Raw genomic sequence first — 57,671 nt, 5'->3', positions numbered from 1 at the left:
ACGGGCTCGCCGGTGTTCTTGTCCCACACGACGGTGGTTTCACGCTGGTTGGTGATACCGACTGCAGCGATTTCGTGGTGGTTGACTTCGCCGTTTGCCATTGCGGTTGCTACGACCTTGCGGACGTTCTGCCAAATCTCGGTTGCGTTGTGCTCAACCCAGCCTGCCTTGGGGAAGATCTGCTCGTGCTCGAGCTGACCGTACGCTACGTTCTCGCCCGCCTTGTTGAACAGGATCGCGCGGGAGCTGGTGGTGCCCTGGTCGATGGAGAGGATGTACTTGCGCTCGGTGTCGAGGGTTGCGGAGTGCAGAGAAGTCGTCATTGATTTTTCCTTAGAACTAAAAAGACGGGGTTTTGGAGAGATTTAGAGGGGCAGGACTGCCGGAACGATCAGGCCAGCAAGGACTGCGCCGATAATCGGGCCAACAACCGGAACCCATGCGTAAGACCAGTTGGAGCCGGTCTTACCGGGGATGGGCAGGAAGGTGTAGGCGATACGGGGGCCGAGGTCACGGGCGGGGTTGATAGCGTAACCGGTTGCGCCACCGAGGCTCATACCGATAGAAACAACGACCAGGGCAACAGCCAGGGGGCCAATCTGGGCGGGGGTCTTACCGGATGCGATAATCCAGCCAATCAGGACGAAGGTGCCGATAATCTCGGTGAGCACGTTCCAGCCGTAGGACTTGATAGCGGGGCCGGTTGCGAAGATGCCGAGGCGGTCGCCCGGGTCCTCATCGAAGTGCTTCTTGTAAGTCAGGTAGGCTGCGGTTGCACCAGCCATTGCGCCGAGCATCTGAGCGACGATGTACAGGGTGATGTTCAGCGGGGTTGCGGGAACGCCAGTTGCCAGGTCGCGGCCTGCAGTTGCCAGGCCAACGGTCACAGCGGGGCTCAGATGTGCACCGGAGTGGAAGGAGAGGTATACGGCGGTGAACACTGCCAGACCCCAACCGAAGGTGATAACAACCCAGCCTGCGTCCTTAGCGTAGGACTTCTTGAGGGTCACTGCGGCGCATACGCCGGCACCAAGCAGAATCAGGATGAAGGTACCGAAGAACTCGGAAAGTACAAAACCAAGAGTGGTGGGGGCACCGGATGCATCCACGAGAGCGGATGAGCCGGCTGCAAGTACAGTTCCTGCGGAAGCAAGAAGAGACATTGATGCTCCTTGAAGACGAAGCGTCTGGAAGGCAAGCGAACTGATGCTTGTTTGTTCCTGTGCCGTCCTCCCCGCAATGCGGTTTTGGGGCACAACGCTGTGCTGAAATGTGTAGCGGTTGCTACGAAAATATTGGTTGAATGTCTGAATGGGAAGCAGATTGCACTGTGGGTTAGCCCCGTATTTAGCGCTCTGCTTCTTGTGCAGGGGGTTTATTGTAAACGGTTATTTAACCGTCCGTCCACCCCTCACCGGAATGTATGAGATAGCCCATGTTCGGTGAGGGGCGAACGGCCGGTTCGTACCAAGTAATCGGTTACGAAAGGTATGCGGAATCTCTAAGGATTAGAGCTTCACGCGGGGTGCCACGGGGGTGACAGCCTCAATCTTTGCCGATGCCTCAGCATCGGTGGAGGTGGACTCTGCCTCGCGCATTGCTGCAACGCGTGCTGCGTAGAGGTCAAGTTCCTCCTTGACCTTCTTGTCGTCCCAGCCGAGCTCGGCACGCAGGATGTCGAGGATCTCGTCTGCTGCTGCCAGGCCGCGGTCGCGCTGCTCAAGGTCGAGGCGTACGCGGCGGACCAGAACGTCCTCCAGGTGCAGTGCACCTTCGTAGCGGACAGCGAAGACGACGTCTGCACGCAGGAACTGGGGTGCCTTAGCCAGGGGAGCACCGAGGGACGGGTCAGCGTCGATGAGAGCGCCGAGGTCCTCAATCTGCGCGCCGTAACGCTCGAGCAGGTGGGTGATACGGTCCTCATCCCAGCCGTAACGCTCTGCGTAGCGTGCACGGTTAGCAGCGATTGCGTGGTAGCCGTCTGCACCGACCAGGCCGATGGTTGCGGTCACGGAGGGGTTCTGCTTAGCCTGCTCGCCCAGTGCGAAGTCGACAGCGTCGGCAGCCATGACACGGTAGGTGGTGAGCTTGCCGCCTGCAATTGCGCTCATGCCGGGTGCAACCTCGGTCACGGTGTGCTCGCGGGAAACCTTGGTGGATGCTGCGCCGTCCTTTACCTTGGGCTGCAGCAGCGGGCGCAGACCGGTGTAGGTGCCGATGATGTCCTCGCGGGTCAGCGGGTTAGCGATCAGCTTGTTAGCCTGCATCAGGACGTAGTCGATGTCCTTGCTGGTTGCGACGGGGCGCTCGCGGTCCTCGGTGTAGGGGGTGTCAGTGGTGCCGATGATCCAGTAACGCTGCCAGGGAATGATGAAGAGAACGGACTTCTCGGTCTTGGTGAAGATACCGCTGGTTGCGTTGATGCGGTCGCGGGGAACCACGATGTGGATACCCTTGGATGCGAGAACCTCCAGGCCTGCATCGGGGTTAGCCAGGGACTCGGACTCTTCGGTCCACACGCCGGTTGCGTTGATGACGTGCTTTGCGCGTACGTTCAGGCGCTCGCCGGTTTCCAGGTCTGCCAGCTCTGCGCCGATGACGCGGCCGGATGCATCCTTGGTGAAGCCGACAACCTGGGTGCGGGATGCAGCCAGTGCGCCGTAGCCTGCAGCGGTGCGGACCACGTCGATGACGAGGCGTGCGTCGTCAACGCGTGCATCGTAGAACTGGATTGCGCCGCTGAATGCGGAATCCTTGATGTCGGGGAAGACGGTCTTGGTGCCTGCCTTGGTGAAGTGGCGCTGGGAGGGAACACCCTTGTGGCCGCGGGAACCGAGGAATGCCAGGGTGTCGTACATGCCGATGCCGATTGCGGAGTATGCACGCTCGATGACGGGCATCTTCAGGGGCCACAGGAAGGGCTGTGCGTGCACGAGGTGGGGAGCAATCTTGTTCAGCAGCAGGCCGCGCTCGGTCAGTGCTTCGGTCACGAGCTTGAAGTCGAGGTTGTAGAGGTAGCGCAGGCCGCCGTGGACGAGCTTGGAGGACCATGCACTGGTGCCTGCAGCCCAGTCGCCTGCTTCGACGATGCCGGTGCGCAGACCGCGGGTTGCTGCATCGAGGGCAATACCTGCACCGGTAATGCCGCCGCCGACGACCAGGACGTCGAGTTCTTCATTGACCATGCTCTTGAGTGCCTGGGCGCGGGACTCAGCAGTCAGCTGAGACTGCTGTGCAAAGTGCTGGGAGCTCATGTAGTGCTCTTTCTTGTCGTGCCGCGTGAGCGGCGGGGGGTTTCATCTTGCAAATAGTAAAACCCAATGGTGAAATAATAACCAAACCACATGAACGGATTTTCACTGGGGGTCTGCGAGCAATGAACGAACGCGCTAACCATACCTACGAGGCGGCGCAGCTGTACTACATCCACAACATGACGATGGACGCTATCGCGGCTCGTCTGGGGGTCTCTCGCGCCACCGTGTCACGCCTGCTTAAAAGTGCTCGTGAGAGCGGCATGGTGCAGATCCGTCTGGATGAGTCCTTCCGTACCCGTAGCGAGCTGGAGCGCCGCATTGGTGAGCGCTATAAGGTGCGTGTCACCCTCGTGAATGTGCGTCCGGATGCTACTCCCATCGCCCGCATGGGTCAGGTTTCTCGTACCGCGGCGGTACTGCTTGATTCCCTGGTTGATAACGGCACGAGCCTGGGTGTGGCGTGGGGTTCGACCATGACTGAGATTTCTCGTCACCTGCCGCGTCGCCCTCTAAAGGGCGTGACTGTCGTGCAGATGAATGGTGCCGGTAATGCGCACCATTCGGGTATTCCGTACCTGGGCTCTCTGCTGGGGCAGCTGGTGAATGCCTATGACGCGCAGGCGATTCACTTCCCGGTTCCCGCGTTCTTTGACTACGCGGACACGAAGACCGCCATGTGGCGTGAGCGTAGCGTTAAGAAGAACCTGCATGCCCAGCACAATGTTGACCTCGCTATTTTTGGCGTGGGTGCTTTTGGTGGCCCTATTCCTTCTCACGTGTATTCGGGTGGCTATTTTGAAGCGCAGGAGCAGCGTCAGTTGCGTGAGCTGGGTGTTGTGGGGGATATGTGTACGATTCTTCTGCGTGAGGATGGTTCCTGGGCTGATCTTGAGTTGAATAAGCGTGCGTCGGGTCCTACTCCTAAGGAGCTGGCTCGGATTCCGCGCCGTATTTGTGTTGCCTCCGGTACTCACCGTGTGCGTGCTTTGCGTGGCGCATTGCGTACGGGTGCGATTACCGATTTGGTGCTTGACGATGCGCTGGCGAAGGCGCTGATGGAGAAGTAGCTAAAACTAATTCCCACGGGTATGGAGGTCCGTGGTTAGTGGGTTGAAGGGCACCTTGACTCTCGGGCGAGAAAGCTTTGAAAGGAAGCTTTCAAGCACCGCCTGAACAATGTTTCAAGGTGTCCTTTAGTGTCGTCAAAAATAGCTTTCTGACCCTACAATGTGAAACGTTTGCGCATGTGAAAGCGCATATTAGTGCACTCCGTTGAAGGTGTGCGCCACTCACCGTTAGAAAGAACCAACCAATGACCCCCACCTATAACGCCCAGGTGAATCCGCATCTGGGTGCTCCCGGCATTACCACGATGCACGGTGATGCTCAGTCCTCTGACGCTACTCCTCTTGCCGGCCCCGGTGCCGGTAACTGGAAGATTACCGGCACGAAGCTCGGCGGTGCCTGCCCGACGATTCTCGCCGGACGCGACGGCTTCATTCAGGTGCTCTGCACCCAGGTCTTCGCCCACGGCGAGTTCATTACCCCGAAGCTCTCCATTCTTGACCCGCACACCGGCCGCGAGCTCTCGCACTTGGATATTCCGAAGGGTGCACTGCTGGGCGGTGTGTACGCCTACCTTGACGCGCAGGACCGCATGGTTCTGGTGGATGGCTCTCAGTGTCTGCTGCGCCTCTCCCACTCTGCTGACGGACGCAGCATCCGGGTTGATGAGCGTATTGACCTGAGCCGCATGCTCGCCCAGAGTGCCAACGACGCTGTGGTTGGTCTGGTGCCCGACTGGTCCGGTCGCATTTGGGTTGCCACGAAAAATAGCTACATTGCGGTGATTGATTCTGCCCGCGGCACGATTCGTTCTATGCGTCTGAATAAGGCGTCGATTGCTGGTGAGCGTATCGATAACTCGATTTCGGCGTGCCCGCAGGGTGTGAGCGTGGTTACCTCCCACGCGATTTATATGCTGCACGCTACCGCAACCGGTGCCCCCGTCCTCAAGTGGTGGCATGCCTATGACCGCGGTAGCGCCCGCAAGCCGGGTAAGCTCGCGTGGGGCTCGGGTGCGTCTCCGACGTTCTTTGGCCCGAACGGCTCCGATTACGTGATGCTGACCGATAACTCTGATATCCAGGAGTCGGTCATTGTGTATCGCACCGATAATGGTGCGAAGGTCGGTAGTGCTGGCCTCTTTACTGCCGGTACTTCTGGTACTGAGAATTCCATGATTGGTGTGGGTAACACGATGGTGGGTGCGAGCACCTACGGCTACCCGTACCCGAAGTACCCGGAGGGCGCCGGTCCGTCGGTTCCTGCGAACGCGCTTTTTGCTCCCGGTATGGAGCGTTGGGATATTACCGGTCGCGGTCTGCGTAAGATTTGGGACCGTAGGGATGTGCACTCTTCGGCTGTTCCTCGTTATTCCACCGCTGACGGGCTGATTTACACGTGCGAGCGTCGCCGCGGCCCGGCTGGTTTGGCGAATGGTGCCTACGCGTGGGCTGTCGCGATTGATATGGAAACCGGTAAGACTGTGCACGAGCAACGCCTGCCTCAGCATGTGAGTCTGCTGCTTGGCGGCGGTGACACCCTGCAGATGGTGGGCACGATTGACCGTTACGGCACCTGGTGGCAGGGCACGATTAGCGGCGTGTACCGTATCGCGAAGGCTTAGGGGAGTAGAAAATGACTAAGAATAATCTGATGAATGCTTCTCGCCGTACCGCGTTGAAGGTTGCGGGTGCTTCGGCTGCTCTGGTGGCTGGCGGCGTGAGCGCTGCGGAGGCGGCGACTCGTTCGGGCGGCAGGCGCGGTGCGCACGGTACCCCAGTGACTCAGCGTCCTGGCGGACATCGTGGTGGCCAGCGTGGTCAGCATGGCGGCGCGGCGAGCTCTGCGCTGGTGCAGGTACCGATGCGTTATAACGAGTCGTGCATCCGCCTGGAGTTGAAGGCGGCTACCGGCGTGCAGGCTGTGTCTATGCAGAACCAGCCGGCGCGTACTGTTGCTTTCAAGAATCTGCCGACTCGCCTGAGCATTATTAATGAGGGTAATTCGACTCTGCCGGTGGGTACGCGCCTGATGGTGCGTGCTCGCGCGCAGGATCCGAAGACCGGTTTGTTGCTGAACCCCGCGGTGACTCTTCGCGTGACCTCTGGTCAGGCGGTGTTGCCTTCGGGTGGTATGGGTGCTTCGGCTCTGGTGGCTCCGGTGGATGCTCTGAATCTTGATGCGGTGCGCCGTAGCGAGCAGACCGGTCAGGCTGGCGCCGGTAGTGAGAATGTTCTGGAGTTGCGTACTGCTATTCCTCGCGGTCATCGTCTGGATGTTCAGCTGAATTATCAGGTGGCTTCGGGTGTTGCGGGTTCTGCGTTGAAGAATGTGCACGTGAGCGCCGTGTTGGATATGGCGGCGGCAGGTCTGTCTTCGTCCTTCTATGAGGTGCAGAGCCCGGCTGTGGTTGCTTCGCTGAACTAGCAGTTGCGCTGGCCCCTGTGAAAGGTAATCACAGCAGGGGAGTAGCTCCACTGTTGTGTGCTTTTTATACCTCTATATATAGGCGCCTGTTCAAAAAGGCATAGTGAAAGGTCGGGGTCGTTCGTGGGAACGGCCCCGACCTTTGCGTTGTCTAGTGTGCCGGCATGGGTGATGGCTGATTTTTCCTATACGGTTTCGGTCTTTTCGTGTTCACCGAATGCCACCTTGACCGCGTGGTGTAGGGCTTCGCGCACCATGGCGATGGCGGGGTTGGCGGCGGACTCTCGGCGTACGGCGGTAAAGATTTTGCGGGAGGGCTTGCCGGGTAGCTCCACGATGCGTAGCCCCTCGGTGGTGGAGAGGGAAGAGAGGATGAAGCCGGGCACGATGGTGACCGCGAATCCTGCTTTGACGAGGTTGGAGTTCGTAATCATGTCATTGGCGCTGTAGCGGATGACCGGCTCGAATCCTGCGGTGCGGCACTGGTTGAGCGCCCAGCTGCGGGAGGTGTTCTGTTCCATTTCGAGGACCCAGGGCAGTGCGTGCGCCTCTTCAATGGAGGTGATGGTGGAGGTGCTGGGCACGATGAGGCTGAGCGGGTCTTCGGTGAGTAGCTCGGAGTGTAGTTCGGGGTATTCGGGGATGTGGTGGTGCGGGTAGGCTTCGGAGAGCACCATGTCGTATTCGCGGCTTCGGGTCAGGGAGGTTCCGGTTTCGGGGTCGATTTGCAGTACTTGCAGGGTGAGTGAGGGTGCGTGCTCGGCAAGGTAGCTGAGGGTTTCCGGTAGCAGCGCGAAGGCCGCGGACTGGAAGATGGCGAGGCGGACCATGCCTGCGGGTTCGCCGGTGAGGTTGGCGACGGAGGTTTGCATGCGGTCGAGTTCGCGCAGGATGCTGCGGGCGCTGTCGACAATGATGAGTCCGGCGCTGGTGAGCTGTACGCGCCTGCCGATGCGCTGCAGTAGCGGGGTGCCGGTTTCTTTTTCGAGGGTGGCAATCTGCTGGGAGACGGCGGAGGGGGTGAGGCTGAGCGCTTCTGCGGCGGCGATGATGGTGCCGCGTTCTTGGATTTCGAGGAGCATTTGCATGCGTCGGATGTCGTAGATTGACACGTTTTTCCTCCCTGGTGCGCCCGGTTGTTCGGGTGGGTTGCACTCCCGAACTCTTCCGTGGTGCGTCTCTCATTGTGGACTCTTGTCTATGGTACCGCGTGGGCTTTTGTGTGGCTCTTTTTGAGACGGGGAGACCTTCGGAGACGCGTGTTGGCTTGTACGGCGGGTATTCCGGGAGAGTGTGGTGAACCTTAGTTCTATAGATGCTTTTGGGAATGGTTTTGAAGTGTTCGAATGTTACGGAATGGGTTCGGTATTTGCGTTCTGAAAGTGCTAGCCTGAGAGGGATGGATAGCGATGTTGCTATGGTCTTCGTTTCTTCTCTTTGGGCTCGGTGTTCGGAGGGTTGCCGGGCGGGAACCACGCTACACAATCATTTAGAAAAACTAAATGGATTTTGGAAAAAACATTCAGTTTTTCTAATGAGGTATTTATTACCCTTTTGTGGTGAAATAGAGACATCGCCAAACGTGGTGTGCACCGCACACAGTAAGATAGTTAGGAGTCAAGGATGACCCATCCTTTCGCATCTGAGCACTACCAGAAGATGGCTCTGGAAGCTCGTCAGCTTGTTCGTCAGTGGGTAAACGAGTCCCAGTCGATCAAGCCCACCTTCGCGGCTGAGCAGCTCGCCGGTGTTCTGAAGGACCCCAATGGTCTTCCCTTCACCGTCGGCTTTGTTGATGGCGTTATTCGCCCCGAGGATGACAACGTCTCCGGTCGCAACCTCTCCCGCATTTCCGGTCTGGCACCTTCCTTCCTGCCCTGGTACATGAAGTCCGCTGTTGGCTTCGGTGGCAAGCTGGCTGGTAAGGTCGCATGGCCCACCGTTCCTGTTGCACGCCGCGTGCTGCGCGAGATGGTCGGTCACCTGATCGTTGACGCTTCCGAGGAGAAGCTGGGCGACGCTATCGCAGAGCTGACCAAGACCGGTAACCGCCTGAACGTTAACCTGCTCGGTGAGGCAGTTCTGGGTGACAAGGAAGCAGAGCACCGCCTGGCTGAGACCAAGCGCCTGCTGGCACGCGACGACGTTGACTACGTCTCCATTAAGGTGTCCGCTGTTTCTGGCCCCCACCAGCACTGGGCATTCGACGAGGTTGTCGAGACCGCTGTTCGCCGCCTGACCCCGCTGTACGAGCTGGCTGCTTCTTCCTCCCCCAAGAAGTTCATCAACCTGGACATGGAGGAGTACAAGGACCTCGACCTGACCATTGAGGTGTTCACCAAGATTCTGGACCAGCCTCACCTGAAGGACCTGGAAGCCGGTATCGTGCTCCAGGCATACCTGCCCGACACCCTGGCTGCAATGCAGCACCTGCAGGAGTGGGCTGCTAAGCGCGTTGCTGCTGGCGGCGCAGGCATCAAGGTCCGCCTGGTTAAGGGTGCAAACCTCTCCATGGAGATCGTGGAAGCTGTTATGCACGGCTGGCCGCTGACCACCTGGGACACCAAGCAGGCTGCTGACACCAACTACAAGCGCGTTCTGGACTACGCACTGCGCCCCGAGCACGTGAAGAACATCCGCCTTGGTATTGCAGGCCACAACCTCTTCGACGTTGCATTCGCACTGCTGCTGTCCGAGGACCGCGGCGTGAAGGACCGCGTCGAGTTCGAGATGCTGATTGGTATGGCTGAGCAGCAGGCAGAGATCATCCGCCGTCGCGTTGGCCACCTGCTGCTGTACGTGCCCGTCGTGAACCCCAAGGAATTCGACGTTGCTATCGCATACCTGATCCGTCGTCTCGAGGAGAACGCTTCCTCCGAGAACTTCATGTCCGGTATCTTCGACCTGGCAACCGACGAGTCCATCTTCAAGCGCGAAGAGGACCGCTTCATGCGTGCACTGAACTCCGTCACCGACGAGGTTCCCGCATCCAAGCGCACCCAGAACCGTCTGACCGAGAACGAGGACAACGTCTTCGTACCGGCAGGCCGCTTCGAGAACACCCCCGACACCGACCCCGCACTCTCCGGTAACCGCGAGTGGGGCCGCGCAATCCTCGAGCGTTCCAAGACCACCAAGCTGGGCATCGACACCCTCAAGGCTAACGAGCTGACCAGTGAGGCTGAGGCTGAGAAGCTGATCAAGGAAACCGAAGAGGCTGGCAAGGCATGGGGCAAGCTCTCCGGCCACGAGCGTGCAGAGATTCTGCGCAAGGTCGGTAAGGCTATCGCACTGCGCCGCGGTGACCTGCTGGAGGTTATGGCAGCTGAGGCTGGCAAGACCCTGGAGCAGGGCGACACCGAGGTCTCCGAGGCAATCGACTTCGCATACTACTACGCAATGCTGGCTGAGGACCTCGAGAAGATCGACGGCGCAAAGCCCAAGTCTGTTGACCTGACCCTGGTTGTTCCCCCGTGGAACTTCCCGACCGCTATCCCCGCTGGTGGTGTTCTGGCTGGTCTGGCTGCAGGTTCTGCTGTCATCTTCAAGCCCGCAACCATCACCGCTCGCACCGGTGCCCTGATCGCAGAGATCATGTGGGAAGCAGGCGTTCCCAAGGAAGTTCTGAAGCTCGTCAAGGTTGTTGACCGCGCTGCAGGTAAGGTGCTCATCTCGCACCCCGAGGTTGACCGCCTGATCCTGACCGGTGGTTACGAGACCGCTGAGCTCTTCCGCTCCTGGCGTGATGACCTGCCCCTGTTCGGTGAGACCTCGGGTAAGAACTCCATCATCGTCACCCCGAACGCTGACATCGACCTCGCCGTCAAGGACGTCGTTTACTCGGCATTCGGTCACGCAGGTCAGAAGTGCTCCGCTGGCTCCACCGTCATCCTGGTTGGCTCCGTGGCACAGTCCGAGCGTTTCCGCCGTCAGCTGCTTGACTCCGTCAGTTCCCTGCACGTGGCACACCCGCAGGACATTGAGTCCCAGATGGGTCCCGTTGTTCAGAAGCCGGAAGAGAAGCTGCTGCGCGGTCTGACCACCCTCGGCCCGGGCGAGCGCTGGCTCGTTCAGCCGAAGGAACTGGACGAGACCGGTCGCCTCTGGAGCCCCGGTGTTCGTGAAGGCGTCAAGCCCGGTTCTGAGTACCACATGACCGAGTACTTCGGCCCCATCCTGGGTATCATGACCGCTGACACCCTGGAAGAGGCAATCGAGCTGCAGAACGCACCCGATTACGGCCTGACCGCAGGTCTGCACTCGCTGGATGCTGACGAGCTCGAGCTGTGGCTCTCCAAGGTCCAGGCAGGTAACCTGTACGTCAACCGTGCAATTACCGGTGCAATCGTTCAGCGTCAGCCCTTCGGTGGTTGGAAGAAGTCCACCGTGGGTTCCGGTACCAAGGCTGGTGGCCCCAGCTACCTGATCGCTCTGTCCGATTGGGAGCCCGTACAGGCAACCGCAACCGCTGTCACCCACTCCGTGACCGTCCGCGAGACCCTGGCTACCATCGAGAACTCCGAACTGGGCAAGCGCGAGGACTTCGCATTCATCAAGCGCGGTGTCTCCTCTGACGCACACGCTTGGGACACCGAGTTCGGCTTCGGCCACGATCCCTCGAAGCTGGGCGTGGAGCGCAACATCCTGCGCTACGTACCTACCCAGGTTCTGGTTCGTGCAGACGAGTCCGCATCCGCAGCAGAGACCCTGCGCGTTGTGCTCGCCGGTCTGGCAGCTAACGCACCGGTTGCTCTGTCCGTCGGTAAGGACCTGCCGGTCGACGTTCGTGGCGTCCTCGAGAACAAGGGCATCAAGTACGAAGTTAAGTCGGACGCTCAGTTCCGCGAGTACCTGGCTTCGAACGCTAAGACCCCGGTTCGCGCACTGGCTGGTACCCCGCTGGAAGGCACCCGTATCCGCTACATCGGTAACGATGAGAAGTCCCTCTACACCGCACTGGGTGGTCGCCCGGACGTTGCAGTGTACTTCGCACCCGTCACCGAGGCTGGCCGTATCGAGATGCTGCCCTTCCTCCGCGAGCAGGCTGTTTCGATTACCGCACACCGTTTCGGTAACCCGAACCGCTTCTCCGAGCGCGTCATTTCTTCCCGCTAAGGCGCTGTGAGAGTTTAGCTCTCTAGCCTAAGGCTCAGGACCCTGCACCTTCATGGTGTGGGGCCCTGAGCCTTTTGGTGTGTCTGATGGCTCCCTGCTGGAGGTGAGTAATAGGGGTGCTTCTAGGGCCTTGGGAAGGGGCGCTTGTTGAGCGGTTAGATAGGATAAGGAAAATATAGTGTCATAGAAGTGGTACGGGGGTGTTTGGACGTGCCCCGCGTTACTTCTTATGTGATAATTGGTGTAGGACGTTCCGTCATCCCACATACGGAACGACACCGTGCGCGGGACGGTCCGCGCTACGCAAGAACACACTGAAAGGACACCGCTGCTATGAGCAACGTTCCCGCAGAACTCTCGTACACTTCTGAGCACGAGTGGGTTTCCGCTCTCACCGCCGAGGGCACCGTACGTGTTGGTATTACTGACCACGCTCAGGATGCACTGGGTGACGTCGTCTACGTCGACCTTCCCTCTGTTGGCGATTCTGTAGCTGCTGAGGATAGCTTCGGTGAGATTGAGTCCACCAAGTCTGTCTCCGATCTCTTTGCTCCCATCGCTGGCGAGATTGTCGCAGTGAACGAGGGCCTGGAGGATGACCCCGCACTGGTCAACTCCGATCCCTACGGCGAGGGCTGGATCATTGAGATTCGCCCCGAGAACGCTGATGATCTGGCGAACCTGCTGGATGCAGAGGCATACAAGGCTGAGCTGGCTAAGCTCTAAGTCGATAGTCTAGCTCGATAGACTCTATAGCTCTGGCGTCCCTCGTGTTAAGAGGTACGTACTGATGAAACGGCGAGACCGATTGGTCTCGCCGTTTTTCATTAATAGTGCACACAAACGCAAATAAACGGACGTATTTAAGGTTCATCTTGAGGGTCTCTGAAGCTGTCTGAAGGGCTTGAAAGATGGCTAAACCCCTAGTGGGAGCCTCTTTCAAGTTAAATGTGATGAAAACTTCAACTATCGCGAGAAGATAAAATTTTCCTCGTAAAGCAGTCCAATATGAGATATATGTGTTCGAAGTATTGGAATTTTGCTAAAATTGGTACTGTCTCTACTGGATAGTGTTTGATTGTGTGGCTATTTTTGGGTTCAAAAAGCCTCTGAAAAGGGCGAACTAAATAGCAAAATGCCTTGTGAGGCTATAAGATTGTCTCGAAGGTTTGCGGTTTATCATTTCGTGATAAACAACTAAACTTATCTATCACACTCTCAACACTAAGCAAAGATGTTCGGCACGAAGCGAGACCCCCGACCGGGGGAACGAGCCACTCACTCAAATATCGGCTCGTATCGACATCGGCTGAACAAGTACCCGAAAGACATAGATGACCTCACGCATCGATGAAAACCTCACTAACGCTGAGGTTCAACTAGAGGACGTGGAGAACGGCGACTCTGACCGTAACCCGCGTGATGTTAAGAGCCGGACCATCGGTCAGGTTCTTAGTCAGCTCGACCTGGAGTTCCCCGGAATTAGCGCATCCAAGATTCGCTTCCTGGAGGAGCGTGGTCTGGTGCACCCCAGCCGTACCGAAACCGGTTACCGCAAGTACTCCCAGACTGACATTGAGCGCCTGCGCTACATCCTCACCATGCAGCGCGACCACTACATGCCGCTCAAGGTAATCCGTCAGCACCTGGAAGACTTGGAAGCCGGACGCGTACTGAACTCCATGCCCGCCACCGTAAGTGAAGACGTCCTGGATACCGTCCTCGGACCGGACGAGCAGGAAGGCCGTACCTACAGTCTCCGGGAGCTGGCAGAATACGCTAATGCCACTCCCGAACTGATTCGCGAGCTGATTGACTTTGGACTGCTCGAAGATGGCTCGGACGTGGAGTACACCGATTACGACGTGCTGATCGCCCGTGTGAGCGCAGAGCTGACCCAGCACGGCATTCAGCCCCGTCACCTGCGCGCGTTCAAGTCTGCGGCAGACCGCGAAATCTCCCTCGTAGAAATTGCGGTAGCTCCGCTGGCTTCGCGCCGCGACGCAGCCTCCCAGGCTCAGGCACAGGAACGAGCTGACAAGATTCGCAAGTTGTGCCTGCAGCTGCACGCAACCCTCGTCGAATCGGCAATGCCTACCTACGAGTAGGCAGTGAAGGGGCAGACGACCGGACTGTCTACCCTTCAAACCCCATGCGGTTCCACCGCACCCCAAACTGGGATTTCCCTCGGGAAACACCACTGACCACGGTGATTCCCTCTATAGTCCCTACCTGCACCAACAGGTAGCGGCCTCTAGACTTGGACGAAGCCGACGCTGGCACGCTCGGAATTTCTACCCCTTCGTCCAACACGAAGAGCTTTCTCACCAGGGGGCTCCCGGCCTGCCAAGGCTATTCACTCAACTCAGCTGTAAATGCGTACGGACTACCAGCCCGTACGCATTTACTTTTTAAACTCCTCCTGCATAAACTCCCTCTGTGGGGTGGGTGCCCAGAAAACCGAACGGAACAGCGGGGGAGGAGCGCCCCTATGAAGCGTTAACGAGGCAAGAATGAATCTGAAAAGATCATTCGCTCCGGTGGGTTCAATTTTAAGTAGAGCCCTCTATCAGTTAAAATAGATTGAACAACCGCGCCTATCGCGCATCGGTCGCACTGTCGAACCGCTGTGTAGTATTGAAAACCGCGCCGGAACCCAGTAGAGGAGCCACGCGAATCATAGACGCAGATTCTAGACCCCAACCCTAGAATCTCACCCCGATAATCTCTCCCCGAGAATCGGGTCTACACCGGAACGATATCGACCGCATTGATGGGGCGCGGTAAAGCACTTAAAAGGGTTTAACGAAAAGGAGGGACCGTGCTAGAGCAGCAGGTAGCCGAAAATGCAGGCGAGGCCGCAACCACGCACGCACCCCAGGGCTTCGACCAGCCCCTGGATGGCTTCGACACCCTCTTCCCTGTAGCACCGCCTCCGCGCGGTGAACAGGGCGTACTCTTCACCGACCCTGTCTCTGTCGTCGAGGAAAACCTCGGCTACCGCGGCGCCGTCGCCTGCAAGGCAGCCGGCATCACCTACCGTCAGCTCGACTACTGGGCACGCACCGACCTGGTCGTACCCACCGTGCGTGGCGCCTCCGGCTCCGGTACCCAGCGCCTCTACAGCTTTCGCGATGTGCTCGTGCTTAAGATTGTGAAGCGACTGCTCGACACCGGCGTATCCCTGCAGCAGATTCGCACCTCCATCGAGCATCTGCGTACCCGTGGCATTGACGACCTCGCGAACATCACCCTGATGAGTGACGGTACCACCGTCTACGAATGCACCTCCCCGAGCGAAGTTATTGACCTGGTTCAGGCGGGTCAGGGTGTCTTTGGTATCGCTATCGGTCGCGTCTGGCGTGAAATCGAAATGAACCTCAACGGTCAGCCCGGCGAAGAAATGCACGAAAACTTCGAGGGCGACGAACTCGCCGCCCGCCGTGCCCGCCGCGCACAGGCATAAAACATAAAACGTAGATCAGCCCGCGTTTACCACCTGTCAGGTGGCGAGCGCGGGCTGAAGCTTTAAGCCCGAGGGAATATTCAATGCCCACTTGAGAAAAAACTCAAGATACACCCCTGTCAGAGCCGGAAGAAAAGCGAAGATTCGCTAAAATAAAGGGGCATTACACCTCACTCATAAAAGGGACCTGCATGCCCCGCATCGTCAGTATCAGCAGCCTCAAAGGTGGCGTCGGCAAAACGTCCATCACTTTGGGGCTTGCCTCCGCGGCATTACACAGCGGACTCTCCACACTCGTTATTGACCTCGACCCCCACGGCGACGCCAGCACCGGCCTGGCGGTGGATGAAACCATCCCCGACGTCGCCTCCCTAATCGCCAGCTCCAATGAGCGCGCCTTCGCGGAGGAAGCCGGTAGCTCCTCTTGGAACGCGCTCGTCGGCAAACCCACCCTGCTGACCAATAACCCCGTGACCACCGGTAGCGTGAAGGTGGCGCGAGGTTCGGCTCGTTCCACCCTCGTGGATCGGCAGGAAGCCGCACCGTTCATCCGCCGCTTCAAGCGCATGGTGGAGGCGGCAGCGGACGCCTACGACGTCATCCTGATTGACTGCCCGCCGTTCCTTGGAACCCTATCTTCGATGGGCTGGGCGGTGAGTGAGCGCATCCTCTCGGTCGCAGAGCCGTCGCTCTTCTCCGTGGCGGGCACCGAACGAACACTGCGCGCCATTGTGCGTTTTCAGCAGGAAAGCGGCATCAGCATCGACGGCGCGGGCGTCATCATCAACAAGATGCGCCCCAACGATAGTGAACACCGCTACCGCCGCGACGAAATGCGCTCCCTCTTTGGCGAGCTCGTGGCAGAACCCGTGCTCGCCGAAAGCCCCGTGCTGCAGCGTGCACAGGGTGCCGCCTACCCGATTCATTTTTGGCCCGACGAAGAATCGGTTGACCCCGCCATCGACTTCACCCGACTGCTGGTTGGGCTCATGGCTGACCTCTAAGGAATACTAATGCGCGGGCTCGAATAGCTCTCAATGCTTGAGTGCGTCTTCTCAAGAAACAGCCGTGTTCTCAACGTGCTGTTCTCTGGGATGGTGCACTTTTGCGTATCAACAGGCTATGAGATGAGATAACAGGAATAGTCGGTAGCCTCCACGCGTTATAGTGGCAGTAACAGAACAAAGCCCGCGACTACGGGGGCACGCTGGGGGCGAGCCCAGCCTCAACACCTTAAACGAGAGGACCACATGAGCATCGAGAACGTAGAACGCATTGACGGCGTAGCACAATACGACCTCATCGTCATCGGCTCCGGATCCGGCAACACCCTCATCGGCCCCGAATGGGACGACAAGAAGGTCGCCCTTATCGACGGCGGTATCTTCGGCGGCACCTGCCTGAACGTTGGCTGCATCCCCACCAAGATGTACGTCTACCCGGCGACCATCGCGCAGAAGACCCGCGAGGTCAAGCACCTGGGCGTCGACGCACACGTAGACGCCGTGCACTGGGCGCAGATTCGTGACCGCATCTTCGCCTCCCGCATCGACCAGATCTCTGAAGGTGGCCGCGACTGGCGTGCCGGTCTGCCCAACGTCGATTTCTACGACCAGTACGCGCGCTTCGTCGGCTCCCACACCGTTGAGCTGACCGACGGCACCCGCCTGCAGGGCCGCCAGATTGTCATTGCGGCAGGTTCGCGCGCCGTGTTGCCTCCCGTGCCCGGTATCGACTCCTCTAAGGTCTACACTAACGACAACGTCATGCGCCTGGACGAGCTGCCCGCCCGCATGGTCGTCATCGGTGGCGGCGTGATTGCGGCAGAATTCTCCCACGTTTTCTCCGCATTCGGCACCGAAGTAACCCAGCTGAACCGCTCCTCCCGCCTGCTGCGCGGCGTGGATGAAGAGGTCGTGGCACGCTTCGAAGAAGCCGCAAGCAAGCAGTGGAACATCGTCAAGGATGCGTCCCTCTCCGAGATCCGTGAGAACGCCGACGGCAGCGTAACCGTCGTAGCGAAGCGCACCACCGAGAACGGTGAAGAACTGCTCGAAATCCCGGCAGACGCTGTGCTCGTAGCAACCGGTCGCCGCCCCAACACCGACACCCTCAACGCAAAGAACTACTTCGACGTGCAGGACGGCGGTCAGCTCAGCGTCGATAAGTACCAGCGCGTGCTCTACAACGGTGCACCCGTACCCGGTGTCTACGCCCTCGGCGACGTCTCCAGCCGCTACCAGCTCAAGCACGTGGCAAACCACGAGGCACGCGTTGTGCAGCACAACCTCAGCCACCCCGAGGACCTGCGTGCCAGCGACCACCGCTACGTACCCGCCGCGGTCTTCAGCAACCCGCAGATTGCCGTGGTCGGCATGACCGAAGAGCAGGCGCGCCAGGCCGCTGAGCGTGAAGGCTTTGAGATCACCGTCAAGGCACAGAACTTTGGCGACACCGCCTACGGCTGGGCCATGGAAGACAAGATCGGCCTGTGCAAGCTGATTGCCCGCAAGGACAACGGCGTGCTGCTCGGCGCACACCTGGTCGGTGAAGAGTCCTCCGTGCTCATCCAGCCGCTCCTGCAGGCAATGAGCTTCGGCATGGATGCGCGCACCCTCGCACGCGGCCAGTACTGGATCCACCCGGCACTGACCGAAATCATTGAGAACGCGCTGCTCGGCCTGGAATTCGACGAGCCCGCAAACTAAGGATCCGCCAGCTAACGACGGCTAGATAACGCTCGGAAGCCGAGGCATCTAGCGAACAAACAGAGAGGAGGGGGTCGTACCTAAGCGGTACGACCTCCTCCTCTCGTGTATGGCCTCTCGTTAATGGTGGCCAGAGCCGGTTATGCCTTGTCGGTGTCAGACTTCTGAGGGCTCTGCTCTGTAGCAGCCTTCTTCTCAGCCTGTGCGGGCTTCTCGGCGGGAGCCGCTGCGGAAGAAACCTCAGCGGAGGAGTCCTCAGCCTTTTCTTCCTCGGCCTTCTCTTCATGAGGCTTCTGCATCATTTCGGCGGTTTGCTCACGCAGCTCCTCAAACTTCTCAGCCGCCTGCTCACGCAGCTCGGCAAGACGCTCCGCCTGATGATCCGCGTACTCGTGCAGACGCTCCGCAGCCTGCTCACGCAGTTCAGCGAACTTCTCAGACTGCTCCGCCGCGTACTCCTGCAGACGAGCCAAAGAATCCGACGTGCTATCAGAAACCTTGCCGTACATCTCATCCACGTAGGAGGAGAAGTCCTGCAGAATCTTCGCGCGGCGCAGCTTCTGCGAAGGAGTCAGGTAGCCGTCCGCCTCGGTCAGATCACGGTTCATGATGCGGAACTCGCGAATACCCTCGGCGCGGGAAACCAGCTGGTTCGCCTCGTCCACGAGCTTCTGAATTGCGGCACGAACCGCCGGGTGAACCGCAGCCTCCGGAATGGAGAGCGAACGCGGCAGACCCAGATGCTCGAGCTGCTCGGGCAAGGTATCCGGGTCTAGGGTCACCAGCGCTGAAATGAACGGCTTCTCATCGCCAACCAGCATTGCCTGAGACACCAGGGGAGAAGTGCGCAAATGACCCTCCGCAATACCCGGAATCACGTTCTTACCGCCGGCGGTGACAATGATTTCCTTCTTACGGCCCACAATCTTCAGGTAGCCTCGCTCATCGAAACGAGCCAGGTCACCGGTACGGAACCAACCGTCTTCGGTGAACGCATGAGCGTCCTCCTCGGGGTTCTTGTAGTAGCTGCTAATCACGCCCACGCCACGAACCAGAAGCTCGCCGTCCTCAGCAATATAGCCTTCGGAACCGGGGATGAGCGGGCCAATCATGCCAATCTGGTACGGGTTGATGCGGCCAGCCGCAATCGGGGCGCAGGTCTCGGTCAGGCCGTAACCCTCAACCACCTGCACACCCACCGCGTGGAAGAAGTGCGCCAGGCGCTCGCCGAGGGGACCGCCGCCGGAGACCGCGTAACGTAGCTCGCCGCCCAGGGCCGCACGCAGCTTGGAGTAGACCAACTTGTCGTACAGAGCGTACTGCGCCGCCAGCTTCAGCGGGACACGGCCCTCAACCTTCGCCTGTGACCAGCGCACCGCAATATCGGTGGAACGCTCAAAGAGCGACTTATTGAACTTGCCACCCTTAGCCGCCTTCGCCATGGCACCCTCGTACACCTTCTCAAAGACGCGGGGCACCACCAGCAGCATGGTCGGCTTGAAGCTATCCAGATCAGACGCCAGGTTCTTGATGTTGGGGGAGTGACCGATGACCAGGCCAGCGTCCAGCGCCAGCACCTGAATCAGACGCGCCAGAACGTGCGCCAGCGGCAAGAAAAGAATGGAGGAGTTGCGGGAGTTCGCAATCTCGGGTTCGACCATTTTGGTGTTGACACTCAGGTTTAGGAAGTGACCGTGAGTCAGCGCGCAACCCTTGGGGCGGCCGGTCGTGCCGGAGGTATACACAATGGTCGCGATGTCATCACAGCCGGCAGCGGAACGTACCTGCTCCAGCTGCTCATCGCTCACCTCGGACGCGCGAGCGCTGAGGGTATCAAGGTCGCCGTTCTCAATGACCCAGCGGTGCTTCAACTGCATGGGTTCCTCAGTCGTGGAGGCGAACTCCTCAGCCTCCGCGATGCGTGCCAGAAGCTTCTCATCCTCAACGAAGATGGCGGTAGCCTCCGAGTGGGCGAGCGCCCACGCGGCCTGTGCGGGTGCGTTGGTCTCGTACACCGGCACGGAGATGGCGCCCGCGTACCAAATCGCGAAGTCAATGACGGTCCACTCGAAGCGGGTGCGGCTCATAATGCCCACACGGTCACCCGGGCGGATGCCCGCAGCAATCATGCCCTTAGCTAGGTCGGTTACCATCTGGTGGAATTGCTGGGCGTGAACCGGCTGCCAGTTACCCGGAGACATCTGACGGCGGTACAGCACCGGGTTGGAGCTATCGGCTCGGTGGCGCTCAACAATGCTTGTCAGGTTCAGCGAGGGGTCAACAAGAACCTCAGCGGGAGTGGAGAAGACTTTCATAATGCGCCTTTCGAATCAGGGCGTGAGCCCGTGGCGGATCCGGTGCCGCGGGCTGTCCTCGAATGCTCGAGGTGCCGTTATGGCTTTCTGGTTGTTCTGCTCGCCGCGGCGGGTGATGCATTCGCCGGTGTGCAGCGGGCGGAACTGTCAGAATTTAGTGGTTTAGGGATGCGACAAAAGCTTGAACAGTAGAGAAAAGATACTCGGCGTCGTAGTCGAGCGTTGCCACATGGTAGCTGCGGGTCAGCCACCTAAATTCTACAGGAACTGAACAATGTTCGAGAAAATATTTGTGGGAGCTATCCGACACAGTATGATCGCCCAGTGAACGCGCGTACAGAACCGGCGCCTTCAACTGCGGAATCAGTGCACGCGTCTCAGCGCCCAAAAGATGTAACTGATGCACCGCCGCCGTCGGAACGATAGAATACGCGCCCTCGCTCACGCCAGGAACCGCAATATCGGAACCAATCGCCTTGAGCATCGGCAGAACCTTCGACACCTTGCCTGCATGGCGCATCATCGGATTCACATCCACCATGTAGGGGTTGATGAGTACCGTACCTGCCACCGGCAGGCGCGCCGACAGATGAGTCGCCACCGTGCCGCCCATCGACATACCAATGACCACCACACGCAGACCCTGATTGGCTAGGCGACGGTATCCCTGCTCGGCAGAAGCTAGCCACTGCTCATAGGTGCTATCGCGCAAATCTTTCCAATGAGTACCGTGACCGGTCAGCAACGGCATCTCCACCGCATACCCGAGCTCCATAAAATGCTGAGCCAACGGGCGCATGCTATGCGGTGAACCCGTAAAACCGTGCACCAGCAAAATACCCACAGAATGCTGCGCCGGGTCAGGACTAAAAGAAACGGGGGAGTGATCGAACGCTTCCTGGTCGCCCTCGAGGCGACGCGCCAGGGAGTCCTTGACATTTTGGGTTGCTAGAAGCCTGCGCTCGCGAGCCTTGCGGCGCATCCGCTTGAGCGGCTCCAGCGAGTTATCAAAAATGCTCATGGTCCTCCTTCGCCAACCTGCGCGAGTATGAGTGCAGGTGAGGCTCTATAGCGTACCCTGACCGGCTACCACAGATACAGCACCGGTGCTGGTATATCGCCCCCAGCGCACCCGATACACAGGTGCGCAGAAAAATCGTTCTCTTTTCTTTAATTATCGCGCGTTCCCTCGTGCCTCTCCAGACACGCTAGAATTGAGCCGGGAACATTCAGAGAGGAGACCCCAATGCCTAACACCGCCCTCTACTCAATGCTCAAGGTTCTTGGCTCACCCCTGCTGCAGGGACTGTACCACCACGACGTGGTTGGCCTGGAAAACCTGCCCGAGGGACCCTACATTGTTGCCAGCAACCACCTGGCATTCTGCGACTCCATTTTTATTCCTCTCGCCATGCCTCGCACCGTGAATTTCCTCGCCAAGAGCGACTACTTCACTACCCCCGGCGTGAAGGGGCGCGCCATGGCGGCGTTCTTCCGCGGCGTCGGTCAGCTTCCCATGGACCGCTCCGGCGGTCAGAAGAGCCAGGAATCCCTCAACGCCGGTGCGCAGGTCCTTAAGGACGGCGGCGTTATCGGTATCTACCCCGAGGGCACCCGCAGCCCCGACGGACGAGGTTACCGCCCCAAAGTTGGTGTTGCCCGCCTCGCCCTGGAAACCGGCGTGCCCGTAGTTCCCGTCGGCCAGATCGGTACCGACCTGATTCAGCCCTCCGGCTCGAACCGTATTCGCCTGCGCCACGACGGCAAGCCCATTCAGGTGCGCACCATCATCGGCAAGCCTCTCACCTTCGAGGAATACACCGACGGATCGGACCTGAGCCACCGCGTTCAGCGCGAGATTGCCGACCGTATTGGCTCAGAAATTCGCGCCCTGAGCGGCCAGGTATACGTGGACGTGTACGCCGACCGCGTCAAGAAGCTCATGGCTGATAAGAACATGAGCGCTGACGAAGCTATCGCGCACCTGCAGCACTAGACCTGCAGTACTAGACATTGAGACAGTACCCCAAACGGGTGCGCACATACGCCAGAGGGCGGGATGCGGTACGCGCCGCATCCCGCCCTTTCGTATGCCGTTCTGCAACGGCACTTATCAACCCGCTTATCGCCGATACCGGGTGGCGCTATCTAAACATGTGAGATGTACCTGACTGCAGGGTTAGGGGATGAAGCAAGCAAGAGTACAATTAGTCTATTCATCCCTGAGAACCACGTGCACGTACGCCGAACACGGCGCACCGGGCACCCGGACCAGGGCTGAACCAGAAAACGCACAAGACCATCCCGATGGAGTGAAGATGAGCAACCAAAACCTCAGCACCTCGCAGGCCCCCGACCACGGCCTGGACACCTGGCGCGAGCTGCACATTGACCAGCAGCCCACCTGGAGCGAGCACGAAGATTTTGAAAGCACCATCGCCGAACTGAACTCGGTGCCCCCGCTCGTCTTCGCCGGTGAGGTCGACGCCATGCGTCAGGCACTCGGCGAGGTTGCCGAAGGCCGCGCATTCCTCCTGCAGGGCGGCGACTGTGCAGAAACCTTCGCGGGCGCAACCGCCGACAAGATCTCCGGCCGCGTCAAGACCATCCTGCAGATGTCTGCAGTGCTCACCTACGGCGCCTCCATGCCCGTGGTGAAGATGGGCCGTATGGCGGGTCAGTTCTCCAAGCCGCGCTCCGCAGACATGGAAACCCGCGGCGACGTCACCCTGCCCTCCTTCCGCGGCGAGACCGTCAACGGCTTCGACTTCACCCCCGAAGCACGCGTGCACGACCCCAAGCGCATGCTGCGCGGCTACCACACCAGCGCCTCCACCCTGAACCTGGTGCGCGCCTTCACCAAGGGCGGCTTCGCAGACCTGCGTGCCGTGCACCAGTGGAACCGCGGCTTCACCTCCAACCCCGCGCACGAGCGCTACGAGAAGACCGCCAACGAAATCGGTCGCGCCCTCAAGTTCATGGAAGCCTGCGGCGTGAACTTCGAAGCTCTCAAGACCACCGACATGTACGTCGGCCACGAGGCACTCGTGCTGGACTACGAGCGTGCTCTGACCCGCATCGACTCCCGTACTCAGCTGCCCTACGACACCTCCGCGCACTTCCTATGGATCGGCGAGCGCACCCGCGGCGTCGACGATGCACACGTGGACTTCCTCTCCAAGGTCCGCAACCCCATCGGCGTGAAGCTGGGCCCGACCACCACCGCCGAGGACGCACTCGCACTGATCGACAAGCTCGACCCGAACCGCGAACCCGGCCGCCTGACCTTCATCACCCGCATGGGCGCCAAGAACATTCGCGAGAAGCTGCCCGCAATCGTTGAGGGCGTGCAGGCCGAAGGCGCGAAGGTTGTGTGGGTCACCGACCCGATGCACGGCAACACTATCTCCGTGCCCTCCGGCTACAAGACCCGCCGCTTCGACGACGTGCTCGACGAAGTTCGCGGCTTCTTCGAGGTTCACGAGGCTCTGGGCTCGTTCCCCGGCGGTATCCACGTGGAGATGACCGGCGACGACGTGACCGAATGCCTGGGCGGCTCCGACGCTATCGACGAGGCAGCACTGGCTGACCGTTACGAGTCCCTGTGCGACCCGCGCCTGAACCACTCGCAGTCCCTGGAAATTGCGTTCCTGGTCTCCGAGTACCTCAAGAACCGCGCATAAAACGTTGATGCGCCTCACCGTACTAGTCAGCGGGTACTAGCCAGTGGTACTAGTCGGCGGGGAATAGCAAAAATAATGCCCGGGTCTTCACTTATTGTGAGTGAAGACCCGGGCATCGCGTTTAACCTGCGCGCGGTATGTAGAACAAAGACAAGCTTTAGAAGGTCAGGAACGCCTCAATATTGCGCCACCACTGCGACTGCACCAGTGAGGTCGCAAGCCACCAACCGGTAAAGCTCGAACCCATACCCAGCAGAATGAGCGCCAGAGCCCAGCCGCCCACCGCCATACCGGAAGGCGGGGTCCTAAATTGCTTGGCGGGCAGGCGAGGATCCTTCTGCGACAACTGCTCGGAATCCTGAGAAGAAACGGTCTCCTCATCCGGTGAAGCCTCAGCGGCGCTCGCCGACCCCTTAGACTTCGGGCGGCGCGCACCCGAGGGGCTCAAGGAACGCTCCGCATGAATCGGGGCGTACTCGCCGTTAGCTGAGATGAACTCCTGCTCCGTCTGCGGACCAATACCGACGGACTGAGTCAGCGGGCCCCTCGCCGCGGAGGCGCGGCGGCCCATGAACGACCCTATGCCGCGCTTACCGGACTTGCCCTTTGCACCATCGTGCTCCTGGTCAGCGTCAGATTCGTCATCGTCGGAGGCGGAACGCACCAGCGGCGGAATGCCCTGGCGGTTCAGCACAGAGTCCTCCGCGTCCACGTCGGCAAGGTGCACGCCCTGACCCGCTACCGAAGCATCGTACACGAGGCTGTCGGGGGAATAGACGTCGTATGCCAGAAGGTCGCGGGCATCGCTAAACGCGCTAATCGGGGTGTTACGCACCATCTGCGCGGCACCGCTACGCTCCGCAATATCGGCAACAGCCTCCCAGAGAGGAAGCTCCGGCTCCGGGCACGAGGGTGCACGCCATGCACGCTCGGACTCACCCAGCGATTCAGAAATCTCCAGCAGAGCCGTGAACAGCTCGGTCGCATCCTCGGGGCGGGCGTGAGGCTGCTTGCGGGTACACCACGAAATCAGCCCCGCAATATCGCGGTCCGCACCCGGCGCAACATCGGTCAGCGCGGGCATCTCAATATTCGCGTTGTGGTAGAGCACCTGCTGGTCATTCTCCAGGCCCACAAAAGGCAGGCGACCGGAAAGCATGCGGTACATCATCACGCCGAGCGCAAAAATATCAGCCTGCGCGCCGACCTTCACCTTCGGATCCAGAACTTCCGGCGCCACGTAGGCGGGGGTACCCATGGGGGCGCCCGCATCCACCTGATCGTCACGGCGGGAGAGACCAAAGTCCGTGAGCTTTACCTGACCGTTAGCGTCGAGAAGAATATTGCCCGGCTTAATATCGCCGTGCAGGTAGCGGTTGGCGTGAACCTCGGAGAGCGCCTCCACCACCGGGATGAGAATATCCAGTGCCTCACCCAGGGAAAGCGCGTTACGCACACGCAACAGCTGGCTCAGGGTGCAGCCGTGCACGTACTCGAGCACGATGTACATGACCATCTGACCCGAAAAATACTCGGTACCCGAAGAAATCACGCCCACCGTATGACCGCCGCCGCCCACCTGGCGCATCGAACGCTCCTCACGGTGGAACTTCTGGCGGTTCGCCGCATCCTCAGCGAGGGCGGGGGAGAGGACCTTGAGCGCGACCGGGTTATTCGACCACAGGTCCAGCGCGTAATACACCTCGCTCATGCCGCCGCGGCCAATGAGCGAACCCACCTGGTAGTGACCCTCAATAATGGCGCCACTGAGCCACTGCGAAGAACCAATAGCGGTATCCGGGGCAGCGGGACGAGTGGCGGGAGGAACAGAAGTATTAGAAGAACGGGGGTTCACGGGAGAAATCCGGCGTGGGCTGGGAGTATTCATACGTCTCAACATTTTAGCCCGCCCACCTGGGCAGACGCGATGCCAAAGAGTGCCGAGCAGGTGAACACTCAGCGAACTCTTAAGAAGCGCCGGCGGGTCCGGCCCCAATGCACGAACAGCGGGTAACACGCAAGAACGAAGAATCCGGGAGGGGCGCCGAACCTGCGGCGGGTCAAAAGTGGTAAATACGTGCCAGCTCTGGCACTCTTAAAAGGTGACTAACGAAAATATTGCTCAGACCTTCGCCCTCGTCGGCGAGTGGGTAACTATCCCCGAAATTGCGCAGGCCCTCGACCTGAAGGTGACCCGCGTTCACAACCTGATTTCTGACGGTACGCTCATCGCTCTGCGCGACCCGGAAACTAACGTGCGCAAGGTTCCCGCGCTGTTCCTGAACGGCTCGCGCGTGCTCGAATCCCTCAAGGGAACCCTCGCGGTCCTGAAGGATTCCGGTTTCAGTGATGAAGAAGCTATCGTGTGGCTGTACACCAGCGACGACTCTCTGCCCGGCCGCCCGATCGACGCACTGATTGACGGTCGTAAGACTGAGATTCGTCGCCGTGCGCAGGCACTGGCTTGGTAATACTAGCCTGGTAACACCGGCTTGGTACTATAGCTAAATAAGTTGAGGCGGCATACTTCGGTATGCCGCCTCAACTCTTTAAACGTTTATAACTGTGCTGAACTTCTAAGCCTTGCGGCGCAGTGCATCTATGCCTTGCGGCGTAGCGCACGGTCCACAATATCGGTCAGCGCCGCATGCGCCAGCTCGTCCAGGTTCATCGCTTCCAGCGCCTCAAAAACCGCCTGAGACTTCTGCTCGATCAGCTGCTCATGCTGGGCGAAAGCACCCGAAGAAACCATCAGCTCGCGAATGCGCTCCACCTGATCATCGCTCAGGTCAGGGTTGCCCAGGCTATCGTGCAGAAGCGCCGCATCCTTCTCATCGAGGGCGGCGGAGGTGAGCGCCACCAGCACGGTGCGCTTGCCCTCGCGCAGGTCATCGCCGGCGGGCTTGCCGGTCACCTCGGGCTGACCGAAAACGCCCAGCTCATCATCGCGCAGCTGGAAACCTTCACCCAGCGGCAGACCGAACGCGCGGTAGCCTGCAAGTACCGGGTGCTGCTCGCTCACGGCGCCGGTGCCGTTCTCCAGCGCGGCAGCCTGCAAAGCCAGGGCGCCACCAATCGTGAAGGGGTGCTCGCAGGAGTACTTAGCGGACTTAAAACGGATGACGTTCAGGGCACGCTGCAGAGCCGCCTGCGCGTCCTCGGTTTCGAGAACCTCGGAGTAGACGTCCAGGTACTGGCCCGCCAGAACCTCGGTGCGCATCCGGTCAAAAATGGTACGCGCCGGGGCGCCGTAGATTGCGCCCTCACCCAGGGATGCAAAAACCTCGGCAGACCACGCCAGGGTCAGGTCGCCAGCAAGGATGCCGCCGGTCAGACCGTAATTGAAAGCATCGCCGCGCCAGCTATTCTGCTCGTGTGCCGCCTCAAAACGCTTGTGCACGGAGGGGGCGCCGCGGCGGGTATCGGAGCGGTCAATAATGTCGTCGTGAATCAGCGCGGAGGTCTGGAACAGCTCCACCGCCATACCAGCCTTCACAATGGACCAGGATGCGCGTTCCTCGGTCACGGGTGCGCCGCCGGCACCTCGCCAACCCCAGTAGCTCAGCAGCGCGCGCAGGCGCTTGCCGCCGGTGGAGAGGGACTCGATGGCCTCCAGCAGGGGCAGGGTTTCGGGGGAGATACCCTCGAGCAGCTCGCGCTGGCGGGCAAAAAACTCCGCCATGAGGGTGTCGAAAGCGTGCAGGTAGGCTTGCTGCTCTTCAGCAATACGCTCAGCAAGGTGCGCAGAAGCCGCCGGGATCTTCGGGGCTGCTACGGTGAGGCTCTCGGTCGCCTGGGGAGTGGGTGCTCCGGAAGGAGAAGGGGGAGTCATACTATCCTCGCTGATGGTCGCTGTGTACGGTCCTGGTGCGGTGTGCATTTCTTCTAGCTTAGTGGAGAAAAGCCCAAGAGAACGCATTTACGAATATATTTACTATATGATGCCACGATTTTTCGTAGAAATGTGCTATATTTTCGGTAGGTGGGCGGAATCGCGATGAGAGGAGGCGACATGGGGCAGGCTCGAACCGGCAAGAATAGCGGCGCAAGGAACGGCCGCGTCATTATGCACCTGGACATGGACGCCTTCTTCGTCAACGTTGAACTCCTCGAAAACCCCGCCCTGCGCGGAACCCCGATTATCGTGGCGCCCCTGGGCCCCCGCTCGGTCGTCTGTTCAGCCTCTTACGAGGCGCGCGCCCACGGAGTACGCTCCGGCATGCCGCTCAGCCGCGCCCAAAACCTCAGCCCCAACGCCACCGTCCTGCCGCTGCGCGGCGACTACCGGCACTACTCCCGCGCCGTCATGGGTATTCTGCACGACCTGAGCCCCTACGTGGAACAGGTCAGCGTGGACGAAGCCTTCGTGGACCTGACCGGCGCCTACCTGCACGGCCAAGACCCCGTCGCCCTGGCGCAGAGCGCTCGCGACCGCATCGCACAGGAGCTCTCCCTGCCCTCCTCGGCGGGGGTCGCGCCCAATAAACTGCTCGCCAAAATGGCATCCACCGGTAGCAAACCGAACGGGCTGTGGGTCATCCCACCCGAACGAGTGCAAGAATTCCTCGACCCCAGAAAAGTCTCCGACCTGTGGGGTGTGGGTGCGAAAAGCACCGACCAGCTCTCCCGATACGGTATTCACACCATCGCCCAAATGCGCTCCATGAGCCTCGACTGGCTCAAAGAGCGCTTCGGCACCGCCCAGGGCGAGCACCTTTGGGCCATGGCGCGCGGCATTGACGAGCGCCCCGTGATCACCGAACGCGAAGAGAAAAGCATGGGCGGCGAGCACACCTTCGAGACGGATACGACTGATGCTCGGGAGGTTAGTGCTGCTATTCGGGAGCTGAGCCTCAAGCTGGGAAAGCGGCTGCGCACCGCTGGGAAACTCGCCGGAGGGCTCAGTCTCAAAATCCGCTACAGCACCTTCGAAACGCACACCCGCGCTATTGCCCTGAACGTGCCCGTAGACTCCGGCATGCAGATTGCTTCCTTGGCGTTGGAAGCACTGCGCGCAGACGGAATCTTGGTAGGGCAGGATGCACCCTGCGCCCTGCGACTCATCGGAGTGCGCGCCGAAAAGCTCGCCCGCGCAGAAGACGGGGTGCAACAAACCCTCTTCGACTCCATAGAGAGCGGGGCAAGCTCACGCTCCGCACAAACCAGCTCCGCAAAAATCACCTCCGCACAAACTGCCTCTGCGCAAACTGTCTCTGCGCAAACTGTCTCTGCGCAAACTGTCTCTGCACAACGAGGCGGCGGCGGGGGAGCAGGCAATATGGGGTCTGGCGCTCGCTCGGGGTCTGGTGCTCGCCTCGTGAAAAGCGGCAGATGGTCCGAGGTGGAGCACGTCATGGACGCCATTCACCGCAAGTACTCGCAGGAAAGCCTCAAACCCGCCTCCGGAGTTACCGCGCCTGAGAAGAATATCGAAGAGAAGAATATCGAAGAAAAGAGCCACAATAAGGAATAGCTGAGGGGCAACAACTGGGGAGTCGATACAGCCTGGGCCATAGCATGGTCAGCGGCTATATCGCAGCCGGTTACTCGTAAAGTGCGGGCGAAGAACACCTCCGCAGAAGGCGGGAGAAAGACATAAAGAGCTTCTGACCGAAAAAGAATGCGCCAACCCCACCCGGCGCGGTACGATGGGAAGCATACGACCGGCAAGAAGCGCTCACCGCGCCAGCTGATACACTAGCTAACCCGGTTCTAACCCGGTTGATACCGACGTCATCTTGAGCAAAGACACCTCAAAGGAGAAAACGATGGCACTGTCCGAGCGTGAACAGAAGGTTCTGGACCAGCTCGAAGAACTCATGAGCAATGAGGACCCGCACTTTGCCTCCTCCATGTCTTCAACCGGCAATACTGCGCCGGTCTTTAGCGCTCGCCACTTGGCTCTCGGTATTCTCTTCGTTCTCATTGGCCTGGGCATCATTATTGGTGCGGTCGCATCTAACATGATTTGGCTGGGTGTATTCGGCTTCCTCTTTGCGGCCGGTGGCGTGTACTTCGCAACCACCAGCAAGAAGACCCCGGTAGATTCCTTCCTCGGCGGTAAGGCAGAAGGTGCAGCGCGCGTGCGTCAGCGCGAACAGAAGGAGCGCTCTTCCTTCATGAACCGCCTGGAAGACCGCTGGGATGAGCGTAATAACGGTCAGCTCTAAAGCGTTCAGTTCTAAAGTGTTCAGTTCTAAAGTGTTCAGTTCTAAAGTGTTCAGTTCTAAAGTGTTCAGTTCTAAAGTATTCAGGGTGCAGAAGCTTCGCGGCTCAGCTCATAGGGCTGACCCCCGATGCGAGAATCTCAAAACTCAAGACTGATCAAGCGGAGGTAAGAATTCTCTTACCTCCGCTTTTTCTATGCCCGAAGAACTAGTGACTATGCTCGAACTAGCGAGTATGCCCGAACTGGTGAGAGATGGAAGTATGAGGGGCTGGTGAGCGGAGCACGCCAAACCCCGAAACTAACCCCCTGAAACTAGCCCCGTCATTGAGTCTGGGTATGGCAAGCATGATGAGGGTGGAGCGCTGAGTACGCACGCCCGAAGCTGTGTAGAAGCTGTGCGTCAGCGTTAAAAATGCAGAAGAGAGCATAAAAACACTAAAAGATACTCTGCCGGGTGGGGTAGGTGGTGGAAAGTGGGGTAAAGTGGAGAGGAAAGCTGAAAGTCAGTCCTATCGCCGTGCCCTCAAACACGCGGCGGAGGCGCCGGCCCGGCACACCCCGCCACCGGCACCTACAGGAATCGTGGAGCAACCCCGCTCCCGCAGACTTTAGCGCAACGGCACACATCGGGGAGGTGAAGTGAATGTTCCTAGGTACCTACTCACCACGAATGGACGCCAAAGGACGCATCATCCTTCCCGCCAAATTCCGTGAGGAACTCTCAGCAGGCCTCGTTCTGACCCGCGGTCAAGAACGATGCCTGTACGTTTTCCCCGCCGCAGAATTTGAACGCATCCACGAACGGATGCGCACCGCGCCCCTGCCGGGACGAGCCGCCCGAGACTTCCTGCGAGTTTTCCTCTCAGGAGCCTCCGACGAACTGCCCGACAAGCAGGGACGCATCACCATCCCGCCGATACTGCGCCAATACGCAGGACTGACCGACAATCTCGTCGTCATCGGATCCGGAACCCGCGCAGAAATCTGGGATGCAGCGGCCTGGGAAGAGTACCTCGCCCGCACCGAAGCTGAATTCGCTGCCCTCGACGAGGACCCGTTCAGCCCGCTGCTCTAACCGGCATCCCGCCGACGCGACGGCTACCGCCCCGGCATCTCTAGCACCCGCACCACTCTTCCGTAAGCCTTCCCGCAGGACAAACTCTCACAGGAGCACCCATGAGCGTAGAACACGCCCCCGAAACCGGTACGACCGCCTCCGGCGCTGCCGCCAAGGTGACCGGCGCATCCATTGAGAACCTCTCCCAGCGTGAAGCCAGCGAACGCCACGTGCCCGTCATGCTGGACCGCTGCATTAACCTGCTGGCACCGGGCATTGAGCGCGCCGTCGAGGAGCGAGGCACCGCCTACGTCATTGATGGCACCCTCGGTATGGGCGGCCACTCTGAGGCGTTGCTCGAACGCTTCGAAAACCTTGTGCTGATCGGTATTGACCGCGACCTGCAGGCACACGCCATCGCCGGTGAGCGCCTGGCACGCTTCGGCGAACGCTTCGTGCCCGTCCACGCCGTCTACGACGAAATTGACCGCGCCATGGAAACCGCCGGCGTGCAGGGCATCGACGGCATCCTGATGGACTTGGGCGTCTCCTCCATGCAGCTGGACGAACGCACCCGTGGCTTCGCCTACTCCTACGATGCACCCCTGGACATGCGTATGAACTCCGAAGATGAGCTCACCGCCCGCATCGTCGTCAACGAATACAGTGAAGACCAGCTGCGCCGCATTATCCGCAACTGGGGCGAAGAGAAGTTCGCGTCGCGTATTGCTCGCGCTATCTGCACCGCCCGCGCCAACGCGCCGCTGGAAACCACCGGTGAGCTCGTGCGCATTATTCAGAAGGCGGTGCCCGTCGCCGCGCAGCGCACCGGTGGCCACCCCGCCAAGCGCACCTTCCAGGCGTTGCGCATCGAAGTGAACCACGAACTGGAAGCCCTCGAACGCGCCGTACCGGCAGCCTTGGAGGCGCTCAACCTCGGCGGCCGATTCGTCGCCATGAGCTACCACAGCCTCGAAGACAAAATCGTCAAGAGGGCACTGACCGCAGAGGCAACCTCCAAGGCACCCAAGGGCTTCCCTGTAGAGCTTGAAGAGCACAAGCCCACCGTCAAAATCATTACCCGCGGCGCCGAACCGCCTACCGACGAGGAAATCGAACAGAACTCCCGCGCCGCCAGCGCCAAGCTGCGCGCCGCCGAGAAGATCCGCATCCCCGCCAAGTAGAAGACAGAAAGCGAAGAAGAGTGAGCACCCAGCACGCATCCCAGCGCCCCACCCGCACCCAGGGCGCCCCGCGGAGTCGACGCGCCGGTTCCTCGCGCCCTGCCGCCGGCACCCCCGGCGCCGTTGGCTCTACCCGCGCATCCTCTACTGGCGGCTCTACCGGGGCGAGCCGCGCCTCCACCCGAGCCCACTCCGGCCGTACCCGCGCCGCGCGTCTGGAGCCGGTCACCGCCTCCCAGCCGGTGGTCCGCCCCGCCAGCACCGCTGCTTCGCACGGCGGTAAGCGCACCTCAACGAACGCGAGCCGTGTGCCCTCGAGCGTCCGTGCGGCAGCACGCACCGAAGAGACCCGAGAAGAGAAGCCTAAGCAGCGTAACCCGCTGTCCGCTGTGCGCCGCCGAGCCCGTAAGCTCAGCCCGCCCACCATGCTCGCTGTTTTTGCGGCAATTCCGCTGACCCTGATTTTTATTCTGCTGCTCAACGTACTGATCGTGACCCGCCAGTACGACATGGTGGATTTGCGCGCGCAGGAGCAGCAGCTTGTGCAAGAAAATCAGGCGCTGCAGCAGGAGATTGGTTTCAAGGAAGCCCCGCAGGATTTGGCGATACGCGCCAGCACCCTGGGCATGTTTGTGAGCTCTTCGCAGGCGACCCTGAACCTGCAGTCCTCCACGATTGAGGGCACCCCCACCCCGGCTGCAAGCCCGACCGGTGCTGAGGGAAACAAGCAGGAGAACCTGATTGCGCCTCCGGCGGCCGGCTCGAACGAAAGCTACGCCAAGGGCATTGTGGAGGCTGACAAGTCTGTTCAGCAGCGACACGGCCAGGCGAGCGCTTCGGCTAAGGCATCTGCAAGCGCCTCGGCAAGCCCCGCTCAGCAGGCTAACCCTGCACCGAGCGCACCTGCTAGCCCCGCCGCGTCTGCCGCACCGAGCGCCGCTCAGCAACCCAACCCTGCCGCTAGCCCCGCGGCAAGCCAGGCTGCACGATAAATACCATTGACCACAGGATGCACAGCATCACCGATAGACTAGACCAGCGAAAGGACCACCGCATGAGCTCCGACGCGCGTAAGAACGCGAACGAATCGGCATCCGGTCAGCCGGATCTGACCCGCCGTGGCTTCGTCGCAGGCGCCGCAGCCACCTGCGCTCTGGGCGTTATCGGTGCGAACCTGTTTATCCGCCAGGGCTTTGATCCCGGTGCGGTGGCGAATGCGTCCCGTCAGAAGCGTTTGCGCTCCCAGGTGCTGCCTGCTGTGCGCGGCCAGATTCTGGATATCAACGGCAATGTCATGGCGCGTACTGTGCAGCGCTATAACCTGACCGCTGATCAGAGTGCCGTGGCGACCTTCAAGCGTTACAACGAGGACCGCACCCAGAAGATTGAGGTCACCCCCAACCAGCTGGTGTACGAGATGGTCGATATTCTCAAGACCGTTGACCCGGGCATTACCGACGAGTTCATCAAGTCCAAGCTGGACGGCACCTCCAAGTACTCGGTGATTAAGGCAAATATCACCCCGGAAATTTTCAATAAGATTGATGCCCTGGGCGCGCCCTTCATCTACGGTGAGGCGTTCTCCCAGCGCCTGTACCCCAACGGTAGTGTGGGTGGCTCCGTGGTCGGCAAATACAACATTGTTGAAGAGGCTGACGGCAACGGTAAGGGCGGTACGGTTTCCCGTAACTTCTCGGTGGGCATTGAGCGTGTCTTCGAGAAGGAACTTGCCGGCACCCCCGGTGAACGTACCTACGAGATTAGTGCTGATGGTGTGCGTATCCCCGTGGCGAAGGAAGAGCAACGCCTGGCGGTGGACGGTAAAAATATTCGCCTGACCATTAACCGTGATGTGCAGTATTTTGCGCAGCAGGTGGTTCGTGCCCGCGCTGAGGAGCTGAAGGCTGAATGGTGCACCGCCATTGTTATGAATGTGCGGGACGGCTCCATTTTGGCTCTTGCTGATTCCTCCACGATGGACCCGGGCGCGGCAACCATTGAGGATGCGGCGGATATGACTCCGCGCGCTATTTCGCAGAACGTGGAGCCCGGTTCGACCGAGAAGATGCTGACTTCTTCTGCGTTGATTGAGCAGGGCCTGACGACTCCGACTAGTGTGTATGATGTGCCCGCGACCCTCACGATTGACGGCCAGACTTTCAAGGATGCGTTTGAGCACGGGGCGCAGCGGCGTACTTTCTCGGGCATTATTCATGACTCGATGAACACCGGTACGGTGCTGGTCGGTCAGAAGCTCAGCAAGGAAGAGCGCTACAACTGGTTGAAGAAGTACGGCGTCGGCGAGTTTACCGGCATTGAGCTGACCGGTGAGGAGCAGGGTATAATCGCTGATTGGCGTGATTGGGATGGCCGTCAGCAGTACACTGTGCTGTTCGGTCAGGGTGTTGCGCAGACTCCGCTGCAGACCGCCATGATTTTCCAGGCGCTGGGCAATAAGGGCGTTCGTCTGAAGCCGCGCATTGTGGACGCGATCATTGACGCCGACGGTACCGAACATAAGCGTGCCGTAGAGCCTGGCGAACGCATGGTCAGCGAGGAGACTGCCGCTTCCTGCCTGACTCTCATGGAGAATGTGGTGGAGCAAGGCCACGCCCGTCCGGCGAAGGTGACCGGCTACCGCGTGGGCGGTAAGACCGGTACTGCGGAAACTCCGAGTGAGAAGGGCGGCTACGACGGCAACACGACGTCCTTTATTGGTGTGGCGCCGATTGAGAACCCGCAGTTCTTGGTGGCGGTGACCATGCAGCGTCCTGAGGGTAGCGTGGGTGCGAACGGTACGACGGCTGAGTTCTCCAAGATTATGGAGAAGACCCTGCACACCTATAATGTGCCGCGTTCTACCGGTGAACCGGAGTTGATTCCGCTTTTTGCTGAGGATAGCCCCAATAAGACGAGCTAAAGGCGAGCGGGGGAGAGGTTCCCGGTAGCTGATTCGTGATGAAGAAGCCCCGGTACTGAACACCTGTCGAAGCCTAAAGACCGTAGAATATTGAATGACCCTGTGTGCCTTGAGCGCATTGACCATACAGAGCTCACCGCTTCTGATAGCGGGGAGGAAAGAAGGACGATGGATACCGCATCTCACGCACCCGGCCAGAACCTGCTGGGCGGCGACGCTCAGACTCTGCGCCCGAATTCTGTGCGCCCGGTGAGTTTGGCGCACCTTCGCGAACATCTGCAGGGCTTGGGTGCTCAGGTGAGTTCCCAGCCGGCTAGCGGCGTTCAGGGCTCTGAATCCGGTGAGTCCGTTGAGGTCACCGGTATCAGCATGGACTCCCGAGGCGTTCGCCCGCAGGACCTGTACGTGGCTCTGCCCGGTGCGAAGGTGCACGGCGCGCAGTTTGCTGAGGCCGCGTTGAAGCTGGGAGCTTCCGCTATTTTGACGGATGCAGCCGGTGCGCAGCTGCTGGGTGAGGCGCCGGTGCCGCTCCTGGTGACTGAGAACCTGCGCGAGTACGTCGGTCCGTTGGCGGCGCTGATTTATGGTTCGGCGTCGTTCCCTGATACTCACCGATATGCGGTGACCGGTACGAACGGTAAGACCACCTCCACCTACATGTTGGAGTCGGTGTTCCGCACCGGCCAGGGTGTGAAGACGGGTCTGATTGGCACTATTCAGATTCTGATTGATGGTGTGTCGGTTCCTTCGAAGATGACCACCCCTGAGTCTCCTCACGTGCATTCTTTGCTGACGATTATGGGTCAGCATCAGGTGCGTTGCGCCGCAATGGAGGTGTCATCGCACGCGATTGATTACCACCGTGTGGACGGCGTGAAGTATGCGGTTGCTGGCTTCACGAACCTGACCCAGGACCACCTGGATTTGCACGGCACTATGGAGCATTATTTCGACTCGAAGGCTCAGCTGTTCACCCCCGAACGTGCCGAGCTGGCTGTGATTACTGCTGATGACGAGTGGGGCGAGAAGATGTTCTCCGCCGCTTGCGAGCAGATGGGCGCTGAGCAGGTGCACCGTCTGGTGACTGCGCGCGGTGCCGGTCTGGCTGAGGTGCCCGCAGAGTTTGGTGCCCGCGACTGGGCCGTGGTGAAGGTTCAGCGTGAGGGTCTGGGCCACCGCTTCCACGTGGCTAATGGTGCCGGTGAGAGCGTTGAATGCTACACCGGTCTGCCCGCTGACTTTAACGTTTCGAATGCTGCGCTGGCGGCTCTCATGGCGTACCTGGACACTGACTCTGCTGAGCGTGCGCGTCTGCTGCCTGAGCTGGCGTCCGGTTCGGCTCTGACTCCGGTGGTGCCGGGTCGTATGCAGCTGATTTCTTTGGCTCCGCACGCGATTGTGGACTTTGCCCACAACCCTGACGGCCTGACCCGTGCCCTGGAGGCGATGGATCGCCCCGGCGACGGCAAGGTCATGATTGTTTTCGGTGCGACCGGTGAGCGTGACCAGCTCAAGCGCCCGATTATGGGTGCGATTGCGGCACAGTACGCAGATATTGTGGTTGTGACTGATGACGATCCGCACGGTGAGGCGCCCGAGCCGATTCGTGCCGCCGTTGAGGAGGGCGCGCAGAAGGCTGAGAACCGCCGAGCCACCCAGATCCTGAATATTTCTCCGCGTGCCGCCGCTATTGATGCGGCAATTGCCCTGGCGGGCGAGCATGACGCCATCCTGATTGCTGGCCGCGGCCACGAAACCGAACAGGATGTTGACGGCGTGGATATCGCCCTGGACGACCGCGTTGAAACCGCCCGTGCCCTGCGTGCGCACGGTTTCGAGATCCTGCCTGACTACCAGCGCATGCTCGATGAAAGTGACTCTAAGACCGCTGAAGGTATGGTGAAGAATGATTAAGCTCAGCGCCGCCCAGATTATTGAGGCAACCGGCGGCACCGCTATCGGCCTGGAGGGCCGTGAGGAGCAGGTGTACGCAGACTTCGCCACCACCGACTCCCGCGAGGTGCAGACCGGTACCCTGTTCGTGGCGAAGCCCGGTGCGGTCACTGACGGTCACAGGTTCATCCCCATGGCGTTTGAGCGGGGCGCGACCCTGGCGCTGGTCGAGCGCGAAGTACTCGACGAGCAGGGCGTGCCCTACCCGAGCATCCAGGTGCCCGATGTGGTGCTGGCGATGGGTGATTTGGCGCGCTACTCCATTGAGCAGATGCGTGCTCAGGGTGAGCTGACCGTTATCGGTATTACCGGTTCTGCCGGTAAGACCACCACCAAGGACCTTCTTGCCGCCATTTTCACCCCGGAGGGCCCGACCGTTGCCCCGGTCGGCTCCTACAACAGTGAGGTGGGCGTGCCCCTGACCGTTTTCCGTGCGGATGAGTCCACCCGCTACCTGGTCATTGAGATGGGTGCGGACCGTGTGGGCAACATCGAGTACCTGGCGAATATTGCGCACCCCGATCACGGTGCAATCCTGAAGGTCGGTACCGCGCACGCTGGCGAGTTCGGCGGTGTGGACAATATTGAGCGCACTAAGGGTGAGCTGGCTGAGGGCGTTCAGCCGACCGGTTCCCTGGCGCTGAACGCTGATGATGAGCGCGTGCTACGCATGGCGTCGCGTTCGGTTGCCCCCATTACTTACTTTGGCGTGGGCGAGAAGACCGACGCGAACGGTCAGCCGTACGAACGCTACGTGGCGGCGCTGAACCTGCGCACCACCGACGCCGGCTGCCCCGAATTCACTCTGCGCCTGCCCGACGGTAGCGAGTACGAGATTTCCTCACAGCTGATCGGTGAGCACCATGTGTACAACCTGCTGGCTGCGGCGACGATCGCCTACAACAGCGGTATTTCGGGTGAGAAGATTGCTCGCGCGCTCAACAAGGCGGCGGCTGCTTCGAAGTGGCGTATGGCCCGCACCGACCGTGCTGACGGCGTGACCGTCATTAACGACGCCTACAACGCGAACCCCGAGTCTATGGCGGCTGCACTGCGCACTCTGGCGCAGCTGGGCCGCACCGTTGACCCGGCGACCGGTCAGCCGCACCGCACCTGGGCTGTTCTGGGCGCCATGCTGGAGCTCGGTGACGCCTCCGTGGAGGAGCACGACCGCATCGGCCGCCTCGTGGTGCGCATGAATATTTCCAAGCTGATTGCTGTGGGCGACGAAACGAAGCCCACCTACAATGCGGCTCACCTGGAAGGCTCCTGGGGTAATGAGGCGACCTGGGTGAAGACCCCCGAAGAGGCAGAGCAGATTCTGCGCGCCGAGGTTCGCCCCGGCGACATTGTGCTCTTCAAGTCCTCGAACGGCGCGAAGCTGGGCATTCTGGGCGACCAGGTTGCTTTCGCTGAGTACACCTTCGGCACCGAGGAAGAGCAGGCACCGACCTGGCTTTCTGCCGGTGATTTTGTTGAAACCACCGATTTGAGCGACCACCTTGCCGCTCACCTGGACGGTGCCGCTAACGGTGACCGTACCTCGACCGAACAGACCACGAACGAAGGGTAGCGCTTTATGATTACCGTGCTGATTGCTGGAATCTTCGGATTCCTCATCTCCCTCACCGCGCTGCCGGTGTTCATCAAGAAGATGAAGTCTCTGAAGCTTGGCCAGCTCATCCGTGAGGAAGGCCCGGCAGCCCACCAGCATAAGGCAGGCACCCCCACCATGGCGGGTCTGATTTTCATCCCCGCGGCGATTCTCGCCTACTTCTTGACCCTGGCGGTGAGCGCCCTGCTCTTCGGTACCGCGCCGGTACCGACCGCTACCGCGTGGCTGACCATCGCCTTCACCCTGGGCATGCTCGGTGTGGGCGCGGCGGACGACATCATGAAGTTCCGCAATAAGGGCAACGAGGGCCTGACCGAGAAGCAGAAGACCATTGGTCTTCTGGGCGTGACCCTGCCCTTTGCGTACCTGGCGTTCCAGTTCCCGAATGAGTCAGGTGCTCGTCCGGCGTCGACCGCTATCTCCTTCGTGCGTGACCTGCCCATCGATCTGTTCGCGGCGGGTGCGGTCTTCGGTTCCATCCTGCTGGTTGGTTGGATTACCCTCATCTCCCTGTCCGGTACGAACGCGGTGAACTTCACCGATGGTCTGGACGGTCTGGCTGGTGGCATCATGATGACCATCTTTTCCGGCTACCTGACCATCAGCATCTGGCAGTATGTGCACGCCTGCTCCGCCGGTGCTGGCACCGCCTGCTACGATGTGCGCGACCCCGGTTCGCTGGCGCTGATTGCCGCTTCCCTGGTGGGTTCGCTGGCTGGCTTCCTCTGGTGGAACGTTTCGAAGGCACAGATCTTCATGGGCGACTCCGGTTCCCTGGCACTCGGTGGCGCAATGGTTGCTTTCGCGCTGTTCACCCGCACCGAGCTGCTTCTGCTGGTCATCGCTCTGATTCCCGTGCTGGAAGTGTTCTCTGTGATCGTGCAGAAGTTCGTGTTCAAGACCAGCCGTAAGCGTTCGGTGGCAGCGGGGGAGAAGCCCCTGCACGCGCACCGTTACTTCCGTATGACCCCCTTCCACCACCACATGGAGAAGGTCGGCGTCAACGGCATGTACTCAATTGATAAGCGAGGCATTGCCCCCGGTACCGTCAGCAGCGGCGAAGTGAACTCCGTGTTCCGCCTCTGGGTTGTTAACGCCCTCTGCGTGCTCGTCGCCCTGGCGCTGTTCTTCGGTGATTGGTTCTCGCAGACTTCTGGAGTGATTCACTAATGTCAACTATTGAACAGCCGGACGCTGCTCGCATTGAAGCGAACGCCGCCGCTATTGCGGTGAACCCGGTGTACGAGAACGAGCGCCTCGCGGAACTGACTCACTGGGGTGCCCCCTGGGCTAACCTGCGTGTGGTCGTGGTGGGCATGGGTACCAGCGGCGACGCTGTGACCGACGTGCTCGCACAGCTGGGTGCGAAGATCGTCGTCATCGACGGGGCTGATACCCCGGAGAAGCGTGAGCGCATCGAGATTTACAAGAACGCGTACGGCAATGTTGAGGGTCTGTTCGGTCCCGAGCACATGCGTGCGCTGCCCCTGGTGGACGGTCAGGAACCCGAGCTTGTGGTGACCTCCCCGGGCGTACGTCCCGACCACCCGGTCATGCTGGATGCGTATGAGCGTCGCATCCAGATTTGGGGCGATGTGGAGCTGGCATGGCGCTTGAACGAGCGTAGTGGCCTGCCGACCCCCAAGTGGCTGTGCCTGACCGGTACGAATGGTAAGACCACTACCGTGGGTATGGTCGATTCCATCCTGAAGGCTGCCGGCAAGAAGGCTATTCAGGTAGGCAACGTGGGCATGCCCATCGTGTACGCCATTGCCGACGATGAGCCCTATGAGTTCTTCGCGGTGGAGCTGTCCAGCTTCCAGCTGCACTGGACCCATTCGATGTCCCCGTACGCTTCGGTGGTTCTGAACATTGCTGAGGACCACGTGGACTGGCACGGTTCGTTCGAGCGTTACAAGGCAGATAAGGCTCGCGTGTATGAGCACACTCAGGTTGCCTGCATCTTCAACACCGACCACGTGGACACCCTGCGCATGGTCGAGAACGCGGACGTCATTGAGGGCGCTCGCGCGATTGGCTTCAGCTCCACTGAGATGCCCGCTGTGTCGATGCTCGGCCTGGCTGAGGATATTCTGGTGGACCGCGCCTTCTTGAAGAACCGTTATAACGAGGCGTACGAGCTGGCGGTTCTGGAGGACCTCGCTCCGGCACCCGGTAAGATGCCCGCGAAGCACACCGTGGAGAACGCTCTGGCGGCTGCGGCTCTGTGCCGTGCGGCTGATATTGACCCGAAGGCTGTGGGCGCTGGCCTGCGTTCCTTCAAGACCGGTGCGCACCGCAACCAGCTGGTGGGTTACGCGAACGACATCATGTGGGTGAACGATTCGAAGGCTACGAATCCTCACGCCGCGAATGCGTCGATGAGTGGTTACCCCTCGCTGGTGTGGATTGCTGGTGGCCTGTCGAAGGGCGTTGAGTACGATGAGCTGATTGCTGCTCACGCTAAGCGTCTGAAGGCTGTGCTGATTATCGGTACTGATACTGCGGCGTTGAAGTCGGCGTTGGCTAACCACGCCCCGGAGGTGCCGACCTACAATATGACCGCCGCAGTGGCTGATTCTTCGGACGGCATCGCCGTGATGAACGCGGCCGTTGCGAAGGCTGCTGAGCTGGCGCATCCGGGTGATACCGTGCTGATGGCTCCCGCGTCTGCGTCGATGGACCAGTTCAAGAATTATGCGGTGCGCGGTGATGCGTTTGCGAACGCTGTTGCCGCCCAGCTGGCTGACTCTTAGGACGTTGCCTGCAGGGGGCTCCTCGGGTGACCGGGGTGCTTTCTGCGGGTTCTTCTCGGGGGTGGGATGGTAACGGTGTCCCACCCCTGAACCTTTTTCGTGTATTCGCCACGACGGATCCGTGGCAGTTGAGGCCTATAGGAGGGCATGTGAGTACCAGCGCATCTTCGGAGCGTTCGGCTTCTTCGGCGCGTTCGACCGCGGGCGGTCGTTGGGCGTCTTTGCGAGCCGGTTTGGAGGATTTCTCTGCGCCGTTCCGTGCTCGTGCCGGTAGGCTGTACCGTCGTGGTTTGAAGGCTGACCTGTGGGATGTGCCGGTGATGCTGCTGGTGACGACCCTTGGTTTGGCTATTTTTGGCTGCATTATGGTGCTGTCGGCTTCGAGCGTCACGATGATTTCGCAGGGTCAGTCGCCGTTCTCGCAGGTTTCGTCTCAGATCATGTTCTTGGTCGTGGGCGTTCTCGCGATGGTGGGTATTACACGTATCCCGGTGGGTGTGTATCACAAGAAGTTTGTGGTGTACGCGATGCTGGCCACCGCGCTGGTCATGCAGCTTGCTGTGGTGGTCGTTGGCGTTGAGGTGAACGGTAACCGTAACTGGTTGAAGCTCCCCGGAGTCGGACAGATTCAGCCGTCGGAGTTTTCGAAGCTGGCGATTATTATGTGGCTGGCGTGGGTGTACAGCCGCCACGGCGATATTTCTCGCAGTATTTGGCGTACGCTGTTCCCCTCGATTTATGGTGTGGGCGCCCTGGTCCTGCTGATTATGCTCGGTGGTGACATGGGTACCGCTATGGTGTATGGCTTCATTTTTGTGGGCATGATGTGGCTGGCGGGTGCTTCTCGTAGCTCGTTGCTGAAGATTGGCGGCGCGTTTGCGGTGCTGGCGCTGGTGGGTGTGCTCAGTAGCGCGAACCGTGTGGCTCGTATTTTCGGTATTTGGGGTTCGTGTACGAACGCTAACTGTGACCAGGCGAATTCTGGTGAGGTGGCGTTGGCGACCGGTGGTTTCTTGGGCGTTGGCCTGGGTCAGTCGCGTCAGAAGTACAACTACCTGGCTGAGGCGCATAACGACTATATTTTCGCCATTATTGGTGAGGAGCTGGGTCTGCTGGGTACGCTGGCGGTTCTGCTGCTGTATGTGGGCCTAGTGTATTGCGCGGTGCGTATTATGCTGCGCACTACTGATCCGCTGGTGCGTCTGGCGACGGGCGGCATCATGATTTGGTTGACCTCTCAGGCGATTATCAATATGGGCATGGTGTCCCGTCTTTTGCCGGTGATTGGTGTGCCTCTGCCGTTTGTTTCGTACGGTGGTTCGTCGCTGTTGTCGTCGTTGTTTGCGGCGGGTTTGTTGTTGGCGTTTGCACGGCAGACTCCGTTGCGTGGTGCGACGGAACCGTCAAATATTGAGACCCAGAGTGTGCGTGAGGTTCGTCGTGCGAATGCTGATTGGCAGCGTCGTACGCCGTTGCAGATTGTTCTGAATCAGGAGGAGGCTGCTCGTGAGGCTGCCGGTGGTCACCTGTTGAAGGAACATAATCCTCTGAAGGTTGTTTTCGGTCCGGAGAGCACGTTGCGCCGCTGGTTGGGGTTTGCCCCGGATCAGCAGCGTGAGTTGGCTCGTATGGCTCGTGAGCAGCAGAAGGAGCAAGAACGCCAGGCCCGGGAGCAGGAGCGTCAGGAACGGGAGCAGGCTCGCCGTGAGGCGGCGCAGGCTCGTGAAGAGGCTCGTCGTGCTCGCGAGGAGGCGCGTCTGGCTCGTGAGGAAGCTGCCCGTGTGAAGGCGGAGCAGAAGGCCTCGCAGAAGGCTGAAGCTCAGAAACAGAAGGCCTCGCAGAAACCTGCACCGCAGAAGCCTGCACCGAAGAAGGTAGCTCCGCAGAAAGCTCCCGCTCAGCCGCGTACCGGCCAGCAGGTTCGTGTTGCCCAGAAGAGTACTGCCTCTACTCGAGCGGCACAGGGTAAGCCTGCTCAGACTCGTACTGCTCAGCCCCGTACCGCTCAGCAGCCTGCTGCTCAGAAACCTGCTGCTCAGAAACCCGCTACTCAGAAGCGAGTGCAGCAGCCTCGTGCTGCTCAGCCTCGTACCGCGCAGCACCGTCCGTCGGGTTCACTACCTGCGGGTCTGCAGCCGCTGCATCCTGAGGACCGTCAGCGTCGTGCCCAGCGACAGGGTAATCCTCGACAGGGCGCGCAACGTCAGGCAGCGCCGCGACAGGGTACCCAAGCAAAGGGTACTCAGGCAAAGGGTGCTCCGAAGAACGGCGCTCAGCAGCGTCCGGCTCAGGGCGCGGCTCGGAACTCGGCTCAGCGCGGCACCCGTAAGCAGGGCTAAACCCAGCGGAACCCACCCCGTGTAGCTGGCATCGTGAGAGCCGGCGTTCGGGGGAGCGGGGCTGTGGGTTGCGCTTCCGCCGGTGATGAATATGCGCTGAATAAGAGATAACGCCCTCGCCGTTGAGTCATAGCTCAATGGCGGGGGCGCTCTATTGAACAGGTGCGATAGCGTAAAATGATGCTGTACCGATGTGTTGGGAGAAAGACCTATGACGAAGAAGGCGCCCTCTATAGTCTTCGCCGGTGGTGGCACCGCCGGTCATATTAATCCGATGCTCGCGATTGCGCGTGCGGTTCGTGATCTTGAGCCGAACGCTAAGATTCTGATGCTGGGCACTGCGGACAAGATGGAAGCCGAGCTGGTTCCGGCAGCTGGTTTCGATATTGAGTTTATTCCTCGCGCGGCGTTCCCTCGTAGCATTAACCGTGACGCTTTGGCTTTCCCCGCTAAGTTCTTTGGTGGTCTGTCGAAGACCCGCCGCATCCTCAAGGAAGCAGATGCGGATGTGGTTGTTGGTGTGGGCGGCTACGTGTGCCCGCCGGCGTATCTGTCGGCGTTGAGCGCTAAGATTCCCGTGGTGATTCATGAGGCGAACGCGAAGCCCGGTTTGGCGAACCGCCTGGGTGGTACGTTCGCGAAGTTCACCGGTGTGGCGTTCCCTAATACTCCGTTCCCGCGCGCAACCCTGGTGGGCATGCCGATGAAGGACGAGATTGCCTACCTGAACCGTGAGGCGCACCGTTCGAAGGCTCGCCGTAACCTGGGCTTGGACCCGCAGAAGCCGACCGTGATTGTGACCGGCGGTTCGCTGGGTGCATTGAGCCTGAATAATGCGGTGGCGGCGTGCCGTGACCACTTTGAGGAGTGGGATTTCCAGATTCTGCACATTACCGGTAAGGGTAAGGCTGTTCTGGATGAGAACGGTGAGCTGTTGAGCGCCCCGAATTACCGTCAGATTGAGTTTAGCAACGGCATGCAGGATGTGTATGCTGCCGCTGATCTTCTACTGGTGCGTTCGGGTGCGGCGACCGTGAGCGAGGTTGCTGCGGTGGGTGTTCCCGCGATTTTTGTGCCGCTTCCCATTGGTAATGGTGAGCAGGCTCTGAATGCTCGTTCTCTGGTGGAGGCGTCTGCGGCTCTGCTGGTGAAGGATGCAGAAGTCACCGGTGAGTGGTTTGCCCGTGAGATTCCGGCTCTTATGGCGAACCCGGAGGAGCTGGAGCGCATGGGCGCTGCGGCGTATGAACTTGGTATCCGTGACGCGGCGCGCGTTATGGCTGAAGCAGTATTGAAGGCAGCTGAGAAGTAATGACTGAATTGATGAATCTTGAGATGGTGTTGCCGGCACCGCTGAACCCGCCGTTCCCTGAGCGTGCGAAGATGAGCGAGTTGGGCCGTGTGCACTTCATCGGTATTGGTGGCGCGGGTATGAGCGCTATTGCCGCTCTGATGCTGCAGGCTGGTGTGACGGTGAGCGGTTCTGACCGTGCCGAGTCGGCTACTGTTGAGTCTTTGCGTGCTGCGGGTGCTCGTGTGGGTGTTCCTCAGCAGGCTGAGAACATTGTGGACGTTGATACCGTGGTGATTTCTACTGCGATTCGTGAGGATAACCCGGAGCTTGTTGCCGCTCGTGCGCAGGGTCTGCGTGTGCTGCACCGTTCTGAGGCGCTTGCCGCTGTGATGGGTGAGTCTCAGGTGGTTGCTGTTGCCGGTACTCACGGTAAGAGCACGACTAGCTCCATGATTTCTGTGATGTTTGATCAGCTGGGTGCTGACCCGTCGTTTGCGGTGGGTACTGTGATTGCTGGTCGCGGCACGAACGCTCACCTGGGTGCTCAGGGCCCGGAGTCGATTTTTGTGGCTGAGGCTGATGAGTCGGACGGCTCGTTTGTGCGTTACCGCCCGGCTATTGCTGTGGTGACGAATGTTGAGCCGGACCACCTGGATTTCTATGAGACGGATGAGCGTGTCTTTGAGGCGTTCAACCGTTTTGTGGGTTCGCTGGCGCCCAACGGTGTTGTGGTGACCTGTGCTGATGATGCGGGCGCGGCGGCTTTGGCGGCTCGTTCTCGTGCGGCGGGTGTGCCCGTGGTGACTTACGGTGAGTCGGCGGATGCTGACTTGCGCATTAGTGAGATTACCAGTGCTGGTTCTTCCTCGTCGTCGCACCTGTCGTGGTCGTTTGAATGCCGTGGCGTGCGTTATGAGGGTGAGCAGGATATTGCTCTGAAGGTGCCCGGTATCCACAACCAGCTGAATGCTTCTGCGGCTTTTGCTTCGGCTCTGATTTCTGGTTACGAGGCTGCTGATATTGCTCGCGCGCTGGCTGATTTCGTGGGTGCCGATCGCCGCTTCACCCTGCGCGGTGAGGTTGCCGGCGTGAAGGTCTTTGACGACTACGCGCACCACCCGACCGAGGTGTTCCGTGCTTTGCAGACCGGTCGTACCGTGGCTGATGGCCATAACCTGTACGTGATTTTCCAGCCGCACCTGTTCTCGCGTACTCGCGAGTTCGCGAAGGAGTTTGCGCAGGCCCTGTCGATGTCTGATCGTGCTCATGTGCTGGATATTTACCCGGCTCGTGAGCTGCCGATTGAGGGTGTGACCAGTGAGCTGATTACCGGTGCTGGTTTCTCTGAGGTTCGTTACGCTACCGCTGAGAGTGCAATTGAGGATATTGTGGCGTGCGCTCAGGACGGCGATATTGTGATGACCGTTGGCGCTGGCGATGTGACCGCTTTGGGTGCGCGTCTGCTGGAGTCCCTGGAAATCCGTCACGGCGGCGAGTCGAAGAAGTCGGAGGCTTAGGCTGTGCCGATGAGTTCTGGTCTCTCTTCGGAGGGGCATTCCTCCTCGCGCGCGCCGAAGGCTCCGCGTTCGCGTGCTCGTTTTCGCGCCCAGCAGGTAGCTGAGAATGCGCAGGTTGAGGCGGCACAGGCTGAGGCGGTACATGCTAAGCCCGTGCAGACGCAGGCTGTAAAGAGCGCAGAAATTGCTGAGGCTGTGAAGCCCGCGGAATCTGCGAAGTCTGCGGAAGCTGTGAAGCCTGCCGGGGCTGCATCCTCGGAGGCTTCTGCCCAGTCTGCCGCTACTCAGTCTTCGAGCTCTGTGCGTCATGCCCCGCGTAAGCCGGTGGTGCATAAGTCGCACGCCCAGAACGGTGCTGATTCTTCGGCTTCCAAGAGCGCTGCGGCGGTTCATTCTTCGGCGCAGTTCCTGAAGGATTCGGTGCGTTCGGCGCTGATGACCGGTCGCACCGTCTCTGAGGTTGAGCATGCGCCCGAGCTGTTTGATGTTGAGGCGTTTGAGGATTCTTCGTCTAAGACTGAATCCGCTAAGACTGTATCCTCTCAGGCTGAGAAGAGTTCCGGCAAGGATAGCGATAAGGGTGCCGACAAGAAGTCTGCGTCCACCTCCGCCAAGGCATCTACCCAGTCTGATGCTGCCGGCTCTGGTGAAGATTCTACCGCTGAGAATGCGGACAAGACCGACGCCAAGAGCACTGATAAGGCGGTGGAGAAGGCAGCTGAAGAGCCTCGCCCCACGAGCCGTTTCGGTCGTTGGCGTGCCGAGCGTGAGCAGCAGCGTGCCGCGGAGATTGAGAAGGAGCGTGAGCGCGCGAGCCGCCAGGCTCAGCGTGAGCGTCTGCGTCAGGATCCGGGCCTGGACGGTCTGCGTGCGGAGGAACGCCCCCGTAAGGAACGTGCGCCTCTGACCCGTGCCCGCAAGCTGCTGTACACCGCTTCGGCGCTGGCTATTATTGCGGTGCTGTACGTGGTGCTGGTCTTCTTCTCGCCCCTGTTGGCGACTCAGAAGATTACGGTGCGCGGCGCATCCCTGCTGGAGACTACTCAGGTGGAGCAGAAGCTGGAGCCCCTGCGCGGTGTTCCGCTCACTCGCATCGACGAGAAGAAGGTGCGTGAGCTGATCGGGCAGGATAACGTGATTCGTAGCGTGCAGGTGGAGAGCCGCCCGCCGCATGAGCTGGTGGTGACTCTGAAGGAGCGTACCGCGGTTGCGGTTGTGAAGCAGGGCGATACGTACCATACTGTTGATAGTGATGGTGTGAGCCTGCTGGAGTCGGCAACTCAGCCCGATACCTCGGTGCCGCTGGTGCGTTTCAGCGGTGATGACCCGCAGACTTCGGCTGAATTCCACACTATTTCTACGGCGCTTTCGGCGATGCCCTCTGAACTTCTAGCTCAGGTTAAGGAAGCCAGCGCTACCTCAACCTCAAGTATCACTCTAACCTTGAGGGATAATACTACGGTGCAGTGGGGAACCGCTGAAGAGAGCGAGTTGAAGGCTAAGGTCCTTCTCTCCCTGCGCCAGGCTATTGCCAAGCGTGCTCAGGAGGAGAACTCCTCTGAGGCGCAGACGCAGAAGGTGGCCGTCTACGACGTGTCTGCCCCGCGCGTACCGGTGACCCGTTAGGGGGAACCATTCAGGCGCTTTATCCTCCCTTTTTGTGTGAAATCCGCAAAAAGAGGGGGTAATTGCGCTGTGTGACTAGGAACCAACAAAAACAGTTTGGTATCCTAGCAGATAAAGTCATTCTTTAGAGGAAACCTTCAGGCTTAGATTAAGCTGCGGGTCTTCCGAAGCTGGAACACGGAACAATCGAGGAATACATGGACGCTGGAACTCCCCAGAACTACTTGGCAGTCATCAAGGTCGTTGGTATCGGCGGCGGTGGCGTCAACGCAGTCAACCGCATGATTGAGGTTGGTCTGCGCGGCGTTGAGTTCATTGCTATCAACACTGACGCTCAGGCTCTGCTCATGTCCGATGCAGACGTTAAGCTGGACGTTGGTCGTGAGCTGACCCGCGGTCTTGGCGCGGGCGCAAACCCCGAGGTTGGCCGTCAGGCAGCCGAGGATCACGCGCAGGAAATTGAGGAAGTCCTCAAGGGCGCAGACATGGTCTTTGTGACCGCAGGTGAGGGCGGTGGCACCGGTACCGGTGGCGCACCCGTCGTGGCACGTATTGCCCGCTCCCTCGGCGCTCTGACCATTGGTGTGGTGACCCGCCCCTTCACCTTCGAGGGTCGTCGCCGCTCCAACCAGGCTGAGACCGGTATCGCTGCTCTGCGCGATGAGGTTGATACCCTGATCGTTATTCCGAACGACCGACTGCTGTCGATTTCTGATCGCAACGTCTCCATGCTGGACGCATTCAAGTCCGCTGACCAGGTTCTGCTCTCCGGTGTGCAGGGCATTACCGACCTGATCACCACCCCCGGCCTGATCAACCTTGACTTCGCTGACGTTAAGTCCGTCATGCAGGGTGCAGGTTCGGCTCTGATGGGCATCGGCTCGGCATCCGGTGAGGACCGTGCCGTGAAGGCAGCTGAGCTGGCTATCGCTTCGCCGCTGCTGGAAGCATCCATCGACGGTGCACACGGCGTTCTGCTGTCCATTCAGGGTGGCTCCGACCTGGGTCTGTTCGAGATCAACGAGGCTGCACGCCTGGTTCAGGAAGTTGCTCACCCCGACGCAAACATCATCTTCGGTGCTGTTATTGACGACGCACTGGGCGATGAGGCTCGCGTGACCGTGATTGCTGCTGGCTTCGACGCAGTGAACCCGGAGACCAACTCCAACGCTTCCACTGCTGCTGCTACTCAGGCTCAGCGCACCCAGGCATCCTTCGGCGGTTCCACCGCTGCTCCGGCTGCTAACGGCTACGGCTACAACGCACCCGCTGCTGCTCCGGCTTCCACCGGCGCTGCTGGCTTCGACGTTGACCTTCCCCCGGTTGTGGAGGAAGCTCCGGCTCGCCGCGACACCCTGGATGTCCCTGACTTCCTGAAGTAGTCTGCCCGGCTGTGAACGCCTAGGCGTTGCACGGCTGAGAGTCTTATGAAGCTATAGGGGAGCTGAGAAACAAGCACATTGTGCTGTTCTCGGCTCCCCTTTGCTATACCCGCCGTTATACCTGCTGACACCTGATGAAGGAATAGATGATGAGCGACGCTCCCAAAACTCCGCTACTTGCTGCTGCCGATACCCGCACCTTGGGCTCTTGGCGTGTGCGGGTGGGTTTCACCTCCCGCGCGGCGGGCAACCTGGGTCTGCACGTGGACGATGAGCTCGGTGGCGGTATGGATGCCTCCCTGGTGCGCACCCTCAACCACCGTGCCGCCCTGGAGGAGGCGCTGGGTACCGAGCCGTTCTTCTACCTGAACCAGGTGCACGGCGTGCAGATTGCCTACCCGGAAGACTATGCGGTGGAATCCTACGCGCCCGGTGCCCCGCAGGAGCGTACGGTTGAGCGTGCCCGCGCGGTGCTGGAGAACTCCCCGGTCGCCGATGCGGCGATTAGCTGTGAGGGCGTGCCCCTGGCGATTATGGTGGCGGACTGTATCCCCGTGGTGCTGGTGGGTGAGCGGGTCGCGAACTGGCAACCGATTCTGGCGGTGGCTCATGCGGGTCGCCGCGGTCTGCTCGACGGTGTGCTCCAGCAGACCGTGCAGCGGATGCGTCAGCTCGGCGCGGAGAAAATTACCGCGTGGCTGGGCCCGAGCATCTGCGGTAGCTGTTACGAGGTGCCCGAAGATATGCGGGCTGAATCAACTGAACTGATTCCGCAGGTGCATTCGGTGACCAGCCAGCAGACTCCCGGCTTGGATCTGCCTGCCGGCGCCCGCGCGGTGCTGGAAGAGGCGGGCGTGCAGGTGAACATGGACTGTGCGCAGTGCACGTTTGAGGAGCCTGAGGTGTATTCGCATCGCGGGTTCACGAACCGCGGTGAGAAGCCGGGCCGCATTGCTGGTCTGGTGTGGATTGAGAAGGCGGCGGAGCCTGCCGCGTAGAGGCGCTGAAGGAGAGAAAAGATGTCTGAAATGAATGTAGAAGAACAGAACCTGCACTACGCTCCCGAACGCGCCGAGCAGCTGCTGCAGAACTACCGCCGCGTGCTTGAGCGTATCCGCGCCGCGGAGCAGGACCATAGCGCCGTGCGTACCGAGGCGAGCGCCCCGGTGCAGCTGGTGACGGTCACGAAGTTCTTCCCCGCCTCCGACGCGGCGGCACTACTGGATGGGGGAGTGACCCTCTTCGGTGAGAACCGCGACCAGGAGGCGAGCGCGAAGGCTCGTGAGCTTGCCACCTACTGCGCCCAGCGTGAGGTGCAGCCCCCGCACTGGGCGTTTATCGGTCAGCTGCAGACGAATAAGGCGAAGTCTGTGGTCAAGTACGCCTCCAGCGTGCATTCGGTGGACCGCCCCTCCCTGGCGGATGCGCTGGCGAAGGCGTACGCAAACCAGCTGGCACGCTTCGAGGCGGGGGAGGCGCCCGCACCCGCGGCAGCGGAGCAGGGCGCGCTGACCTGCCTGGTGCAGGTGTCCCTGGCGGAGGTCGCGACGGCTGGGCACGCCGCTGAGGGCGCGCGCGGTGGTACGAGCGCCTCCGAGCTGCTGGAGCTGGTGGAACGCATCGAGAACCACGAGCACCTGCGTTGTGGTGGTGTGATGGCGGTGGCGCCGCTGGGCATGGACCCGGATGAGGCCTTTGAGAAGCTCTACGGACTGGCGTCGCTGGTGCGTGAGCAGGTGCCGCATGCGACCGAGATTTCCGCCGGTATGAGCGGTGACTTGGAGGCTGCGGTGCGTTGGGGCTCGACCTGCGTGCGCGTGGGTAGCGACATCATGGGTAAGCGCCCGGCGGCATAATCATCGGCGCCCTTGACCGCCTGCGCGGGGTGGGCGCTGGTAATATATACATGCCGGTGCATGGCGTACCGTTACGCACACACCTTCTGATGACGCACTACGGCAGAACCTGTACACCACCAACGTGAAAGAACAGCGAGAGAATCATGGCGAAACAAAGCCGTCTGGCGGGTTTCCTCGGCCTGGAACGATACCAGGACGCTGAGACGACGCCGGAAGAATCCCCGCAGGCTGTGCAGGCTGACTCCCGCAAGGAGGCAAGCGCCTCCGCAGGGCAGGCTGCTACAGCGCAGAAGACCGACAGCTCTCACAGGCTCTCAGCACTGCCCGGCTCGGCACAGTACAGCGTTGCCGAGTCGCAGAGCGAAACCTACCATCTGCAGGACGAACCCGCCTATACTGAACAGGAAGAGTACCTGCAGGCTGATAGCTACGATGACGGTACAGAAACCGAGTATCTGGACGCAGAAGAATCTGCCGACGGACGAGCAACCGTAGATGCAGCGGCATACGCCACCGCTCATACACCTGAAACCACAGCTGATCTGGCGGACACCGAGCAGACTTGGGACGATGCCAGCGCAGACAATTGGGAGGACACCCCGGTGCCGAATACCGAATACACCGAGCAGTACGCCGAGACGTACTCCAACGACGGCTACTACGACCAGGGCTACGAGCCCGAAGAAACCAACGGATACACCTACGGTTACGAGGAAGAAGAGGACGAATTGCGTCGCATCACCACTATCCACCCCCGCTCCTACAATGACGCAAAGATCATTGGCGAGGCATTCCGCGAGAACATCCCCGTGATTATGAACGTGGAAGAAATGCCTGACGCAGACGCAAAGCGCCTGGTGGACTTCGCATCCGGTCTGGCATTCGCGCTGGAGGGCCGCATTGAGCGCGTCACCGCTAAGGTGTTCCTGCTGACCCCCTCCAACCTGGAGGTTCTGGGCGTGGCTAACTCCGAGGTTCCCGCCGGCTTTGAGACCGACGGTGAATTCCCCTTCGACCAGGGCTAAGGACTGATAGATGGGTTATATTTTCGCCCTCATTACGATCGTTGTCTACGTTCTCTACATTGCGATGCTACTGCGCATGCTCTTTGACTGGGTGCGCATGTTCGCACCGGAGTGGCGCCCCAAGGGCATTGTGTTGCTCTTCGCCAGCGGTGTGTACGCGGTGACTGACTGGCCGATGAACCAGCTGCGCCGCCTGATCCCGCCGGTTCGTGTGGGTAACGTTGCGCTGGACACCGGCTTCCTGATTCTGATTGTTGTGTTGTCGCTGCTGCTGAGCATCATGATGCGGTTGACCGCGGCCTTCTCGTAGGCGACTGCCTCGCTCAGAGGCGACAGCTTGGGAATAAGAGACGATAGATAAGAAACGACAGACCCCCGCCTGCCTGACCCGTTCACGGGTTGAGTGCAGAGTGGGGGTTTTCTGCGCCTGCGTTTTGTGCCTGGGTTCTGTGCCTGCGTTCTGCCTGTGTATAGTGCCGGGGGTAGCGCCAAAATGCCTTCTCGAAAACCACCTCGAAATGCACCGCAGGGCAGAAAACCTAAGGGTGAAAGCGGGGACTAGGGCGGATATGAGACGTGGTGAATCCCACCCTTGCGCCGAGCGAATATTTTACTGTTCAACCGATGTAAAACCCGGTGCAGAACCCAAAGAATAGTAAAATTGGTGCCAACGACTGCATAGCGGAATAGCCATGCCCTGAACCGTCGGGACCCTGAATTATCGGGGTCACGAGCTATCTGGCTGGTGCATCCGCGGCACTCAACTTCACCACCAAACCCCGTAAGGGATACCTAGAGGAGAAGCCCATGGCAATCACCCCTGAAGACCTGATCACTAAGAGCTTCAAGATCGTGACCGAAGAGTCCGGTTACGACCGCAACGAGGTTGACGACTTCCTGGACGAGCTCGTTGTCGAACTGCGCGCACTCTACTCCGAGCGTGATGCCCTGGAGCGTCAGGTTGAGCAGCTCTCTGCAAACGCGCCCGATTCCCCCGCAGCGGCTGTAGCGCCCGCACAGTCCTCCGCGGCATCGGCTGCACCTCAGGATGCGGCGGCACTGCTCGCCATGGCACAGAAGGTTCACGACGACTACGTGGCACAGGGCGAGAAGGCTAAGGCTGAACTGATCGAAGAGGCAGAGAAGAAGGCAGACGCTATGGTGAGCGAAGCTCAGCAGCAACGCGAAGAGGTTCTCTCTCGCCTCACCGACGAGAAGGAAGAGCTGGAGATCGCTGTTGAGGCTCTGCGCGGCTTCGAGAGCCGCTACCGCTCCAAGCTGCTGCAGCACCTGGACGCACAGGTTCAGGAGCTGAAGAACCTCAAGTCCATCGAGGCTTCCGCATAAATCAGCGTGCCAGAATAAAAGCTAACGACGCTTTGAGGCGTATGCCGCCCGGATTCTTTCTCTTCCACCGCTATTCACCGGGGAAGATTGAGAGAACCGGGCGGTATTCTCATACCCGCCCGGCACGGTGCAATAACCCAGCGTGAGAAGCGGGGGAGAGTACCCGCCACATCACCGCCGAATACTCGATGCACTACCCCGATTTGCTAAGCTAGAGGGGCACTATCGAACGGTACCGCACACGGTTTGCGTTCGGGCGCGCAGCAACCGGCACAGACTAGAGGAGAGCTATGACCAACACCCCCAAGACCGCTGAATCCTCAGTCTCACATACCGAAGGAAAGGCTGAAGGACGCCGCGTGCGCATCCTTTCGGCTCGCTCCGCAGGTATTCTCGCGCTCGTACTTGCCGCCGTCGTGTTCGCCATCGACCAGGGCACCAAATACCTGGTCGTCACCCAGATGCAGCTGGGGGAGCGCATCACCGTCATCGACGGGTTGCTGTGGTGGTACTCGATTCGTAACTCCGGCGCCGCATTCAGCATGGGCGAGAACGTCACCTGGATCTTCACGCTCGTCATGGTCGCTGCCGCATCCGTGGTGCTCTACCTGCTGCGCCGCACCCGCGCCCTGTCCTGGACCCTCGCGCTGGGCGGCCTGCTCGGCGGTATCTGCGGCAACCTTTTCGACCGTCTCTTCCGTGAGCCCGGCTTCGGATCCGGTCACGTGGTCGACTTTATTTCCGTGCCGAACTTCGCGATTTTCAATATTGCAGACTCCGCAATCTGCGTGTGCATGGCGTTCATCGTGCTACTGAACTTCAAGGGCCTGAACCTCAACGGAACCCGCGTGCAGGCTGACGATAAGAGCACCGACGACAAGAACACCGCGGAAAAGAGCGCTGAGTAGCTCCCCGCCCCGGCCACGCACCGACGGCTACGTTGCCGACACACGCGCCTACAGACGTTTTCACACAGACAACCCCTCGCACCCAGACAACCCAGACAACACCACCCGAAGGAGAGCCGCATGAGCGAAACCACCAACGCCGCAGAAGATACGGCACGCATCCGCGCCGAATTCACCGTTGAAGGCGCGCTTGCCGGTATGCGCCTGGACGCCGCGCTCGCCGGTGCCCTCGATGCGCCCCGAACCCGCACCTCCGGGTGGATTCGTGACGGCCACGTGACCGTCACCAACAACGGCAAGGCCGTGAAGATTGGCAAGTCCTACAAGCTTTCCGCGGGCGACGAGGTCGTCGTGGATGCACCCGCGCCGCGCGATTTGGCGGATATCCGCCCCGAAAAGGTGGACGGCTTCCGCATCGTGCACCTGGACGACGACATTGTCGTGGTGGATAAGCCCGCAGGCGTGGCGGCACACCCCTCACCCGGCTGGCACGGCCCCACCGTCATCTCCGCGCTCATGGGCGAGGGCATCTCGGTTGCTACCTCCGGCGCGGCAGAACGCCAGGGCATTGTGCACCGCCTGGACGTGGGCACCAGCGGCCTGATGGTCGTAGCCCGCAGCGAACGCGCCTACACCGAGCTCAAGCGCGCCTTCAAGGAACGCACCGTAGATAAGGTCTACCACACGCTCGTGCAGGGCCTGCCCGACCCGTTGCGCGGCACCATTGACGCGCCCATTGGCCGTCACCCCGGCAATGAGTGGAAGTTCGCAGTGGTCGAGGACGGCCGCAACTCTATCACCCACTACGATGTGCTCGAGGCCTTCGGCCCCGCGTCCCTGGTGGAGGTGCACCTGGAAACCGGACGCACCCACCAGATTCGTGTGCACTTCTCGGCACTGCGCCACCCCTGCTGCGGCGACCTGACCTACGGCGCCGACCCGCGCTTTAGCGCCGAACTGGGACTGACCCGCCAGTGGTTGCACGCGCACCGCCTGGGCTTCGATCACCCCGGTACCGGCGAGCGCGTAACCTTCACCAGCGAGTACCCGCTCGACCTGTCCTACGCGCTGACCGCTCTGCGTGACGGCAACGTCAAACTCGGCTAGGCAGAGCCTCCCGCGCCCCGCCGCACACAGCTTCACATTCACCGCCCATCCTCCAGCCCACACCTCCAGGAGATATCCGTGGCAACCAAAGAATTTACGCACCTGCACGTGCACACTGAGTACTCCATGCTCGACGGTGCTGCGCGCCTGGGTGACCTGTTCACCCACGCTAAAGAACTCGGCATGAAGTCCATGGCGACCAGTGACCACGGCTTCCTCTTTGGTGCCTTCGACTTCTGGCGCCAGGCTAAAGCGCACGACATCAAGCCCATTATCGGTGTGGAGGCGTACCTGACCCCCGGCACGCACCGTACCGACCGTTCGCGTGTGCGCTGGGGCGACGGCTCCCGCGACGACGTCTCCGGCGGTGGCGCGTACACCCACATGACCATGTGGGCTGAGACCACCGAGGGCATGCACAACCTGTTCCGTGCCTCCTCGATTGCGTCGCTGGAAGGTCAGCTGTACAAGCCGCGTATGGACCGCGAGGTGCTGCAGACATACTCGAAGGGCCTGATTGCGACCACCGGCTGCCCCTCCGGCGAGGTGCAGACCCGCCTGCGCCTGGGACAGTTCGACGAGGCAGTCCAGGCGGCGAGCGAATTCCGCGATATTTTCGGCAAGGACAACTTCTACTGCGAGGTCATGGACCACGGCCTGGACATTGAACGCAACGTTCAGGAGGACCTGCACCGCCTCGCCAAGAAGCTGAACCTGCCCTTCGTCGCCACCAACGACCTGCACTACACCCGCCAGGAAGACCACACCGCTCACGCGGCGCTGCTGTGCGTGCAGTCCGGCTCGACCCTCACCGACCCCAAGCGTTTCAAGTTCGACGCGGATAACTTCTACCTGCGCTCGGCAGAAGAAATGTACGCCCTGTTCGGCGACATTCCCGGCGCGTGCGAGAACACCCTCGAAATCGCTGAACGCTGCAACGTGGAGTTCAACACCAAGGCGAACTACATGCCGAACTTCCCCGTGCCCGAGGGCGAAAACGAGGAATCCTGGTTCGTGAAGGAGGTCGAGAAGGGCCTGCACTACCGCTTCCCGGACGGCGTGCCCGACAAGGTGCGTAAGCAGGCTGAATACGAGGTGGGAGTTATTACCTCCATGGGTTTCCCCGGCTACTTCCTCGTGGTCGCCGACTTCATCAACTGGGCTAAGCGCAACGGTATTCGCGTGGGCCCCGGCCGTGGTTCCGGTGCAGGCTCCATGGTCGCGTACGCGATGCGTATTACCGACCTGAACCCGCTCGACCACGACCTGATCTTCGAGCGATTCCTCAACCCCGACCGCGTCTCCATGCCCGACTTCGATGTGGACTTTGACGATCGTCGCCGCGGCGAAGTCATCGACTACGTGACCGAAAAGTACGGTGAAGAGAAGGTCGCACAGATTGTCACCTTCGGCACCATTAAGGCGAAGCAAGCGCTCAAGGACGCCTCCCGCGTGATGGACCAGCCGTACTCGGTGGGCGAGCGCCTCACCAAGGCAATGCCGCCGGACGTCATGGGTAAGAACATCGCCCTGGCGAACGTGTACAACGAAGAGGATAAGCGTTACGCCGAGGCGGC

General features: G+C 60.3%; 42 protein-coding genes and 1 pseudogene (2 of these 43 cut by a window edge). 35 read left to right on the top strand and 8 right to left on the bottom strand.

All coding sequences use genetic code 11. The annotated features are described in order from the left end of the window. The 3 genes from glpK to QZ822_RS05240 all read right to left on the bottom strand — a co-directional run. On the bottom strand, positions 1-323 hold the beginning of the coding sequence (glpK, locus tag QZ822_RS05250; protein WP_294643130.1) for a glycerol kinase GlpK. The gene continues 1,234 nt to the left of window position 1, outside the view; only the first 323 of its 1,557 coding nucleotides appear in the window; the start codon lies at positions 321-323; its stop codon lies off the left edge, out of view. 42 nt (positions 324-365) lie between these two features. Next, complete coding sequence (locus QZ822_RS05245) at positions 366-1,163, bottom strand: MIP/aquaporin family protein (protein ID WP_294643127.1); 798 nt, start codon at positions 1,161-1,163, stop codon at positions 366-368. Positions 1,164-1,508: 345 nt separating this feature from the next. Continuing rightward, complete coding sequence (locus QZ822_RS05240; protein ID WP_294643125.1) at positions 1,509-3,254, bottom strand: glycerol-3-phosphate dehydrogenase/oxidase; 1,746 nt, start codon at positions 3,252-3,254, stop codon at positions 1,509-1,511. 122 nt (positions 3,255-3,376) lie between these two features. Between QZ822_RS05240 and QZ822_RS05235 the strand changes: the two genes are divergently transcribed. From QZ822_RS05235 to QZ822_RS05225, 3 genes are all read left to right on the top strand, one after another. Next, the gene (locus QZ822_RS05235; RefSeq protein ID WP_294643124.1) at positions 3,377-4,324 is read left to right on the top strand and encodes a sugar-binding transcriptional regulator; all 948 of its coding nucleotides are present in this window, start codon (positions 3,377-3,379) and stop codon (positions 4,322-4,324) included. A 245-nt stretch (positions 4,325-4,569) separates the two neighbouring features. After that, positions 4,570-5,946 carry a 6-pyruvoyl tetrahydrobiopterin synthase gene (locus QZ822_RS05230; RefSeq protein ID WP_294643122.1) on the top strand — a complete coding sequence of 459 codons (1,377 nt, stop codon included), beginning with the start codon at positions 4,570-4,572 and terminating at the stop codon, positions 5,944-5,946. Between the two features lie 11 nt (positions 5,947-5,957). Then, complete coding sequence (locus QZ822_RS05225) at positions 5,958-6,749, top strand: transcriptional initiation protein Tat (protein ID WP_294643120.1); 792 nt, start codon at positions 5,958-5,960, stop codon at positions 6,747-6,749. 185 nt (positions 6,750-6,934) lie between these two features. Here the strand turns inward: QZ822_RS05225 and QZ822_RS05220 are convergent, their stop codons facing one another. Further along, complete coding sequence (locus QZ822_RS05220; RefSeq protein ID WP_294643118.1) at positions 6,935-7,861, bottom strand: LysR family transcriptional regulator; 927 nt, start codon at positions 7,859-7,861, stop codon at positions 6,935-6,937. 511 nt (positions 7,862-8,372) lie between these two features. Between QZ822_RS05220 and QZ822_RS05215 the strand changes: the two genes are divergently transcribed. From QZ822_RS05215 to QZ822_RS05190, 6 genes are all read left to right on the top strand, one after another. After that, positions 8,373-11,864 (top strand): bifunctional proline dehydrogenase/L-glutamate gamma-semialdehyde dehydrogenase, encoded by a 3,492-nt coding sequence (locus QZ822_RS05215; protein WP_294643116.1) that lies wholly within the window; start codon positions 8,373-8,375, stop codon positions 11,862-11,864. 333 nt (positions 11,865-12,197) lie between these two features. Next, positions 12,198-12,590: a glycine cleavage system protein GcvH gene (gene gcvH / locus QZ822_RS05210; RefSeq protein WP_005507722.1), complete on the top strand. Its 393-nt coding sequence runs from the start codon at positions 12,198-12,200 to the stop codon at positions 12,588-12,590. A 608-nt stretch (positions 12,591-13,198) separates the two neighbouring features. Beyond that, on the top strand, positions 13,199-13,972 hold the full coding sequence (locus QZ822_RS05205) for a MerR family transcriptional regulator (protein ID WP_294643114.1): 774 nt from the start codon (positions 13,199-13,201) through the stop codon (positions 13,970-13,972). A 713-nt stretch (positions 13,973-14,685) separates the two neighbouring features. Continuing rightward, on the top strand, positions 14,686-15,330 hold the full coding sequence (locus tag QZ822_RS05200; protein WP_005507725.1) for a MerR family transcriptional regulator: 645 nt from the start codon (positions 14,686-14,688) through the stop codon (positions 15,328-15,330). Between the two features lie 191 nt (positions 15,331-15,521). After that, the gene (locus QZ822_RS05195) at positions 15,522-16,334 is read left to right on the top strand and encodes a ParA family protein (protein WP_294643112.1); all 813 of its coding nucleotides are present in this window, start codon (positions 15,522-15,524) and stop codon (positions 16,332-16,334) included. Positions 16,335-16,580: 246 nt separating this feature from the next. Continuing rightward, the gene (locus QZ822_RS05190) at positions 16,581-18,038 is read left to right on the top strand and encodes a mycothione reductase (RefSeq protein WP_049356200.1); all 1,458 of its coding nucleotides are present in this window, start codon (positions 16,581-16,583) and stop codon (positions 18,036-18,038) included. A 140-nt stretch (positions 18,039-18,178) separates the two neighbouring features. Here the strand turns inward: QZ822_RS05190 and QZ822_RS05185 are convergent, their stop codons facing one another. Both QZ822_RS05185 and QZ822_RS05180 read right to left on the bottom strand, forming a co-directional pair. Then, positions 18,179-20,353, bottom strand: a complete 2,175-nt coding sequence (locus tag QZ822_RS05185; protein ID WP_294643110.1) for an AMP-binding protein — start codon at positions 20,351-20,353, stop codon at positions 18,179-18,181. Positions 20,354-20,507: 154 nt separating this feature from the next. Continuing rightward, positions 20,508-21,374, bottom strand: a complete 867-nt coding sequence (locus QZ822_RS05180; RefSeq protein WP_294643108.1) for a carboxylesterase — start codon at positions 21,372-21,374, stop codon at positions 20,508-20,510. 225 nt (positions 21,375-21,599) lie between these two features. On the opposite strand from QZ822_RS05180, the gene QZ822_RS05175 reads away from it, so the two are divergent. Then, positions 21,600-22,349 (top strand): 1-acyl-sn-glycerol-3-phosphate acyltransferase, encoded by a 750-nt coding sequence (locus QZ822_RS05175; RefSeq protein ID WP_294643106.1) that lies wholly within the window; start codon positions 21,600-21,602, stop codon positions 22,347-22,349. A gap of 322 nt (positions 22,350-22,671) precedes the next feature. Continuing rightward, on the top strand, positions 22,672-24,036 hold the full coding sequence (locus QZ822_RS05170; protein WP_294643104.1) for a class II 3-deoxy-7-phosphoheptulonate synthase: 1,365 nt from the start codon (positions 22,672-22,674) through the stop codon (positions 24,034-24,036). A gap of 157 nt (positions 24,037-24,193) precedes the next feature. Here the strand turns inward: QZ822_RS05170 and QZ822_RS05165 are convergent, their stop codons facing one another. Further along, positions 24,194-25,891: a serine/threonine-protein kinase gene (locus QZ822_RS05165; protein ID WP_294643102.1), complete on the bottom strand. Its 1,698-nt coding sequence runs from the start codon at positions 25,889-25,891 to the stop codon at positions 24,194-24,196. A 247-nt stretch (positions 25,892-26,138) separates the two neighbouring features. Between QZ822_RS05165 and QZ822_RS05160 the strand changes: the two genes are divergently transcribed. Continuing rightward, positions 26,139-26,507: an Rv2175c family DNA-binding protein gene (locus QZ822_RS05160; RefSeq protein ID WP_294643100.1), complete on the top strand. Its 369-nt coding sequence runs from the start codon at positions 26,139-26,141 to the stop codon at positions 26,505-26,507. 128 nt (positions 26,508-26,635) lie between these two features. On the opposite strand, the gene QZ822_RS05155 is transcribed toward QZ822_RS05160, so the two are convergent. Continuing rightward, positions 26,636-27,868: a polyprenyl synthetase family protein gene (locus QZ822_RS05155; RefSeq protein ID WP_294643097.1), complete on the bottom strand. Its 1,233-nt coding sequence runs from the start codon at positions 27,866-27,868 to the stop codon at positions 26,636-26,638. 180 nt (positions 27,869-28,048) lie between these two features. On the opposite strand from QZ822_RS05155, the gene dinB reads away from it, so the two are divergent. The 23 genes and pseudogenes from dinB to dnaE form a co-directional block, all read left to right on the top strand. Continuing rightward, the gene (dinB, locus tag QZ822_RS05150) at positions 28,049-29,509 is read left to right on the top strand and encodes a DNA polymerase IV (RefSeq protein ID WP_294643095.1); all 1,461 of its coding nucleotides are present in this window, start codon (positions 28,049-28,051) and stop codon (positions 29,507-29,509) included. 295 nt (positions 29,510-29,804) lie between these two features. Next, positions 29,805-30,206: a DUF3040 domain-containing protein gene (locus tag QZ822_RS05145; RefSeq protein ID WP_049337555.1), complete on the top strand. Its 402-nt coding sequence runs from the start codon at positions 29,805-29,807 to the stop codon at positions 30,204-30,206. Between the two features lie 642 nt (positions 30,207-30,848). Further along, positions 30,849-31,280, top strand: coding sequence for a division/cell wall cluster transcriptional repressor MraZ (mraZ, locus tag QZ822_RS05140; protein WP_005506565.1), 432 nt, complete (start codon positions 30,849-30,851; stop codon positions 31,278-31,280). A gap of 101 nt (positions 31,281-31,381) precedes the next feature. After that, the gene (rsmH, locus tag QZ822_RS05135) at positions 31,382-32,446 is read left to right on the top strand and encodes a 16S rRNA (cytosine(1402)-N(4))-methyltransferase RsmH (protein WP_060823677.1); all 1,065 of its coding nucleotides are present in this window, start codon (positions 31,382-31,384) and stop codon (positions 32,444-32,446) included. A gap of 20 nt (positions 32,447-32,466) precedes the next feature. Beyond that, the gene (locus tag QZ822_RS05130; protein WP_294643092.1) at positions 32,467-33,438 is read left to right on the top strand and encodes an amino acid ABC transporter ATPase; all 972 of its coding nucleotides are present in this window, start codon (positions 32,467-32,469) and stop codon (positions 33,436-33,438) included. Positions 33,439-33,500: 62 nt separating this feature from the next. Continuing rightward, positions 33,501-35,366 carry a penicillin-binding protein 2 gene (locus QZ822_RS05125; RefSeq protein ID WP_294643090.1) on the top strand — a complete coding sequence of 622 codons (1,866 nt, stop codon included), beginning with the start codon at positions 33,501-33,503 and terminating at the stop codon, positions 35,364-35,366. Between the two features lie 168 nt (positions 35,367-35,534). Beyond that, positions 35,535-37,280 carry a Mur ligase family protein gene (locus QZ822_RS05120; protein ID WP_294643088.1) on the top strand — a complete coding sequence of 582 codons (1,746 nt, stop codon included), beginning with the start codon at positions 35,535-35,537 and terminating at the stop codon, positions 37,278-37,280. Further along, entirely contained in the window at positions 37,273-38,892 is a 1,620-nt protein-coding gene (murF, locus tag QZ822_RS05115; protein WP_294643087.1) for a UDP-N-acetylmuramoyl-tripeptide--D-alanyl-D-alanine ligase, read from the top strand. The genes QZ822_RS05120 and murF overlap by 8 nt, the downstream gene beginning before the upstream one ends. Before the next feature lie 6 nt (positions 38,893-38,898). Next, positions 38,899-40,104, top strand: a complete 1,206-nt coding sequence (gene mraY / locus QZ822_RS05110) for a phospho-N-acetylmuramoyl-pentapeptide-transferase (RefSeq protein ID WP_049340736.1) — start codon at positions 38,899-38,901, stop codon at positions 40,102-40,104. Beyond that, positions 40,104-41,690 (top strand): UDP-N-acetylmuramoyl-L-alanine--D-glutamate ligase, encoded by a 1,587-nt coding sequence (gene murD / locus QZ822_RS05105; protein ID WP_294643085.1) that lies wholly within the window; start codon positions 40,104-40,106, stop codon positions 41,688-41,690. The genes mraY and murD overlap by 1 nt, the downstream gene beginning before the upstream one ends. Before the next feature lie 149 nt (positions 41,691-41,839). Continuing rightward, positions 41,840-44,029, top strand: a complete 2,190-nt coding sequence (locus QZ822_RS05100; protein ID WP_294643083.1) for an FtsW/RodA/SpoVE family cell cycle protein — start codon at positions 41,840-41,842, stop codon at positions 44,027-44,029. Positions 44,030-44,240: 211 nt separating this feature from the next. After that, positions 44,241-45,341, top strand: coding sequence for an undecaprenyldiphospho-muramoylpentapeptide beta-N-acetylglucosaminyltransferase (gene murG, locus QZ822_RS05095; protein WP_070830462.1), 1,101 nt, complete (start codon positions 44,241-44,243; stop codon positions 45,339-45,341). Then, entirely contained in the window at positions 45,341-46,840 is a 1,500-nt protein-coding gene (murC, locus tag QZ822_RS05090) for a UDP-N-acetylmuramate--L-alanine ligase (RefSeq protein ID WP_294643081.1), read from the top strand. Before murG ends, murC begins: the two co-directional genes overlap by 1 nt. A gap of 9 nt (positions 46,841-46,849) precedes the next feature. Further along, positions 46,850-48,466: a cell division protein FtsQ/DivIB gene (locus QZ822_RS05085; protein WP_294643079.1), complete on the top strand. Its 1,617-nt coding sequence runs from the start codon at positions 46,850-46,852 to the stop codon at positions 48,464-48,466. Positions 48,467-48,663: 197 nt separating this feature from the next. After that, positions 48,664-49,848 carry a cell division protein FtsZ gene (gene ftsZ, locus QZ822_RS05080; protein WP_049354877.1) on the top strand — a complete coding sequence of 395 codons (1,185 nt, stop codon included), beginning with the start codon at positions 48,664-48,666 and terminating at the stop codon, positions 49,846-49,848. A gap of 149 nt (positions 49,849-49,997) precedes the next feature. Beyond that, the gene (locus QZ822_RS05075; protein WP_294643077.1) at positions 49,998-50,846 is read left to right on the top strand and encodes a polyphenol oxidase family protein; all 849 of its coding nucleotides are present in this window, start codon (positions 49,998-50,000) and stop codon (positions 50,844-50,846) included. Between the two features lie 21 nt (positions 50,847-50,867). Next, the gene (locus QZ822_RS05070; RefSeq protein WP_294643075.1) at positions 50,868-51,704 is read left to right on the top strand and encodes a YggS family pyridoxal phosphate-dependent enzyme; all 837 of its coding nucleotides are present in this window, start codon (positions 50,868-50,870) and stop codon (positions 51,702-51,704) included. Between the two features lie 731 nt (positions 51,705-52,435). Continuing rightward, a pseudogene (locus tag QZ822_RS05065) lies at positions 52,436-52,732 on the top strand (cell division protein SepF); the annotation flags it as partial. A gap of 10 nt (positions 52,733-52,742) precedes the next feature. Continuing rightward, positions 52,743-53,042: a YggT family protein gene (locus QZ822_RS05060; RefSeq protein WP_294643073.1), complete on the top strand. Its 300-nt coding sequence runs from the start codon at positions 52,743-52,745 to the stop codon at positions 53,040-53,042. Positions 53,043-53,539: 497 nt separating this feature from the next. Then, positions 53,540-54,079 (top strand): DivIVA domain-containing protein, encoded by a 540-nt coding sequence (locus tag QZ822_RS05055; RefSeq protein ID WP_070690068.1) that lies wholly within the window; start codon positions 53,540-53,542, stop codon positions 54,077-54,079. 290 nt (positions 54,080-54,369) lie between these two features. Next, entirely contained in the window at positions 54,370-54,987 is a 618-nt protein-coding gene (lspA, locus tag QZ822_RS05050; protein WP_294643070.1) for a signal peptidase II, read from the top strand. A gap of 120 nt (positions 54,988-55,107) precedes the next feature. Then, positions 55,108-56,094, top strand: a complete 987-nt coding sequence (locus QZ822_RS05045) for an RluA family pseudouridine synthase (RefSeq protein WP_294643069.1) — start codon at positions 55,108-55,110, stop codon at positions 56,092-56,094. Between the two features lie 78 nt (positions 56,095-56,172). Continuing rightward, positions 56,173-57,671, top strand: partial view of a DNA polymerase III subunit alpha gene (dnaE, locus tag QZ822_RS05040; RefSeq protein ID WP_294643067.1) — the 5' portion only. 2,044 nt of this gene lie beyond the right edge of the window; the window shows 1,499 of its 3,543 coding nt (coding positions 1-1,499); the start codon lies at positions 56,173-56,175; the stop codon falls past the right edge of the window.

It is taken from the genome of uncultured Rothia sp., from assembly GCF_916715725.1.
GTDB lineage: Bacteria > Actinomycetota > Actinomycetes > Actinomycetales > Micrococcaceae > Rothia.
The sequence above is the reverse complement of the archived record's forward strand: the minus strand, read 5'-3'. Positions and strand labels throughout refer to the sequence as shown.

Coding starts and splice junctions, on each gene's coding strand:
- QZ822_RS05245 (WP_294643127.1), bottom strand. CDS start 1,163: ATGTCTCTTCTTGCTTCCGCAGGAACTGTACTTGCAGCCGGCTCATCC.
- QZ822_RS05240 (WP_294643125.1), bottom strand. CDS start 3,254: ATGAGCTCCCAGCACTTTGCACAGCAGTCTCAGCTGACTGCTGAGTCC.
- QZ822_RS05235 (WP_294643124.1), top strand. CDS start 3,377: ATGAACGAACGCGCTAACCATACCTACGAGGCGGCGCAGCTGTACTAC.
- QZ822_RS05230 (WP_294643122.1), top strand. CDS start 4,570: ATGACCCCCACCTATAACGCCCAGGTGAATCCGCATCTGGGTGCTCCC.
- QZ822_RS05225 (WP_294643120.1), top strand. CDS start 5,958: ATGACTAAGAATAATCTGATGAATGCTTCTCGCCGTACCGCGTTGAAG.
- QZ822_RS05215 (WP_294643116.1), top strand. CDS start 8,373: ATGACCCATCCTTTCGCATCTGAGCACTACCAGAAGATGGCTCTGGAA.
- gcvH (WP_005507722.1), top strand. CDS start 12,198: ATGAGCAACGTTCCCGCAGAACTCTCGTACACTTCTGAGCACGAGTGG.
- QZ822_RS05205 (WP_294643114.1), top strand. CDS start 13,199: ATGACCTCACGCATCGATGAAAACCTCACTAACGCTGAGGTTCAACTA.
- QZ822_RS05195 (WP_294643112.1), top strand. CDS start 15,522: ATGCCCCGCATCGTCAGTATCAGCAGCCTCAAAGGTGGCGTCGGCAAA.
- QZ822_RS05190 (WP_049356200.1), top strand. CDS start 16,581: ATGAGCATCGAGAACGTAGAACGCATTGACGGCGTAGCACAATACGAC.
- QZ822_RS05185 (WP_294643110.1), bottom strand. CDS start 20,353: ATGAAAGTCTTCTCCACTCCCGCTGAGGTTCTTGTTGACCCCTCGCTG.
- QZ822_RS05180 (WP_294643108.1), bottom strand. CDS start 21,374: ATGAGCATTTTTGATAACTCGCTGGAGCCGCTCAAGCGGATGCGCCGC.
- QZ822_RS05175 (WP_294643106.1), top strand. CDS start 21,600: ATGCCTAACACCGCCCTCTACTCAATGCTCAAGGTTCTTGGCTCACCC.
- QZ822_RS05170 (WP_294643104.1), top strand. CDS start 22,672: ATGAGCAACCAAAACCTCAGCACCTCGCAGGCCCCCGACCACGGCCTG.
- QZ822_RS05155 (WP_294643097.1), bottom strand. CDS start 27,868: ATGACTCCCCCTTCTCCTTCCGGAGCACCCACTCCCCAGGCGACCGAG.
- dinB (WP_294643095.1), top strand. CDS start 28,049: ATGGGGCAGGCTCGAACCGGCAAGAATAGCGGCGCAAGGAACGGCCGC.
- QZ822_RS05145 (WP_049337555.1), top strand. CDS start 29,805: ATGGCACTGTCCGAGCGTGAACAGAAGGTTCTGGACCAGCTCGAAGAA.
- mraZ (WP_005506565.1), top strand. CDS start 30,849: ATGTTCCTAGGTACCTACTCACCACGAATGGACGCCAAAGGACGCATC.
- rsmH (WP_060823677.1), top strand. CDS start 31,382: ATGAGCGTAGAACACGCCCCCGAAACCGGTACGACCGCCTCCGGCGCT.
- QZ822_RS05125 (WP_294643090.1), top strand. CDS start 33,501: ATGAGCTCCGACGCGCGTAAGAACGCGAACGAATCGGCATCCGGTCAG.
- QZ822_RS05120 (WP_294643088.1), top strand. CDS start 35,535: ATGGATACCGCATCTCACGCACCCGGCCAGAACCTGCTGGGCGGCGAC.
- murF (WP_294643087.1), top strand. CDS start 37,273: ATGATTAAGCTCAGCGCCGCCCAGATTATTGAGGCAACCGGCGGCACC.
- mraY (WP_049340736.1), top strand. CDS start 38,899: ATGATTACCGTGCTGATTGCTGGAATCTTCGGATTCCTCATCTCCCTC.
- murD (WP_294643085.1), top strand. CDS start 40,104: ATGTCAACTATTGAACAGCCGGACGCTGCTCGCATTGAAGCGAACGCC.
- murG (WP_070830462.1), top strand. CDS start 44,241: ATGACGAAGAAGGCGCCCTCTATAGTCTTCGCCGGTGGTGGCACCGCC.
- murC (WP_294643081.1), top strand. CDS start 45,341: ATGACTGAATTGATGAATCTTGAGATGGTGTTGCCGGCACCGCTGAAC.
- QZ822_RS05085 (WP_294643079.1), top strand. CDS start 46,850: ATGAGTTCTGGTCTCTCTTCGGAGGGGCATTCCTCCTCGCGCGCGCCG.
- ftsZ (WP_049354877.1), top strand. CDS start 48,664: ATGGACGCTGGAACTCCCCAGAACTACTTGGCAGTCATCAAGGTCGTT.
- QZ822_RS05075 (WP_294643077.1), top strand. CDS start 49,998: ATGAGCGACGCTCCCAAAACTCCGCTACTTGCTGCTGCCGATACCCGC.
- QZ822_RS05070 (WP_294643075.1), top strand. CDS start 50,868: ATGTCTGAAATGAATGTAGAAGAACAGAACCTGCACTACGCTCCCGAA.
- QZ822_RS05060 (WP_294643073.1), top strand. CDS start 52,743: ATGGGTTATATTTTCGCCCTCATTACGATCGTTGTCTACGTTCTCTAC.
- QZ822_RS05055 (WP_070690068.1), top strand. CDS start 53,540: ATGGCAATCACCCCTGAAGACCTGATCACTAAGAGCTTCAAGATCGTG.
- lspA (WP_294643070.1), top strand. CDS start 54,370: ATGACCAACACCCCCAAGACCGCTGAATCCTCAGTCTCACATACCGAA.
- QZ822_RS05045 (WP_294643069.1), top strand. CDS start 55,108: ATGAGCGAAACCACCAACGCCGCAGAAGATACGGCACGCATCCGCGCC.